This is a genomic window from Ideonella benzenivorans (genome assembly GCF_020387415.1).
Lineage (GTDB): Bacteria > Pseudomonadota > Gammaproteobacteria > Burkholderiales > Burkholderiaceae_C > Ideonella > Ideonella benzenivorans.
Genome location: NZ_JAGWCB010000009.1, coordinates 1 through 55,319, shown reverse-complemented (window position 1 = coordinate 55,319; position 55,319 = coordinate 1). Strand labels below are relative to the sequence as shown.

At 69.3% G+C, this 55,319-nt stretch carries 54 protein-coding genes (1 of these 54 running past the window's edge); 32 read left to right on the top strand and 22 right to left on the bottom strand.

The genetic code is table 11. The features are described from left to right. From KGA65_RS08450 to KGA65_RS08420, 7 genes are all read right to left on the bottom strand, one after another. Positions 1-752, bottom strand: the 5' portion of a protein-coding gene (locus tag KGA65_RS08450; RefSeq protein ID WP_225862713.1) for an FAD:protein FMN transferase. Its footprint begins 262 nt before the window's first position; 752 of the gene's 1,014 nt are visible here — the first part of the coding sequence; it begins with the start codon at positions 750-752; its stop codon lies off the left edge, out of view. A 22-nt stretch (positions 753-774) separates the two neighbouring features. After that, a complete protein-coding gene (locus KGA65_RS08445) occupies positions 775-1,614 on the bottom strand; it encodes a DUF4198 domain-containing protein (protein ID WP_225862712.1) in 840 nt (279 codons plus the stop codon). A gap of 25 nt (positions 1,615-1,639) precedes the next feature. Next, positions 1,640-2,179: a DUF2271 domain-containing protein gene (locus tag KGA65_RS08440; protein WP_225862711.1), complete on the bottom strand. Its 540-nt coding sequence runs from the start codon at positions 2,177-2,179 to the stop codon at positions 1,640-1,642. Positions 2,180-2,189: 10 nt separating this feature from the next. Beyond that, a complete protein-coding gene (locus KGA65_RS08435) occupies positions 2,190-2,804 on the bottom strand; it encodes a PepSY-associated TM helix domain-containing protein (RefSeq protein WP_225862710.1) in 615 nt (204 codons plus the stop codon). After that, a complete protein-coding gene (locus KGA65_RS08430; RefSeq protein WP_225862709.1) occupies positions 2,801-3,478 on the bottom strand; it encodes a Fe2+-dependent dioxygenase in 678 nt (225 codons plus the stop codon). Before KGA65_RS08430 ends, KGA65_RS08435 begins: the two co-directional genes overlap by 4 nt. A gap of 15 nt (positions 3,479-3,493) precedes the next feature. Next, positions 3,494-5,818: a catecholate siderophore receptor Fiu gene (locus tag KGA65_RS08425; protein WP_225862708.1), complete on the bottom strand. Its 2,325-nt coding sequence runs from the start codon at positions 5,816-5,818 to the stop codon at positions 3,494-3,496. A 200-nt stretch (positions 5,819-6,018) separates the two neighbouring features. After that, on the bottom strand, positions 6,019-7,488 hold the full coding sequence (locus tag KGA65_RS08420; protein ID WP_225862707.1) for an AMP nucleosidase: 1,470 nt from the start codon (positions 7,486-7,488) through the stop codon (positions 6,019-6,021). A 167-nt stretch (positions 7,489-7,655) separates the two neighbouring features. On the opposite strand from KGA65_RS08420, the gene KGA65_RS08415 reads away from it, so the two are divergent. From KGA65_RS08415 to KGA65_RS08405, 3 genes are all read left to right on the top strand, one after another. After that, positions 7,656-8,129, top strand: a complete 474-nt coding sequence (locus KGA65_RS08415) for an EF-hand domain-containing protein (protein WP_225862706.1) — start codon at positions 7,656-7,658, stop codon at positions 8,127-8,129. Between the two features lie 123 nt (positions 8,130-8,252). Continuing rightward, positions 8,253-9,140, top strand: a complete 888-nt coding sequence (locus KGA65_RS08410) for a sigma-70 family RNA polymerase sigma factor (RefSeq protein WP_225862705.1) — start codon at positions 8,253-8,255, stop codon at positions 9,138-9,140. Between the two features lie 91 nt (positions 9,141-9,231). Further along, positions 9,232-10,002: a type III pantothenate kinase gene (locus tag KGA65_RS08405; protein WP_225862704.1), complete on the top strand. Its 771-nt coding sequence runs from the start codon at positions 9,232-9,234 to the stop codon at positions 10,000-10,002. Positions 10,003-10,022: 20 nt separating this feature from the next. Here the strand turns inward: KGA65_RS08405 and KGA65_RS08400 are convergent, their stop codons facing one another. The 6 genes from KGA65_RS08400 to KGA65_RS08375 all read right to left on the bottom strand — a co-directional run bounded on the left by KGA65_RS08400 (position 10,023) and on the right by KGA65_RS08375 (position 16,672). Continuing rightward, entirely contained in the window at positions 10,023-10,913 is an 891-nt protein-coding gene (locus KGA65_RS08400; protein WP_225862703.1) for a potassium channel family protein, read from the bottom strand. 54 nt (positions 10,914-10,967) lie between these two features. Next, positions 10,968-12,347 (bottom strand): ATP-dependent protease ATPase subunit HslU, encoded by a 1,380-nt coding sequence (hslU, locus tag KGA65_RS08395; protein ID WP_375142621.1) that lies wholly within the window; start codon positions 12,345-12,347, stop codon positions 10,968-10,970. Then, positions 12,344-12,895, bottom strand: a complete 552-nt coding sequence (gene hslV / locus KGA65_RS08390; protein ID WP_225862702.1) for an ATP-dependent protease subunit HslV — start codon at positions 12,893-12,895, stop codon at positions 12,344-12,346. The genes hslU and hslV overlap by 4 nt, the downstream gene beginning before the upstream one ends. Positions 12,896-12,947: 52 nt before the next feature. Next, positions 12,948-14,726 carry an STAS domain-containing protein gene (locus KGA65_RS08385; RefSeq protein WP_225862701.1) on the bottom strand — a complete coding sequence of 593 codons (1,779 nt, stop codon included), beginning with the start codon at positions 14,724-14,726 and terminating at the stop codon, positions 12,948-12,950. 69 nt (positions 14,727-14,795) lie between these two features. Continuing rightward, positions 14,796-15,275 carry an RNA polymerase-binding protein DksA gene (gene dksA, locus KGA65_RS08380; protein WP_225862700.1) on the bottom strand — a complete coding sequence of 160 codons (480 nt, stop codon included), beginning with the start codon at positions 15,273-15,275 and terminating at the stop codon, positions 14,796-14,798. Positions 15,276-15,625: 350 nt separating this feature from the next. Beyond that, a complete protein-coding gene (locus tag KGA65_RS08375) occupies positions 15,626-16,672 on the bottom strand; it encodes a CobW family GTP-binding protein (protein ID WP_225862699.1) in 1,047 nt (348 codons plus the stop codon). A gap of 203 nt (positions 16,673-16,875) precedes the next feature. Here KGA65_RS08375 and KGA65_RS08370 point away from each other — a divergent pair, with 203 nt between their 5' ends. The 7 genes from KGA65_RS08370 (at position 16,876) to KGA65_RS08340 (ending at position 24,870) form a co-directional block, all read left to right on the top strand. After that, on the top strand, positions 16,876-17,778 hold the full coding sequence (locus KGA65_RS08370; RefSeq protein ID WP_375142620.1) for a CorC family transporter: 903 nt from the start codon (positions 16,876-16,878) through the stop codon (positions 17,776-17,778). Next, positions 17,775-19,340 carry an apolipoprotein N-acyltransferase gene (gene lnt, locus KGA65_RS08365; protein ID WP_225862698.1) on the top strand — a complete coding sequence of 522 codons (1,566 nt, stop codon included), beginning with the start codon at positions 17,775-17,777 and terminating at the stop codon, positions 19,338-19,340. Before KGA65_RS08370 ends, lnt begins: the two co-directional genes overlap by 4 nt. 98 nt (positions 19,341-19,438) lie before the next feature. Continuing rightward, the gene (glyQ, locus tag KGA65_RS08360; protein WP_225862697.1) at positions 19,439-20,389 is read left to right on the top strand and encodes a glycine--tRNA ligase subunit alpha; all 951 of its coding nucleotides are present in this window, start codon (positions 19,439-19,441) and stop codon (positions 20,387-20,389) included. Between the two features lie 5 nt (positions 20,390-20,394). Continuing rightward, positions 20,395-22,536 (top strand): glycine--tRNA ligase subunit beta, encoded by a 2,142-nt coding sequence (glyS, locus tag KGA65_RS08355; protein WP_225862696.1) that lies wholly within the window; start codon positions 20,395-20,397, stop codon positions 22,534-22,536. Between the two features lie 4 nt (positions 22,537-22,540). Next, on the top strand, positions 22,541-23,164 hold the full coding sequence (gmhB, locus tag KGA65_RS08350) for a D-glycero-beta-D-manno-heptose 1,7-bisphosphate 7-phosphatase (protein WP_225862695.1): 624 nt from the start codon (positions 22,541-22,543) through the stop codon (positions 23,162-23,164). A gap of 10 nt (positions 23,165-23,174) precedes the next feature. Beyond that, the gene (locus KGA65_RS08345) at positions 23,175-23,942 is read left to right on the top strand and encodes a lysophospholipid acyltransferase family protein (RefSeq protein ID WP_225862694.1); all 768 of its coding nucleotides are present in this window, start codon (positions 23,175-23,177) and stop codon (positions 23,940-23,942) included. Between the two features lie 34 nt (positions 23,943-23,976). Beyond that, positions 23,977-24,870, top strand: coding sequence for a M48 family metallopeptidase (locus KGA65_RS08340; RefSeq protein WP_225862693.1), 894 nt, complete (start codon positions 23,977-23,979; stop codon positions 24,868-24,870). A gap of 193 nt (positions 24,871-25,063) precedes the next feature. Here KGA65_RS08340 and KGA65_RS08335 read toward each other — a convergent pair whose 3' ends face one another. After that, positions 25,064-25,801 (bottom strand): aspartate/glutamate racemase family protein, encoded by a 738-nt coding sequence (locus KGA65_RS08335; RefSeq protein ID WP_225862692.1) that lies wholly within the window; start codon positions 25,799-25,801, stop codon positions 25,064-25,066. A 173-nt stretch (positions 25,802-25,974) separates the two neighbouring features. Between KGA65_RS08335 and KGA65_RS08330 the strand changes: the two genes are divergently transcribed. From KGA65_RS08330 to KGA65_RS08280, 11 genes are all read left to right on the top strand, one after another. Then, complete coding sequence (locus KGA65_RS08330; protein WP_225862691.1) at positions 25,975-26,985, top strand: ABC transporter ATP-binding protein; 1,011 nt, start codon at positions 25,975-25,977, stop codon at positions 26,983-26,985. Between the two features lie 56 nt (positions 26,986-27,041). Next, complete coding sequence (locus tag KGA65_RS08325; RefSeq protein WP_225862690.1) at positions 27,042-28,349, top strand: ABC transporter substrate-binding protein; 1,308 nt, start codon at positions 27,042-27,044, stop codon at positions 28,347-28,349. Between the two features lie 20 nt (positions 28,350-28,369). Then, positions 28,370-29,266 carry an ABC transporter permease gene (locus KGA65_RS08320; RefSeq protein WP_225862689.1) on the top strand — a complete coding sequence of 299 codons (897 nt, stop codon included), beginning with the start codon at positions 28,370-28,372 and terminating at the stop codon, positions 29,264-29,266. Positions 29,267-29,269: 3 nt separating this feature from the next. Then, complete coding sequence (locus KGA65_RS08315; RefSeq protein ID WP_225862688.1) at positions 29,270-30,151, top strand: ABC transporter permease; 882 nt, start codon at positions 29,270-29,272, stop codon at positions 30,149-30,151. Between the two features lie 34 nt (positions 30,152-30,185). Next, positions 30,186-30,914 (top strand): GntR family transcriptional regulator, encoded by a 729-nt coding sequence (locus tag KGA65_RS08310; RefSeq protein WP_225862687.1) that lies wholly within the window; start codon positions 30,186-30,188, stop codon positions 30,912-30,914. Positions 30,915-31,003: 89 nt separating this feature from the next. Continuing rightward, the gene (locus KGA65_RS08305) at positions 31,004-31,474 is read left to right on the top strand and encodes a MerR family transcriptional regulator (RefSeq protein ID WP_225862686.1); all 471 of its coding nucleotides are present in this window, start codon (positions 31,004-31,006) and stop codon (positions 31,472-31,474) included. Positions 31,475-31,555: 81 nt separating this feature from the next. Continuing rightward, entirely contained in the window at positions 31,556-32,239 is a 684-nt protein-coding gene (gene can / locus KGA65_RS08300) for a carbonate dehydratase (protein WP_225862685.1), read from the top strand. A 27-nt stretch (positions 32,240-32,266) separates the two neighbouring features. After that, a complete protein-coding gene (gene aceK, locus KGA65_RS08295) occupies positions 32,267-34,069 on the top strand; it encodes a bifunctional isocitrate dehydrogenase kinase/phosphatase (RefSeq protein ID WP_225862684.1) in 1,803 nt (600 codons plus the stop codon). Positions 34,070-34,096: 27 nt separating this feature from the next. Next, positions 34,097-35,275, top strand: coding sequence for an acetyl-CoA C-acyltransferase (locus KGA65_RS08290; protein WP_225862683.1), 1,179 nt, complete (start codon positions 34,097-34,099; stop codon positions 35,273-35,275). A gap of 14 nt (positions 35,276-35,289) precedes the next feature. Further along, positions 35,290-35,961, top strand: coding sequence for an SDR family oxidoreductase (locus KGA65_RS08285; protein WP_225862682.1), 672 nt, complete (start codon positions 35,290-35,292; stop codon positions 35,959-35,961). A gap of 57 nt (positions 35,962-36,018) precedes the next feature. Next, complete coding sequence (locus KGA65_RS08280; protein WP_225862681.1) at positions 36,019-37,149, top strand: acyl-CoA dehydrogenase family protein; 1,131 nt, start codon at positions 36,019-36,021, stop codon at positions 37,147-37,149. Between the two features lie 39 nt (positions 37,150-37,188). Here the strand turns inward: KGA65_RS08280 and KGA65_RS08275 are convergent, their stop codons facing one another. After that, complete coding sequence (locus tag KGA65_RS08275) at positions 37,189-37,998, bottom strand: hypothetical protein (RefSeq protein WP_225862680.1); 810 nt, start codon at positions 37,996-37,998, stop codon at positions 37,189-37,191. 159 nt (positions 37,999-38,157) lie between these two features. Here KGA65_RS08275 and KGA65_RS08270 point away from each other — a divergent pair, with 159 nt between their 5' ends. Next, a complete protein-coding gene (locus KGA65_RS08270) occupies positions 38,158-38,721 on the top strand; it encodes a chorismate--pyruvate lyase family protein (protein WP_225862679.1) in 564 nt (187 codons plus the stop codon). Here KGA65_RS08270 and KGA65_RS08265 read toward each other — a convergent pair. Further along, positions 38,688-39,305, bottom strand: a complete 618-nt coding sequence (locus tag KGA65_RS08265; protein ID WP_225862678.1) for a hypothetical protein — start codon at positions 39,303-39,305, stop codon at positions 38,688-38,690. The two genes, KGA65_RS08270 and KGA65_RS08265, sit on opposite strands and share 34 nt — an antisense overlap. Before the next feature lie 110 nt (positions 39,306-39,415). Between KGA65_RS08265 and KGA65_RS08260 the strand changes: the two genes are divergently transcribed. The 6 genes from KGA65_RS08260 (at position 39,416) to KGA65_RS08235 (ending at position 43,490) form a co-directional block, all read left to right on the top strand. Next, on the top strand, positions 39,416-40,033 hold the full coding sequence (locus KGA65_RS08260) for a 2-hydroxychromene-2-carboxylate isomerase (RefSeq protein ID WP_225862677.1): 618 nt from the start codon (positions 39,416-39,418) through the stop codon (positions 40,031-40,033). Between the two features lie 58 nt (positions 40,034-40,091). Then, a complete protein-coding gene (locus tag KGA65_RS08255) occupies positions 40,092-40,613 on the top strand; it encodes a YbaK/EbsC family protein (protein ID WP_225862676.1) in 522 nt (173 codons plus the stop codon). Beyond that, the gene (locus tag KGA65_RS08250) at positions 40,610-40,834 is read left to right on the top strand and encodes a DUF1289 domain-containing protein (RefSeq protein WP_225862675.1); all 225 of its coding nucleotides are present in this window, start codon (positions 40,610-40,612) and stop codon (positions 40,832-40,834) included. The genes KGA65_RS08255 and KGA65_RS08250 overlap by 4 nt, the downstream gene beginning before the upstream one ends. Further along, positions 40,831-41,319, top strand: coding sequence for a hypothetical protein (locus KGA65_RS08245; protein ID WP_225862674.1), 489 nt, complete (start codon positions 40,831-40,833; stop codon positions 41,317-41,319). The genes KGA65_RS08250 and KGA65_RS08245 overlap by 4 nt, the downstream gene beginning before the upstream one ends. A 235-nt stretch (positions 41,320-41,554) precedes the next feature. Next, positions 41,555-43,210, top strand: a complete 1,656-nt coding sequence (locus KGA65_RS08240) for an MFS transporter (protein WP_225862673.1) — start codon at positions 41,555-41,557, stop codon at positions 43,208-43,210. A gap of 118 nt (positions 43,211-43,328) precedes the next feature. Then, entirely contained in the window at positions 43,329-43,490 is a 162-nt protein-coding gene (locus KGA65_RS08235) for a hypothetical protein (RefSeq protein ID WP_225862672.1), read from the top strand. A 23-nt stretch (positions 43,491-43,513) separates the two neighbouring features. On the opposite strand, the gene KGA65_RS08230 is transcribed toward KGA65_RS08235, so the two are convergent. Then, the gene (locus tag KGA65_RS08230) at positions 43,514-44,662 is read right to left on the bottom strand and encodes an ABC transporter substrate-binding protein (RefSeq protein ID WP_225862671.1); all 1,149 of its coding nucleotides are present in this window, start codon (positions 44,660-44,662) and stop codon (positions 43,514-43,516) included. A 95-nt stretch (positions 44,663-44,757) separates the two neighbouring features. Here KGA65_RS08230 and fghA point away from each other — a divergent pair, with 95 nt between their 5' ends. The 3 genes from fghA to KGA65_RS08215 all read left to right on the top strand — a co-directional run bounded on the left by fghA (position 44,758) and on the right by KGA65_RS08215 (position 47,806). Beyond that, entirely contained in the window at positions 44,758-45,624 is an 867-nt protein-coding gene (gene fghA, locus KGA65_RS08225; RefSeq protein ID WP_310740944.1) for an S-formylglutathione hydrolase, read from the top strand. 80 nt (positions 45,625-45,704) lie between these two features. Further along, a complete protein-coding gene (locus tag KGA65_RS08220; RefSeq protein WP_225862670.1) occupies positions 45,705-46,979 on the top strand; it encodes an NAD(P)H-dependent flavin oxidoreductase in 1,275 nt (424 codons plus the stop codon). Between the two features lie 53 nt (positions 46,980-47,032). Then, complete coding sequence (locus tag KGA65_RS08215; RefSeq protein WP_225862669.1) at positions 47,033-47,806, top strand: SDR family oxidoreductase; 774 nt, start codon at positions 47,033-47,035, stop codon at positions 47,804-47,806. On the opposite strand, the gene KGA65_RS08210 is transcribed toward KGA65_RS08215, so the two are convergent. From KGA65_RS08210 to KGA65_RS08190, 5 genes are all read right to left on the bottom strand, one after another. Next, positions 47,807-48,124: a YciI family protein gene (locus KGA65_RS08210; RefSeq protein WP_225862668.1), complete on the bottom strand. Its 318-nt coding sequence runs from the start codon at positions 48,122-48,124 to the stop codon at positions 47,807-47,809. After that, complete coding sequence (locus KGA65_RS08205; protein WP_225862667.1) at positions 48,121-49,851, bottom strand: MFS transporter; 1,731 nt, start codon at positions 49,849-49,851, stop codon at positions 48,121-48,123. Before KGA65_RS08205 ends, KGA65_RS08210 begins: the two co-directional genes overlap by 4 nt. A gap of 79 nt (positions 49,852-49,930) precedes the next feature. Then, positions 49,931-50,428, bottom strand: coding sequence for a DUF3016 domain-containing protein (locus tag KGA65_RS08200; RefSeq protein ID WP_225862666.1), 498 nt, complete (start codon positions 50,426-50,428; stop codon positions 49,931-49,933). 24 nt (positions 50,429-50,452) lie between these two features. Continuing rightward, positions 50,453-51,550 (bottom strand): AI-2E family transporter YdiK, encoded by a 1,098-nt coding sequence (gene ydiK / locus KGA65_RS08195; protein WP_225862665.1) that lies wholly within the window; start codon positions 51,548-51,550, stop codon positions 50,453-50,455. Positions 51,551-51,608: 58 nt separating this feature from the next. Further along, entirely contained in the window at positions 51,609-51,989 is a 381-nt protein-coding gene (locus KGA65_RS08190; protein ID WP_225862664.1) for a hypothetical protein, read from the bottom strand. 270 nt (positions 51,990-52,259) lie between these two features. Between KGA65_RS08190 and KGA65_RS08185 the strand changes: the two genes are divergently transcribed. Then, positions 52,260-55,178: an adenosylcobalamin-dependent ribonucleoside-diphosphate reductase gene (locus KGA65_RS08185; protein ID WP_225862663.1), complete on the top strand. Its 2,919-nt coding sequence runs from the start codon at positions 52,260-52,262 to the stop codon at positions 55,176-55,178. Positions 55,179-55,319 lie beyond the last annotated feature (141 nt).

The following is a 55,319-nucleotide window of genomic DNA, read 5'->3' as shown; positions in this document are numbered from 1 at the left end:
TCGGCCGTCCGCCAGCGGCGGTAGTCGCCCGAGGTGGCCACCGACAGCCCGTGCAGCGCCACCCGGGTGGGCGGCAGCGGGCAGGCGGGGTCCGGTGACTCCAGGTCCACCCACCAGGGCTGGCCGCTGGGTTTGAGACCTTCGCCGCGCAGTTCGCCGCCGATCTCCACCAGGTGGTGCGGCAGGCCGCTGTCGCGCAGCAGGGCGCTGACCCGGTCCACCGCATGGCCCTTGGCAATGGCCGAAAGGTCCAGCCGGCCTCCGCCGGGCTGGGTGAGCCGTCGGTGCTCGGCCGCCCAGCGCAGCCGTTGCCAGCCCTGGGCGGCGCAGGCCGGCAGCCCCTCGCACAGGTGGGCCGGGCCGAAGCCCCAGCGCCCCACGGCGGCGCCGACCGTGGGGTCGAAGGCCCCCGCACTGCGCCGGGCGACGTGCAGGGCGGCCTCGAGCACGGTGGCGAAGCTCTCCGGCAGGGTCATGGCCCGGCCGGCCGGCAGGCGGTTGAAGCGGCAGATCAACGCCGTCTCGTCCCAGGTGCTCATCTGCGCGATCACGTCATCCAGCACGGCCTGGATGGCGCGGCGCAACGCGGTGGGCGGCAGGCCGGCGCCGGCCCAGACCCGCACCGACCAGGTCGTGCCCATGGTGGCGCCGTCGAGGGCGTGCAGCACCTGGCCCCAGGGGGCTGGTGTGCCCTGCACCTCGGCGGGGATCAGCACCCGGGTGGGAGGCGCAGACCGTGCGATGGAAGACATGCGGGACATCCGGGGGCGGGCTTCAGCGCGGCAGCACTTCGAAGGTGACGCTCAGGCCGGCGCGCTCGATCGGCTGGTCGCGCGTGCCCCCGGTGAGCGACGGGCCGCCCGGACGTTCGCCGTGGCTGGCCCCCAGCCAGTAGCGGCCCGGCGCCGCCCAGGTCACGGTGAACTGGCCCTGGGCGTCGGTGGTCAGGGTCTGCTCGGCGCGGTCGTAGCGGTAGCGGTTGCCTTCGCGCACCAGCGAGAGCGTCTCGCCGGCCAGCGGCTTCCCGTTGAGCAGCAGCGTGAAGCGGGTGTGGTCGCCGTCGCTGAGGTCGTTCACCGCGTCCAGCGGCAGGACTTCGAGGCCCTGCCCTTCGGGCGCGAAGGCCGGTACCGTGGCCTTTTCGCGGCTGACGAAGGTCTGCTGGCGGTTGACCATGTGCAGCACACCCAGCACCTTGGCGCTGGCAGGCACCTGCTGGGCGAACTCGGCGGGGCTGCCGCGGAAGCGCTGGGTCTGGCCCTCGGCATCCTGGTAGCTGGCCATCAGGCTGTCGCTGAGGTGGCTGATGCGGTAGGTGCCTTCGGTGGGCAGCTCGACCGTCACGCTGTTGAGCGTGGCGGTGTGGCTGCGCTCCCCGGCGGGCAGCGGCTGGCCCGCGGGGCCGGTCACGCGCAGCTCACCCCAGGCGAGCGGGCGTTCGGCGATGAACAGGTCGGTGGAAACGGCGGCGTCGAGCACGACGCTCTGGCTGCGGCCGGTGACCAGCGTGGTCGAAGGCAGCAGCCAGGTGTCGTGGGCCCAGGCCAGCAGGGGCAGGGTGGTGGCCAGGGCGAGGGCCCACTGGCGCGGACGGGGCAAGGTCATCAAGGGCATGGGGCCTCCAGGGCGAAGGGGGGCGTCAGGGGGTGGCCTTGAGCTTCAGGGCACCGAGCTCGTGGGTGCCTTGGGCCTGGGCTTGTTGGGCGGCCTGGATGGGCCAGGTCAGCGGCAGGCGCTGCACCTCGCGGCCACCGCCTTCGCGGGCGGCTTCCACCACCACCGTGTACTGGCCGGCGGGCAGCCGGGCCAGCCCGGGGGCCTGGTCCAGGCGCAGTACCTGCTCGCCCGGCGAGCGGGTGGCGCCGGTCACGCCGTCGGCCGGCACGGTCAGGTCGCGGCCGCCGGCGCGCCACCACTGGCGCAGGTCGCGCAGCCACTTGGTGCCGCCGTTGTTGGCTTTCTTCAGGTCGTACCAGACGGCCAGCTGGGCCGCGGCGTTGGGCTGGCCGTCCTTTTCAAGCCAGACGGCCACATAGGGCTTGTGGTACTCGGCCACGCTCAGGCGGGGCAGTTCCAGGGTGAGCTGCAGCGTGGCGGCCCAGGTGGAGGAGGAGCCCAGGGCCAGCAGGCCCAGGGTGGTTGCGGTCACGGCGGTGGAGCGGGCGGTGGGGGTGGTCATCGGCGTGGGGTCAGTGGATGAACAGGAGAACCAGCAGGGCAGGCAGCACGAAGCCCGCCGCGGTCAGCGGCCAGGTCAGCGCGCGCTGACCGGCGTGGCGGTGCAGGATCAGCAGGCCGGTGAGGCAGAAGACGAGGCAACCGGCCGCGAAGAGGTCGAGGAAGGCGCGCCAGATGGCGCCGGTGTGGCGGCCCTTGTGCAGGTCGTTGAGCAGGGCCAGCAGGCCGCGGTCGCTGTCCTCGAACTCGGCTTCGCCGCTGCTCAGGTCGATGCGCAGCCAGGCATCGCCGCCGGGCCGTGGCATGGCCACGTAGAGCTCCTCGGCGGACCATTCCGGCACCAGGGCGACGGCCAGGCGCAGGTCGTGCGCCTGGTGTGCCCATTGGCGCAGCGTGGCGGGCACGGGGGCGCTGCCGCCCTCGCGCTTCGGTTGGGCGGCCTGCACGGCGGCCAGCACGGGAGCCGGCAGCGTGGCCTGCCAGCGCGTGACGATGGGCTGGGCCTCGATGTCGGCCGCGTGGTTGAGCGTGAAGCCGGTGAGGGCAAAGCCCAGCATGCCGACCAGGCACAGCGCCGAGCTGATCCAGTGCCAGCGCAGCAGGGTCTTGAAGCCGTTCGCGCTCACAGCTCGGCCCAGCGGCGCAGCAGGTTGTGGTAGTGGCCGGTGAGCTGCAGCACCTCGTCGTTGTCGCCCAGCCGGGCGCGCAGGCGCTGGATGGTCTGGTCCAGCTCGTAGAGGGCCGCGCGCTGGCCGTCGTCGCGCACCAGGCTCTGGGTCCAGAAGAAGGCGCAGGTGCGGGCGCCGCGGGTGACGGGCTCGACCTTGTGCAGGCTGGTGGACGGGTAGAGGATCAGGTCGCCCGCGGGCAGCTTGACCTCGTGGGCGCCGTAGGTGTCCATCACCACCAGCTCGCCGCCCTCGTAGTCCTCGGGGTCGCAGAGAAACAGCGTGGTGGACACGTCGCTGCGCAGGCGCTGGCCATCGCCCATCGCCATCACCGAGCCGTCCACATGCAGGCCGTAGCTGCCGCCGCCCTGGTAGCGGTTGAACAGCGGCGGCAGGATGCGGTGCGGCAGGGCGGCGGAGATGAACTGCGGATGGCGCGCGAGGGCCTGCAGGATGTGCTGGCCCAGTTCGCGCGCCAGGGGATGGTCGGGCGGCAGCTGCTCGTTGCGCTTGACCTGGGCGCCCTGCGCCCCCACGGTGGCCCGGCCGTCGGCCCAGGGGGCCTCGGTCAGGGCCTGTCGGTAGCGGGCGACTTCGTCAGACGACAGGACGCCCGGGATGTGCAACAGCATGCCGCGCCGCCTTTCTCAGAACTGCACGCTGGCCGTCAGCTTGGCCGAGCGCGGCGCGCCCAGCGTGGCGCGGGCGCCGCTGTTGTTGAGCGTGCTGATGTATTCCTTGTCGAACACATTGCCCACGTTCAGCTGCAGCCTCAGGTTCTTCATGACCTGGTAGGAGGCCATCAGGTTGGCCACCCAGTAGGCCGGGATCTCCGGCATGTTCTGGGTCGACAGGTCGGTGTCGGCGGTGATCGTGCGCTTCTGCTTGGCGACGTAGTTCGCGCCACCGCCCAGGGTCAGATCGCCCCAGCGGTAGGAGGTCCAGAAGGAAGCCGTCAGGTCGGGCGACCAGCGCACGCCATTGGTGGCGGTGGTGTGCGTGCTGTTCCAGACATCGCTCTGCTTCGTGTCCATCGTGGCGATGCCGGCGGACAGCTGCCAGTCGCGGGTGATCTGACCGACCAGCCCCAGCTCCACCCCTTGCACGCGGGTCTTGCCGGTCTGCACCGCGTTGCCCAGGTCGTCGTAGCTGATCTGCTTGTCGTTCTCGGTGTGGTAGGCCGCCAGCGTCAGGTTCAGGCGCTGGTCCAGCAGGTCCCACTTGGTGCCCAGCTCGACCGAGCGGGTCTGCTGCGGGTCCATGTCGGGGTTGTTGCCGGCCGTGTTGGCGCTGGTGGTGGTGGCCGACAGCGCAAAGTTGGCCCCGCCCGGCGGCGTGTAGGCGTTGGCCACCGCCAGGTAGACGCTGCCGTGCTCAGCCGGTTTGTAGGTCAGGCCCAGGTTCCAGCTGGTCAGGTTGTCGGCCAGGCGCAGGTTGGTGTTGGCGATGCTGCCCACCGCATAGCCCGGGTAGGTGCTGCTGTTGCTGCTGGTGACGAGGGTGCCCACCGAGGTTTCGGTGTGGTAGCGCTCGAAGCGCAGGCCGGCATTGAGCTTCCAGGCTTCGTTGAGGGTCAGCGTGTCCAGCAGGTACAGCGCGCCGGTGGTGGTCTTGCCCTCGGTGTCGGCGCCGGTCAGATAGGGCACGCCCAGCGAGACGCTGGGGTCGGGGTGGTAGAGGTTGGCGTTGGGGTTGTTGATCGCGCTGTGGCTGACGCCGTTGATCGTCTGGGCCGTGGTGCCGGTGCCTTTCGTCAGCTGGCGCTCATAGATCAGTTCCACCCCGGCCGCCAGGTCGTGGCGGATGCCGGCGGTCTCGAAGCGGGTGCTGACACTGGTCTGGTTGGTCAGGATCTCGTTGGCCTGGTCGGTGCGCTGGCGGATGCGGCTGACGGTCCAGGTGGCGGGATCGCCGGCGCTGGGTGCGGCCAGGGTGTAGATGCCGGTGAGCACCCGGTCCATGTGCGTCTGACCGTAGCGGGTGAGGTTGCGCACTGTGGTGCCGGGGGCGAGGTCGTGCTCGAACTTCACGGTGAACATGTCGGCGTCGACCTTTTCGTAGTCGTCGCGGCTGCCGTAGAAGTTGTGTCGGTCAACCTTGGCGCCGGCGTTGAGGGCGCTGTCGGCGTTGTAGAAGCCGCTCATGCCAATGGTCGGGATGCCGCCATCGGGCACGTTGTCCTGGTGGGCGTGCTGGGAGTACAGGTAGAGGCGGGTGGGCGTGTTCAGGCCAAAGGCCACGCCCGGCGCGACGGCCCAGCCCTTGTTCTTGACCTCGTCGCGGCCATCGACGCCGCTGTCCTGGGTCATCACGTTCAGGCGCCAGGCGCTGGTCTCGGCAAAGCCCCGGCCGATGTCGGCGGTGGCCCGCAGGGTGTCGGCGGTGCCCAGGGTCAGGCTGCCCTCGGTGCGCTCCTCGCGCTCGGGCAGCTTGCTGATCAGGTTCACATAGCCGCCGGCCGCACCGCGGCCGATGTCGGCACCGGCGGGGCCCTTGACCACTTCGACCTGCTCGACGTTGAACACGTCGCGCGTCACGGCGCCCAGGTCGCGGATGCCATCGACGAAGGTCGAGGTCTGGGTCGAGAAGCCGCGCATCTGGAAGGTGTCGCCGGCCGAGGTGTTGCCGTTCTCGCCCAGTTGCAGCGTGATGCCCGGGGTGTTGCGCAGGGCCTCGGTCAGCGTGGCGGCGCCCTGCTGCTGGATCAGCTCCTTCTTGATCACCTGCACCGACTTGGGCGTGTCCAGCAGCGGCTGGGTCAGCTTGGGCGAGGCGCTGGTGTCGGCCTTGTAGGCCGATTCCGGGCTGGCGGTGATGCTGACCGTCGGCAGCGTGGTGGCGTCGGGGGCCGGGGCGGTCTGGGCCTGCAGCGCCAAGGGCAGGCTCAGCAGGGCCGCGCCCAGGGTGGCGGGGGCGGCGGACGGAAGGGCGCGGGGCGTGCCATGACGCCGGCTGCGGATGTAGGTGGACATGCGTGTGGACGGAGCAAAGGTGGTGTGGGGACCATCTCGGCGTCCTCGAAGCCAGCGGCTGGCGGTGGCTGGCATGTCCTGCTTCGGGGGCCTGATCGTGCCGTGCCTGCCGGGGCCGGCACGGGTTGACGAATATTAATGCAAATGAGAAAGGTTCGCAATAAATAGTCGCAACAGACCTCCGCAGAGGTCTGGGTGGCTTACTGGAAGGCCACCTCGGCGAAGCTGCGCAGCTTGCGGCTGTGCAGCGGGGCCACGCCGCCGGCGCGCAGCAGTTCCAGCGCGCGGATGCCGATGCGCAGGTGCTGGTCCACCCGTTCACGGTAAAAGGTGTTGGCCATGCCCGGCAGCTTGATCTCGCCATGCAGCGGCTTGTCGGAGACGCACAGCAGCGTGCCGTAGGGCACCCGGAAGCGGAAGCCGTTGGCCGCGATGGTGGCGCTCTCCATGTCCAGCGCCACCGCGCGGCTCTGGCTGAAGCGGCGCTCGGGACCCGGATGCGGCAGCAGTTCCCAGTTGCGGTTGTCGGTGGTGGCGACGGTGCCGGTGCGCAGCACCTTCTTCAGCTCGTAGCCCGAGAGCTGGGTGACCTCGGCCACCGCCTGCTCCAGGGCCAGCTGCACCTCGGCCAGGGCCGGGATGGGCACCCACAGCGGCAGCTCCTCGTCGAGCACATGGTCCTCGCGCACATAGCCGTGGGCCAGCACGTAGTCGCCCAGCTGCTGGGTGTTGCGCAGGCCGGCGCAGTGGCCCAGCATCAGCCAGGCGTGCGGCCGCAGCACGGCGATGTGGTCGGTCGCGGTCTTGGCGTTGGACGGGCCCACGCCAATGTTGACCATCGTGATGCCGCTGCCGTCCTCGCGCACCAGGTGGTAGGCAGGCATCTGCGGCAGCCGGGGCGGCGGCGAGCCGCTGGGCTGGGCCTGCCGGCCGGCGCGCGGCGTCACCACGTTGCCGGGTTCGACGAAGGCGATGTAGTCGCTCTCCGGGCTCTGCATCAGCTGGTGGCCCAGGCGGATGAACTCGTCGATGTAGAACTGGTAGTTCGTGAACAGCACGAAGTTCTGGAAGTGCTCGGGCGCGGTGCCGGTGTAGTGGCGCAGCCGCTGCAGCGAATAGTCCATGCGCGGCCCGGTGAACAGGGCCAGCGGTTGCGGCTCGCGCGGGCCGGGCTCGTGGGTGCCGTTGGCAATGCCGTCGTCCATCGCGGCCAGGTCTGGCAGGTCGAAGTGTTCGCCCAGGCGGCGCCGGCGTTCCGGGTCCAGGTGGCCTTCCACATGCTCGTCGTCGGCCAGCGAGAAGTGCACCGGGATGGGCTGGCGGCCCAGGCCCACCTCGAGCCCCACGCCATGGTTCTTCAACAGCAGGGCGAACTGCTCGCGGTAATAGGCGCCGAACAGGTCGGGCCGGGTCAGCGTGGTCTCGTACAGGCCCGGGCCGGCAACGAAGCCGTAGCTCAGCCGGGTGTCGTGGCGCGGCGTGGTGCCCAGGTGCAGGCGCACGCTGGGGTACCAGGCGCGCACATGGCCGCCCAGGTCCTGGCCGGCGACGTAGTCGCGCAGCTTCTGGCGCAGGTGCTGGACCTGGCTGGCATACAGCGCAACGACGCGGGCCAGGGCCGCATCGGCGTCGGTGAACAGTTCCGGGGGCGTGAAAGGCGCTTCAATCATGCATTGATTGTGGGCCCGTCCCGTGACGGTGCGGCGCGGCCCGGGCGGGGTAAAGGCATGTAAGCCACAGTCGCCGGGTTCAACCGAAGCGGCGGCGCCCGCGTTGTGCAAGACGGTGGCGGCCCGGGCGGGCTGCCCGTGAGTCCTGATCCTGGAAAGGAATGTCCATGCGCACATCCCTGTGGCTGGCCGCGGTCGCGGCGGTGCTGACCGGTTCTCTGGCCCATGCCGCCGATCCCGCGGTGGCCGCCTCGGCCTCGGCCTCGGCGCCGGCCCGTGGCCAGATGGTGGAGCGGTTCAAGACCCTGGACACCAACGGCGACGGCCAACTCAGCCGAGCCGAGGTCCAGGCCGCCCCCGGTCTGGCCGGCAAGTTTGACGACATCGATACCAACCGGGACGGCGAGATCACGCCACAGGAGTTGCGGGCCTACCACCAGGCCCATCGCGGGGGGGCTGCGGCCGCGAAGAAGGGCGCCCTGGGGCCGTTGACCAAGCTCGACACCAATGGCGACGGCACGCTGAGCCGCGAAGAGGTGGCCGGCCACCCGCGACTGGCCGCCGATTTCGACCAGCTCGACACCGACCACGATGGCCGGCTGAGCCCGGCCGAACTGGCTGCATTGCGCAAGGCCCGTTGACGCGCCGGCCGCGCCTCGCGGCGCGGCCACCAGCCTGTCAAGTCCCCGAGTGCGTGAACTTGGGGGCGAAATCCGTGTTCCTCGCGCTTTCCGGATCGGGGCTGGACTCCCTAAGATCGGGGCATGATCTCCATGGATGGTGTGCCCTCGGTTCTCATCGCGAAGAACCAATCCTGGGTGCGCAAGCAGGCGCAGGCGCTGGTGCGCCATCTGCCGGCCAACGTGGAGCGTGCCGACCTGATCCAGGTCGGCCTGATTGCCGTGGCCCAGGCCGCCGTGACCTTCGAATGGGAGGGCGACCGCGACACCGACGAGGCCCAGCAGGCCTTCGTGCGCTATGCGCGCATGCGGGTGAAAGGGGCGATGCTCGACGAGCTGCGGCAGATGGATTTCCTCACCCGCGGCGAGCGCCGCAAGATCAAGGTCATCCAGATCGCCCGGGAGCGCCACCGCAGCCAGCATGGCCGTGAACCGACGCTGGCCCAACTGGCCCATCTGACCGGGCTGGCGGCCGATGAGGTCAGCGCGCTGCTGCAGGCCGACCAGATGGGGCGCAACCAGGCCAACGTGGACGACGAGTCCGACGACAACAACAGTGCCCACCACCATCCCGCGACGCCGCAGGAAGAGGTGGAGGCCCGGGTGGACACCGGCATCGTGCTGCGCCGGCTGGAGCTGTTCTTTGCCGAACTGCCCGCGCGCGAACGCCTGGTGATCGAGTCCTACCTGGGGGTCGGCCTGACCCCGGTGGAGGTGGCCCGCTCGCTCAAGGTGACCCCCTCGCGCGTATCGCAGATCTACCACGCGGTGGTCCGCAAGGCGGCCGCCCACTTCGCCGAGCCGCCGCGTCAGCGCGCGACCGATCGCTATCCGGACAAGCAGTCCGAGGTCTTCCAGGAACTGGTGTCGCAGCGCGAGCGCGCGCTGTCCCACACCCCGGCCGGCAGCTGGGGCGAGCTGATGGAGAAGGTGCTGGCCCGTCGGCCCGCCGCCCCGGTCGAGGATCTCTGAGCCGCCGGGACCAGGCCTGCCCTGCCCGCCCTGGGGTCGTGCTTCACGGGTCGATAATGCCCGTCACTCGACAGGCAGTGACATATCCGCGATGAGCTTTCTGGCAATCGACATCGGCAACACCCGGCTGAAATGGGCGCAGTACGCCTCGCCGCAGCCCGGGGCGGCCTTGCTGGCCCAGGGGGCGGTCTTTCTGGAGAACATCGACCTGCTGGCCGAGCAGGACTGGCATGCGCTGTCCGCACCGACCACGATGCTGGGCTGCGTGGTGGCGGGCGAAGCCGTTCGCCGGCGTGTCGAGGAACAGCTGGAGCTGTGGGACCTGACCCCGCGCTGGGTCGTGCCGGCCGCCCACGAGGCGGGCGTGGCGAATGGCTACGACCACCCGATGCGCCTGGGCGCCGACCGCTGGGTGGCCCTGATCGGTGCCCGCGGCCACATGCTGGCGCGCGGGCCGGTGCGGCCGGTGGTGGTCGTGATGGTGGGCACCGCGGTGACGGTGGATGCCCTGGACCGCGACGGCAAGTTCCTCGGCGGGCTGATCCTGCCGGGCCACGGCATCATGCTGCGGGCGCTGGAAAGTGGCACCGCCGGCCTGCGTGTGCCCACCGGTGAGGTGGTGCCGTTCCCCTCCAACACCTCCGATGCGCTGACCAGCGGCGGCACCTATGCGATCACCGGGGCGATCGCTCGCATGCGCCGGCACCTGGCCGAGCACAGCGACGGCGAAGAGCCCCTGGTGCTGATGACCGGTGGCGCCGGCTGGAAGGTGGCGCCCTACCTGGACATGCCGCACGAACTGGTGGAATCGCTGATCTTCGACGGCCTGCTGCAGATCCAGGCGCACCGGCTGGCGCTGTGAGCGCCGTCCGCCGCCGCGGCTCAGCCGGCGGGCGGTGGCGCTGAAGGCTCCACCGGCTGCCCGGCGGCCTGCGCCGGCGCGGCATCGCGGACCGCGATGCAGTGGTTCACCTCGGTGCGCAGCGCGGCCAGCTCATGCCGCAACTGGGTCATCTCGTGGCGCATGTCGTGGATGATCTCGCGCTCGATCAGGCGCTCCTCGGTCTCGACCCACTTGGTGGCGATGGCGGCGGTGACCAGCGTCAGCACGCCGAAGCCGAGCAGCACGACGAAGACCGAGAAGATCTTGGAGGCCGAGGTGGTCGGCACCACATCGCCATAGCCCACGGTGGCGGCCGTCGTGAAGGCCAGCCACATGCCGTCGGCCAGGGTGGGCGTGGTGGGCTCCAGCCACCAGAAGCCCAGGCCGCAGGCCAGCAGCACGCCCAGTGAGACCGTCAGCAGATAGGCCACGCCGCCGCGGGTGACCAGGTGCTGCTGGGACCAGACCATGCGCAACAAGGTCAGAAAGGCCACGATCAGGCGCAGCCCCAGGGTCAGGTTGGAGGTCCGGCTGCCGGGCAGGAAGGCCGCCGCCAGCAGGCCCAGCACCAGCAGCAGATCGGTCGGGTTGGCCAGCAGATGGGCCACCGGGTGGCGGGTGTACCAGCTGACATGGGCCAGCGCCGTGCCCACCACCATCGCGGCGACCAGGTAGGTCATGTCCGCCAGGCGGGAGGGCTCGGGCTGCAGCAGCTCGGCGTAGAACGCGGGAATGGTGCAGACCAGCACCATCATGATCGGCCAGCGCCAGTGCTGTTCCACCTGCCGCGCCTGCGGGCTGTCTGCCGCTGCCGGGCTGAGCCCCCAGCTGGCGACGCGGTCGACGAAGGTCTGGGAATCGGGCGCGGGCGGCGTGGGGCGGCGAGGCATGCGGCGAGACTAGGCAGACGGGCCGCGCCCGGGCTTGCGCCCGGTCAAGCGGCCTCAGAGGATGTAACGGGACAGGTCCTCATTGTGGGCCAGCTCGCCCAGCTTGGCGCTGACGGCGGCGGCGTCGAGTGTGACGGTCTGCCCGGCGAAGCGGGGCGCGTCGAAGCTGAGCTCGTCGAGCAGCCGCTCCATCACCGTGGCCAGGCGGCGCGCGCCGATGTTCTCGGTGCGCTCATTGACCTCGAAGGCGATCTCGGCCAGGCGGCGGATGCCGTCCGGCGCGATCTCCAACGTCACCCCCTCGGTGGCCAGCAGGGCCTGGTACTGGCGCACCAGGTTGGCATGGGTGCTCGAGAGAATGGCCTGGAAGTCGTCCACCGACAGCGCCTGCAGCTCGACCCGGATCGGGAAGCGCCCCTGCAGCTCCGGGATCAGGTCACTGGGCTTGGAGAGGTGGAAGGCACCCGAGGCGATGAACAGGATGTGGTCGGTCTTGACCATGCCGTGCTTGGTCTGCACCGTCGTGCCCTCGACCAGCGGCAGCAGGTCGCGCTGCACGCCCTGGCGCGAGACATCGCTGCCCTGGGTGTTGCTGCGGGTGGTCACCTTGTCGATCTCGTCGATGAAGACAATGCCGTTCTGCTCGGCGTTGTGCAGTGCACGGGTCTTGATCTCGTCCTCGTTGACCAGCTTGGCGGCTTCCTCGTCGGTCAGCTGGCGCAGAGCGTCGGCGATCTTCAGCTTGCGGGTGGTCTTCTTGACCGTGTTCATCTGCGAGAACAGGCCCTTCAGCTGCTCGGCCATCTCCTCCATGCCGGGCGGGGAGACGATGTCGACGTTGGTGCGGGTCTCGGCCAGCTCCAGCTCGATTTCCTTGTCGTCCAGCGCGCCCTCGCGCAGGCGCTTGCGCATGACCTGGCGGGCAGTGTTGTCCGGGGCGGGGGCGGTGGGCGCGGCCAAGCCGAACTCGGCACCGCCGCTGTGGCGCGGCGGCGGCACCAGCACATCCAGCAGGCGGTCCTCGGCGGCGTCCTCGGCCCGGGCCTGGTTGCGGCGGATCGCGGCCTCGCGTTCCTGCTTGACCGCGACCTCGATCAGATCGCGGATGATGGTGTCCACGTCCTTGCCGACATAGCCCACCTCGGTGAACTTGGTGGCCTCGACCTTGATGAAGGGGGCGTCGGCCAACTGGGCCAGGCGGCGGGCGATCTCGGTCTTGCCCACCCCGGTCGGGCCGATCATCAGGATGTTCTTGGGCGTGATCTCGGCGCGCAGCTTGGGCTCGACCTGCTGGCGGCGCCAGCGGTTGCGCAGTGCGATGGCCACCGCGCGCTTGGCGGCGTTCTGGCCGACGATGTGGCGGTCCAGCTCGGAGACGATCTCCTGCGGGGTCATCATCGACGGGGTGTCGGCGGGGGTCGCTTCCAGGCTCATTCCAGCACCTCGATCGTGTGGCTCTGGTTGGTGTAGATGCAGATGTCGCCAGCGATTTCCAGCGATTTCTTCACGATCGTCGGGGCATCCAGCTCGGTGTTGAGCAGCAGCCCCTTGGCGGCGGCCTGGGCATAGGCGCCGCCGGAGCCGATCGCGACCAGGCCCAGCTCGGGCTCCAGCACGTCGCCATTGCCGGTGATGATCAGCGAGGCCTCGCGGTCGGCCACGGCCAGCATGGCTTCCAGGTTGCGCAACACCTTGTCGGTGCGCCAGTCGCGGGTCAGCTCGATGGCGGCCCGCACCAGGTGGCCGGAATGCTTTTCCAGCTTGGACTCGAAGCGCTCAAACAGGGTGAAGGCGTCGGCGGTGGCGCCGGCAAAGCCGGCCAGCACCTGGTCATGGTGCAGACGGCGCACCTTGCGGGCGGTGGACTTGACGACGGTGTGGCCCAGGGTGACCTGGCCATCACCGCCGAGCGCGACCTGCCAGCGGCCGTCGGGCAGACGTCGGCGCACGCTGAGGATGGTGGTGCCGTGAAATGTGGTCATAGCCCCGGCAGGTGGGGGCGGGGCCGCGCGGTTTCAAGACCGCCGTGGCGGCTCAGACCTGCCGCAGCTGCACCGGGGCGTGTTCGGTGATGCCCATCGCCCGGAACATCAGCGCCACCAGGCGGTGCACGTCGACGAAGCGGATCGAGCGGCCCTCGGTGCGCTTGGCGATGACCCAGTTCAGCAGGTCGCCGGCGGCGATGAAATCGACCCGGATCAGCAGCGCACACGAGATGCGAACCTGCTTGGCCCCGTGCAGCCGGCTGTCCAGCACGCTCAGCAGGGCACCGATGTCACCCGAGAGCTGGCCCGACAGTTCGAGCGAGGTCACGCTCTGGTTGCCTTCGCCCTCGCCCAGGTTCTGCAGCGTGGTCACCGCTTCACTGATGACCGACAGCGGCGCTTCCTGGGTGGCGGCATTCGGGCCCCCCAGGTGCACCGCGCAGCGTGGCTTCTCCCAGCTGGGCGGCGACACCTCGTAGGTGACGCAGTAGTCGATCGCCACCTCGTCGAACTGGTCGGGCCGGTTCACCAGCCGCAGCGCCTCCATGCGCGTCATCCAGTGGGCCGGGTCGGCATCGCGCACCCCGACCGGCGCCGCCTCCTGCAGCACGCGGAACAGCTGCTCGGTGCCCAGCCACTGCATCTGCAGGGGTTGGCGGGCCCAGTCCTGCATCAGGCGGTAGAGCCGGGCGGCGGCATCCGCGTCCAGATGGGTCAGCCGGCTCCAGTCCAGGGCCCAGGGCTGGGGCAGTTGCAGGGTCTGCGACTGCAGCTGGGTCACGCCGTCCACGTCCAGCCGGGGCGGGCAGACCCAGGCCACCTGGACGTCACCGGAGCCGCCGCCGCGCACCGGGGCGGTGGTGGCTTCGGCCACCAGCCGCGGCAGCGAATACCACTGCGGGGCGGAGCGCTGCAGCCGCATCGCGTAGTCCGTGGCCAGGGCATCGAACTGGGCCTGCTGGCCGGTGGCGCGGTAGAAATCGAACAGCACCAGCCAGGTGTCGTGGTGTTGCTGGCGCAGGCCACCGGGGCTGGTGAGCTGCTTGAGCGCCCGCTCGCACAGGGCGAAGTCGGCGTTTGCAAAGGCGATCACCGCCTCGTCGAGCTCCTGGTCGTGGGCGATCTCGCTGACCTCGATGTCGGGCAGCGCGGCCGGGCCGAAGCCGGGCAAGGCCACGGGGGCCGGCTCGGCCGCGACAGGGGCCGGGGCGGATGTGGAGGCGCTGGCCTCGGGCGCCACGGGCAGCGGCGGCAGGTCCAGCAACGGGGGCAGCGTGTCGTGCAGCACCGGCACGGTGATGCCCGGCGGCAGGCCCGGCGGATGGGCGGCGGCCGGCGGTGGCGCGGTTTCCTTCCAGTCCGTCATCGGCCGGGTGGCATCCTCGTTGTGGGTCGGGATGGGGGCCGGCGTGGCCAGTTGCCGGGCGGGGGGCGTGGCGGGCACCGGGGTGCTGAGCATCGGTGGCGGGGTGACCCCCTTGGGCAGGCGGGCCGCACCGCTGCCGGCCATGCCCACCATCTGGCGCTCGATCGCATCGATCTTGGCCTTGACGCTGCGGTCCGGGCCGCCGGGCAGCTGCGTGGCCTTGACGTCGCTGTCGTCGATGCGGGACGACGCACTCAAGGCCTGGGCCTGCTCGGCGCTCAGGCCTTCGCGCCGGATGCGGCGCAGCATGTCAAGTTCGCGCTTGCGGACGAAGTCATTGCGCCGCTTGCGCTCGATCATGGCCTTGAGTTCGGCCTTCTCGACATCGGCAAACTGGCTGGAGCCGGCTTCCGGCGGGCGGCTGATCAGCTCGCGCGCCGGGTGCGCCACCAGCTTGACCATGCGGCGAAAAACGCCTTCTCCGTTACCGCTGGCCATCGATGCTGCCTTGCTGCTGGGAAAACCGGGACATCAGTCTCCGAACATTTTCTGCTTCATTTCGCGCCGCTGCTGGGCTTCCAACGACAGCGTGGCGGTCGGACGGGCCAGCAGACGGCCCAGGCCGATGGGCTCGCCGGTCTCGTCGCAGAAACCGTATTCGCCGGAATCCAGGCGGGCCAGCGACTGGGAAATCTTCTTGAGCAGCTTGCGCTCGCGGTCGCGGGTGCGCAGTTCCAGGGCGTGCTCTTCCTCGATGGTGGCGCGGTCGGCCGGGTCCGGCACGATGGAGGTGTCCTCGCGCAGGTTCTCGGTGGTCTGGCCGGCGTTGGACAGCAGGTCGTCCTTGAGCGCCTGGAGGCGGGTCCGGAAGAACTCCACCTGCTTCTCATTCATGTATTCCGACTCGGGCATGGCCAGGAGCTCGGCCTCGGTCAGGTCACGGCCAGCCTTGGTCTTCCAGGCGTTGGCGAGTTTGGGATCGGCCTTCGTGGCGGGCTTCACTGCATTCATGGGTTCGGGTTCTGGTCGGGCCGAGGGAGGTGGGGGGGAAAAACGGTCGTTGAAGCTGGCCGTGGACGCCGCCGGGACGGCGGCGGGACGGGGGGCGGCCGACTTGGCGCCGGCCCCCCGCGGGGAGGGCTTCTTGGCGGTGTCGGTCTCGGGGCCTGGGCTCCGGGCCGCCGGTTTGGCCGGTGTCTTGCTCACAGTCGGTCTCCTCACCACTGCGCGAGTGAAAGGGCTTTATACCCTTGGCGAACGCGGGGGCTGTGGTGCGGCCACCACGTTCGGGCGCGCGGATTGTAGCGATCCTGGCCGGCTGTGCGGGACTTGTGCGGCCTTCGGGCCGCGCCCCCACCGGCTCAGGCTTCGCAGCCTTCCAGGCCCTGCAACAGGATTTCCTTGGGCAGGTCGATGCCGATGAACACCATCTTGCTCTCTTTCACCTCGCCCGGGGCCCACTTGGGACCGAGGTCGCTGCCCATCAGCTGGTGCACGCCCTGGAAGATCACCTTGCGGTCGCTGCCCTTCAGGCACAGCACCCCCTTGTAGCGCAGCATCTTGGGGCCGTAGACCTGCACGATCGCGCCCAGGAAGTCCTCCAGCTTGGCCGGCGCCAGCGGCTTGGTGGTGCGGAAGACGAAGGACTTCACATCGTCGTCGTGATGGTGGTGGTGCGGGTGGTCGCAGTGCTCACCATGCGCATGGTCGTGGTCATGGTGCGCATGGTCGTGATCGTGGTCATGCGCGTCTTCCTTCAGGAAGTCGGGGTCGATGTCGAGCTTGGCGTTCAGGTTGAAGCCCTTCAGGTCGAACACCTCGCCGATCGGCACCTCGCCAAAGTGCACCCGGCGCTGCGGCGCGCGCGGGTTCATGTGCTTGAGGCGGTGCGACAGGGCCTCGACGGCCTCGTCCTTCACCAGGTCGGTCTTGCTGATGAAGATCTGGTCGGCAAAGCCGACCTGGCGGCGGGCTTCCTGGCGGGTGTCGAGTTGCTCGTTGGCATGCACCGCGTCGACCAGGGTCAGGATGGAGTCGAGCTGGTAGCTCTCGGCCACCTCGTCGTCCATGAAGAAGGTCTGGGCCACGGGGCCGGGGTCGGCCAGGCCGGTGGTCTCGATCACCACCCGCTCAAAGTCCAGTTCGCCCTTGCGGCGGCGGGCCGCCAGGTCCGACAGCGTGCTGCGCAGGTCCTCGCGGATGGTGCAGCAGACGCAGCCGTTGCTCAGCTGGATGATCTGTTCCTGGGTTTCGGACACCAGGATGTCGTTGTCGATGTTCTCCGCGCCGAACTCGTTCTCGATCACGGCGATCTTCTGGCCGTGGGCCTCGTGCAGCACCCGCTTGAGCAGCGTGGTCTTGCCGGAGCCGAGAAAACCGGTGAGGATGGTGGCGGGAATGAGTGACATGGATGCAGGACTCCAGGAAAGGATGACCCGGATTGTCCCGCCCTGGGCGGTTCCGGGCGCCTTGTAAGGTTTGTCAGGGTGCCGTTGGGGGTGTTCGGCAGGTGGCGTGTGTCACCAGAAGGCCGAGCACTCTCGGCCATGCGTCACGACATGTCAAGCGAATCGAGTATTCTTGGGCCACCTCCACTGCCGGCACCCCCTTCGTGTCCGAACCTCAGCCTAGTCGACCGCCCCGAGGCGGTTCCCATCGGGGCACGCGCCCTGCGTTTCCCCATGGCGGCGACCGCCGCACCCTGTTCGAGCGGGTGATCGAGTTCATCTCGCCCGGCCCGGATTCCAAGGACGAGCTGATCGAGACGCTGGCCGAGGCCGAGCAACGCGAACTGATCGAGCCGCAGTCGCGCGCCATGCTGGAAGGCGTGCTGCGCATGGCCGATCTGGTGGCCGGCGACGTGATGGTGGCCGAGCCCCGCATGGACATGCTGGACATCGAGTCCCCGTACGACGAGGTGCTGGCCACGGTGATCGACACCGGCCATTCCCGCTTCCCGGTCACCGAGGGCGGGCGCGCCAACATCATCGGCATCCTGCTGGCCAAGGACCTGCTCAAGCTGCAGCGCTCACCGGACTTGAACCTGCGCACGCTGCTGCGCCCGCCCGTGTTCGTGCCCGAGTCCAAGGGCCTGAACGAACTGCTGCGCGATTTCCGCTCCAACCGCAACCACCTGGCCATCGTCATCGACGAATTCGGCAACACCGCCGGCCTGATCACGATCGAGGACGTGCTCGAAGAAATCGTCGGCGAGATCGAGGACGAGTTTGACGATGCCGATGCCGAGAGCGGGGTCTACACCCTGGCCGACGGCAGCTACCGCGTGGCCGGGGACGCCGAGATCGCCGAGGTCAACCAGACCCTGGCGGTGCAGTTGCCCGAGGAGGACTTCGACACCGTGGGCGGTCTGATCGCCCACGAGGTGGGCCATGTGCCGCGCCGCGGTGAGACCGTGCAGTCGCACGGCCTCGAGTTCAGCGTGATGCTGGCCCGCGGCGGCGCGGTGCGCTGGTTCAAGGTGCGCCGCCTGACGCCGGACGAGATGGTCGCGTGAGGTGGTGGCGTCGTGAGCGAGTGGGGGCCGCACCGGCCCAGCCGCGCTGGGTCTGGGCGGCGCTGCCGCTGGCCGGCGCGCTGCTGACGGCCTCCTGTGCCCCGCTGGGGGCCTGGTTCCTGCAATTCCCTGCGCTGGCCGGGCTGGCCTGGGCGGTGGGGCGGATGTCCCCCGGTCAGGCCGCGCGCGCCGGCTGGCTGTTCGGCCTGGGCTGGCTGGTTTCGGGCCTGTGGTGGCTCTACATCAGCATGCACGACTTCGGTGGGCTGGCGGCGCCGCTGGCGGCGCTGGCGGTCGTGCTGCTGGCGGCGCTGCTGTCGCTCTATCTGGCCGCCGCGATGGCGGCCGTGGCGGCTTGGCGCACCGGCCGGCCCACCGCGGACGGCCTGCTGTACGTGGGGGCCTGGCTGCTGGCGGAACTGGCCCGTGCCGCCTGGTTCACCGGCTTTCCCTGGGGGGCGCCGGGCTATGCGCACACCGATGGCCTGCTGGCGCCGCTGGCGCCCTGGATCGGCGTCTACGGGCTGACGGCGGTGGCCGCGCTGTGGGGCACGGTGCTGGCGCAGTGGTGGGGGCCGCAGCGCCCTCGGGCCCTGGCGGTGCTGGCCGTGGCGCTGCCGCTGGCGGCCGCGCTGGCCCCCTCGGACTTCACCCGCCCGACCGGCTCGCTCACCGTCAGCCTGCTGCAGCCCGATGTGCCGCAGGACATCAAGTTCGATCCCAACCGGTTGGCCGGCAACATGCTGGCGCTGCGCGCCCAGGTGCTGGCCGCGCCCGGGCAACTGGTGCTGACGCCCGAATCGGTGCTGGCGGTGCCGCAGGCCGACCTGGACCCGGCCTACTGGCAGAGCCTGATCCAGCCCTTCACCCAGGGGGAGCGGGCCGCGCTGATCGGCACCTTCCTGGGCAACGACCAGCAAGGCTACGTCAACTCCATGGTCGGCATCTCCGCGGCGGGGGTGGCGCGCGGCCAGGCCTATGCCTATGGCAAACGCCACCTGCTGCCCTTTGGCGAGTTCGTGCCGCCGGGCTTCCACTGGTTCGTGGAGATGATGCAGATCCCGCTGGGTGACCAGGCGCGGGGCCAGAGCCAAGCCGCTTTTGCGGTCGGCGGCCAGCAGGTGCGGCCGCTGATCTGCTATGAGGATCTCTTTGGCGAAGACTTCGCCGACAGCCTGGTGGGGCCGCAGGCGCCCACCGTGCTGGCCAACGCCAGCAACTTGGCCTGGTTCGGCCGCTGGATGATGCAGGACCAGCACCTGCAGTTCTCGCGCATGCGGGCGCTGGAGTTCCAGCGGCCGCTGGTGCGGGCCACCAACACCGGCGCCACCGCGGCCATCGACCACCATGGTGTGGTGCTGCGGCGTCTGCCCGCCTGGACCCCGGGCCGGCTGGATGTGACCGTGGAAGGCCGCACCGGCGACACTCCCTATGCCCGCTGGCTGGCCCGCTGGCACCTTGGGCCCTTGTGGGCGGCCGGGCTGCTGGCCGGGCTGCCGGCGCTGGTCTGGCGCCTGCTGCAACGCCGCACGGCGCGGCCCGCGGGCACCATGCAACCCTAAAATGGGCGATTCGCCTTCTCCGCGTTCCGGCCTGGCCGGAGCCCGTGGGCGCCCTGTTTTCGTCCCCTGAACGCCGGTACAACGACCGGCCTGACGTGATGCTCACCTTCCAGCAACTGATTCTTCGCCTGCAGGACTACTGGGGCAGCCAGGGCTGTGCCCTGCTGCAGCCCTATGACATGGAGGTCGGCGCCGGCACCAGCCACACCGCGACCTTCCTGCGCGCGATCGGCCCGGAGCCCTGGAAGGCCGCCTATGTGCAGCCCAGCCGCCGGCCCAAGGACGGCCGCTACGGCCAGAACCCCAACCGCCTGCAGCACTACTACCAGTTCCAGGTGGTCTTGAAGCCGGCGCCGGCCAACATCCTGGAGCTCTACCTGGGCAGCCTGGAGGCCCTGGGCTTCGACCTGAAGAAAAACGACGTGCGCTTCGTCGAGGACGACTGGGAGAACCCGACGCTGGGCGCCTGGGGCCTGGGCTGGGAGGTCTGGCTCAACGGCATGGAAGTGACCCAGTTCACCTACTTCCAGCAGGTCGGCGGCATTGACTGCAAGCCGGCCACCGGCGAGATCACCTACGGCCTGGAACGCCTGGCCATGTACCTGCAGGGCGTCGAGAACGTCTACGACCTGGCCTACACCGACGGCCTGAGCTACGGCGACGTGTTCCTGCAGAACGAGATCGAGCAGTCGACCTACAACTTCGAGCACAGCAACGTCGAGTTCCTGCTGCAGGCCTTCGGCGCGCACGAAGGCAATGCCCAGCAGCTGATCGCCGCCCAGCTGGCCCTGCCGGCCTACGAGCAGGTGCTCAAGGCCGCCCACACCTTCAACCTGCTGGATGCGCGCGGCGCGATCAGCGTGACCGAGCGGGCCGCCTACATCGGCCGCATCCGCAACCTGGCCCGCGCCGTGGCCCAGAGCTACCTGGACAGCCGGGCCCGCCTGGGCTTCCCGATGGCGCCCAAGGCCTGGGCCGACGAAGTGACCCACCACCTGGCCGAGAAGGCCGAAAAGGCCGCCCAGGCTGCTGCCAAGAAGGGGGCCTGAACACCATGACCGCACAGACGCTCCTCGTTGAACTGTTCGTCGAAGAACTGCCGCCCAAGGCGCTGAAGAAGCTGGGCGAATCCTTTGCCGGCACGCTGGCCGCCAGCCTGCAGGCCCAGGGCCTGGCCCCGGCCGATGCCGTCGTCACGCCCTTTGCCTCGCCGCGCCGCCTGGGCGTGGCCGTGGCCGGCGTGCTGTCCAAGGCCGCCGACCGCGCGGTGCAGCAAAAGCTGATGCCGGTGGCGGTGGCCCTGACCGCCGACGGCCAGCCCACGCCCGCGCTGCTCAAAAAGCTGGCCGCGCTGGGGGCCGATGCCTCGGTGCTGCCGCAGCTCAAGCGCCAGCCCGATGGCAAGGCCGAGGCCTTGTTCCTCGACAGCCTGGTGCCCGGCGTGCTGCTGCCCGAGGGCCTGCAGAAGGCCCTGGATGAAGCCATCGCCAAGCTGCCCATTCCCAAGGTCATGACCTACCAGCTGGCCGATGGCTGGAGCGACGTGAAGTTCGTCCGCCCGGCCCACCGCCTGGTGGCGCTGCATGGCGAACACGTGGTCCATGTGCAGGCCCTGGGCCTGACGGCCGGCCGCGAGACCCAGGGGCACCGCTTCGAGGCCAGCGTGCCGGTGGTGACGCTGGACCACGCCGAGCGCTATGCCCAGCAGCTGCGCGCGCAGGGTGCGGTGATCGCCGCCTTCGACGAGCGACGTGAGGAGATCCGCCGTCAGCTGGAGGCCGCCGCCGCCAAGGAAGGCCTCAAGCCCATCGACGACGAGGCGCTGCTCGACGAGGTGACCGCGCTGGTCGAGAAGCCCAATGTGCTGACCTGCCAGTTCGAGAAGGACTTTCTGGCCGTGCCGCAGGAGTGCCTGATCCTGACGATGAAGGCCAACCAGAAGTACTTCCCGCTGCTGGATGCGCAGGGCAAGCTGACCCACAAGTTCCTGATCGTCAGCAACATCCACCCGGCCGACCCGAGCGCGGTGATTGGCGGCAACGAGCGTGTGGTGCGCCCGCGCTTGGCCGACGCCAAGTTCTTCTTCGACCAAGACCGCAAGAAGACCCTGGCCAGCCGCGTGCCGGGCCTGGCCAAGGTCGTCTACCACGGCAAGCTGGGCACCCAGGCCGAGCGCAGCGAGCGCGTGCGCCAGATCGCCCACGCCATCGTCGGCCAGCTGCGCCTGGCCGTGCTGCCCTACACCGTGCTGGCCAAGGACGAGCTGGACGTGCTCGACAGCAAGGTGCAGGAGGCCGCCACGCTGGCCAAGACCGACCTGCTGACCGACATGGTCGGCGAGTTCCCCGAGCTGCAGGGCATCATGGGCGGCTACTACGCCCGCCACGAAGGCCTGCGCGATGGCGTGGCCATCGCCATCGAGGACCATTACAAGCCGCGCTTTGCCGGCGACGCGCTGCCGCGCAACCACACCGGCACCGTGCTGGCCCTGGCTGACAAGCTGGAGACCCTGGTGGGCCTGTTTGGCATCGGCCAGCTGCCCACCGGCGACAAGGACCCGTTTGCGCTGCGCCGCCATGCACTGGGCGTGATCCGTCTGCTGGTCGAGAAGAACCTGTCGCTGGAGCTGCCGGCGCTGATCGCCGCCGCCGTGCCGGTGTTCGGCAGCCTGATCCAGGATCCGAGCGAGGCGCTGCGGGCCTTCTTTGCCGACCGGCTGGCCGTCTCGCTGCGCGAGCAGGGCTACAGCGCGCAGGAAGTGGACGCGGTGCTGGCGCTGCACCCCAGCCGCCTGGGCGACGTGCCGCGCCGCCTGGAGGCCGTGCGCGCCTTCGCCGCGCTGCCCGAGGCCGATTCGCTGGCCGCGGCCAACAAGCGCGTCTCCAACATCCTGAAGAAGGTCGAGGGCGAGCTGCCCACCGCGATCGACGCTGCGCTGCTGCTGGAGCGCGCCGAACAGGCCCTGGCCGCGGCGCTGGCCGAGGTGGCGCCGAAGGCCGATGCCCGTTTCGAGGCCCACGACTACACCGGCTCGCTGCAGGCCCTGGCGGCGCTGAAGGCGCCGGTGGACGCCTTCTTCGACGGCGTGATGGTCAACGCCGAGGACCCGGCGCTGCGCGCCAACCGGCTGGCCCTGCTCAACGGCCTGCATGCGGCGATGAACCGCGTGGCCGACCTGTCGCGTCTGGCGAGCTGAGGCCATGCCGGTCGCCCCGCCCAAGCTCATCATCATCGGCCGCGACGGCATCCTGAACCTGTTCCGCGAGGACCATGTGAAGGAGCCGGAGGAGTGGGAGCCGATCCCGGGCGCGCTGGAGGCGGTGGCCCAGCTCAACCATGCCGGCTGGCATGTGGTGCTGGCCACCAACCAGTCCGGCATCGGCCGCGGTCTGGTCGACATGGCCTCGGTCAACGAGGTGCACCTGCGCCTGATGAAGATGCTGGCGGCCAAGGGCGGGCGCATCGACGCCGTGTTCTTCTGTCCCCATGCCCCAGAGGAGGCCTGCGACTGCCGCAAGCCCCAGCCGGGCATGATGTTCGACATCGCCCGCCGCTACGGCGTGGACCTGAAGCAGGTGCCGATGGTGGCCGACACCCTGCGCGACCTGCAGGCGGCCCAGGCGGCGGGTTGCCCGCCGCACCTGATCAAGACCGGCCGGGCGGCCGAAGTCACCGAGGGCGAGCGGGCCCAGTGGGTGGCCTCCGTGCCCGGCACCACGGTCCATGCGGACCTGGGGGCGTTTGCCCGCCACCTGCTGCAGCGCGATGCGGCGGCCACCAAGGCGGCGGCCCAGGCGCCTGCCCCCGATTCCCAAGGTCATTGAGGTTTTTTCCATGCAACGTCTGGGATGGGTCCTGCGTTCGGCCCTGTTCTTTCTCTGGATGGTCGTGACGGTCATCCCCTGGGGCACTTTCGTGGTGCTGGTGTCCGTCGTGCTGCGCGGCAACGCGCTGTACTGGATCTGCGCCGGCTGGCTGCGGGTGGCCCTGTGGGGGGCGCGCCTGATCTGCGGCGTGCGCTGGCGCATCATCGGCATGGAGAACGTGCCCACGGCCGCCGACGGCAACGCGGCGGTGCTGCTGGCCTCCAAGCACCAGTCCACCTGGGAGACCTTTGCCTACCCGGCACTGATGCCGCACCCGCTGTGCTACGTCTTCAAGCGCGAGCTGCTCTGGATCCCGTTCTTCGGCTGGTCGATGGCGCGCCTGGACATGATCCACATCGACCGCTCGCGCCGCACCGAGGCCTGGCACAAGGTGGCCGCACAGGGCAAGCGCTACATGGCGCGTGGCAACTGGGTCATCATGTTCCCCGAGGGCACGCGCATCCCGCGCGGTGAGCGGGGCACCTACAAGACCGGTGCCTCACGGCTGGCGATCACCACCGGGGTGCCCATCGTGCCGATCGCGGTGAACTCGGCGCGCTGCTGGCCGCGCCGCAGCTTCCTGCTGCGCCCGGGGGAGGTCACGATCTCGATCGGGCAGCCCATCGCCTCCGAAGGCCGTGCGCCCGATGAGCTGATGCGCCAAGTCGAGGACTGGATCGAGACCGAGATGCACCGCCTCGACCCCGAGGCCTATCCGCCCGTCCAGGCGGCCTGACAAGCACCGGGCGCGCGTCCTAGAATCGCCGCCCATGGCTGCCCGACGTGATGCCGCCCTGCCTGGTCAGATGTCGCTGTTCGATGTGATCGACGCGGCCTTCCCGTCGCTGGGTCAGCGGCTGCGGCCCGCGTCGCCCGCTCCCGTTCCCCCGCGCCCTGCGCTGCCGCCCGCCAGCGTCAGCCATGCCCACCCCCAGGCCGACCGTGAGATCCGGCTGGGCGATTGCCGGGTGGCCTACCGTCTGCGGCGGGCCCGGCGCAAGTCCATTGGCTTCGTCGTCAGCGCCGACGGTCTCACCGTCAGCGCGCCGCGCTGGGTGGGGCAGGGCGACATCGACCAGGCCTTGCAGGCCAAGTCCGGCTGGATCCTGCGCAAGCTGACCGAGCAACGCGAACGCCACCAGCATCTGGAAGCCGCCCGCATCGACTGGCGCGATGGCGCCCAGCTGCCCTTCCTGGGGGCCACGCTGGCACTGCGGCTCGACACCGCCGTGGTCGGGGCCCATCTGCAGCATGACCCTGCGCAGGGGGTGCCGCGCTGCCTGCGGGTCGGGCTGGCCCAGGGCGCGGCACCGACCCAGATCCGCGACGTGGTGCAGTCCTGGCTGCAGCAGGAGGCGCTGCGCCATTTCGAAGGGCGTTGTGCCCACTTTGCCGAGCGGCTGGGGGTGTCGGTGCGGCGGCTGCGCCTGAGCGCGGCCCAGACCCGCTGGGGCAGCGCCTCGGCCGATGGCTCGATCCGCCTGAACTGGCGGTTGATCCATTTCAGCCCGGCGGTGATCGACTATGTGGTGGCCCACGAACTGGCCCACCTGCGCGAGATGAACCACAGCCCGGCCTTCTGGGAGGTGGTGCGCTCGGTGATCCCCGACCTGGATGCGCGCCGCGCCGCCCTCAAGTCGCCGGTGTTGCCGCTGTTCGATTGAGCGGCGACGCTCTCGTTAAGGTTATGGATGCCTCTCGCCCGGACAGGGGATGGTCGAACGCGGCCCGTCCCGGCACAGTCGTGCCCATGCTGTCAACACGTGACTGAGAGCAATTCAGGGAAGGTCACACAGCTTGGCCGACCGGGGCAACCCGGTCGGCCTTTCTTTTTTGGGGACCCGGCGAGCCCGGTGTTCAGCGCCCGGCCGGGGAGGCCAGGCCGGCGGCCCAGCCGGCGTAGCGCTTGGGCAGCGGCGGCGCGTAGTCGCCGTGCTTGCTGGTGCCCAGGCCCAGCACATGCAGGCTGTGCGTCAGCCGCACCGCGGCGGCCACCCCGTCGATGACCGGCACTCCCAGGCGCTGCTGCAGGGTCTGGCACAGCTGGGCCATGCCGGCACAACCCAGCACGATGGCGCCACTGCGGTCCCGGGCCAGCGCCTCACGGGCGGCGTCCTCGATCTGCGGCAGGCAGGCCTGGCCGCCGTCCTCCAGGGCCAGCACCGGGATGTCGGTGCCATGCACCCCCCGGCAACGGCGCTCCAGGCCGTACTTCTGCAGCAGGTGTTCGGCGATCACGCAGGTGCGGGTCATCGTGGTCACCACCGAGAAGCCGGTGGCCACCATCGAGGCCACGTGAAAGGCCGCCTCGGCAATGCCCAGCACCGGGCCCTCGCAGACCTCGCGGGCGGCATCCAGGCCGGGATCGCCAAAGCAGGCGATCACCGCGGCGTCGACCGGCCCCGCCAGGCGCATCTGCTCGGCCACCCCGGCCGCGGCGATGGCCTCGTCAAAGAAGCCCTCGATCGAGGCGGGACCGAAGCCGGGCTGGGTGGCCACGATCTCCACCTCGGCCGGGGCGGCCGCCCGGGCGGCCTGCGCGATGTCGGCCGTCATCGTCGCCGTGGTGTTGGGGTTGATCAGAAGGAGTCTCATGTTGGTGCAAATTTGTATACAAAGCGGCGAATGGTGCACGGAATGCATCGGTGCGGTGCGTGGGAAGTGCCGCTGAAGATGTATTCAAAACAGCATCCCGTGGAGAGGCTGTTCCTGAGTGGCAATGAGCAAGAGCCGGGCCGGCTGGCACACGCATTGCATACAAAACGCCCATGAACACACGCACTGACCTCGAACTGGCGGGCCTGGTGAAGCGCTATGGCGACGCCCTGGCCGTGGCGGGCATCGACCTGAAGATCCCCGCGGGGGCGTACTGTTGTCTGCTGGGCCCCTCGGGCTGCGGCAAGACCTCGACGCTGCGCATGATTGCCGGCCACGAGGCGCCCAGCGAGGGGGGCGTGGTGCTGGGCGGGCGCGAGATCACCGACCTGTCGCCAGCCGCGCGCGGCACCGCGATGATGTTCCAGAGCTATGCCCTCTTTCCGCACCTGAGCGTGCTGGACAACGTCGCCTTCAGCGCCCAGATGAAGGGCGTGGCCAAGGCCGAGCGCCAGGCCCGCGCGATGGAACTGCTCAAGCTGGTGGCGATGGAGCCCTATGCCCAGCGCCTGCCGGCCGCCCTGTCGGGCGGGCAGCAGCAGCGCGTCGCGCTGGCCCGGGCCCTGATGACGCAGCCGCGCGTGCTGCTGCTCGACGAGCCGCTGTCGGCGCTGGACCCATTTTTGCGCATCAAGATGCGCGCCGAGCTGCAGCGCTGGCACCGCGAGCTGGGCATGACCTTCATCCACGTGACCCACTCGCAGGAAGAGGCGATGGCCCTGGCCGACCTGGTGGTGGTGATGAACCAGGGCCGCATCGAGCAGGCCGGCAGCGCCCGCGAGGTCTTCGAGCAGCCCGCCACCGAGTTCGTGGCCCGCTTCATCGGGGCCCATAACGTGATCGACACCCCGGCCGGCAAGGTGGCGGTGCGCAGCGACCGCTGTGAACTGGCCGCCGACGGCGAAGGCCTGCCAGCCGTGGTGCAGGCCATTGAATACCAGGGCGCGCAGGTCCTGGTCCACCTGCTGCCGCCGGGCGGCGGTGAGAGCGCCGAGGACGACGCGCCCTCGGCGGCCTGGGTGGTCAGCCTGAGCGATGACCGTTTCCACCGCGCGCCGGTGGCCCCCGGCCAGGCGCTGCGCCTGCGCTGGGCCCCTGAGCAGGCCTGGGCCCTGGCGGCCTGAGCCGGCTCCCGTTTCCTTCCTTTTCCTTTCTTCTCTTCATCCGCAAGGAGCATTTGATGAGCCAGAGTGAATCCACCACCGCCACCCCCGTGGCGGACGCCAGCCCGGCCGAGACCAGCCGCCGCGGCTTTCTGAAGACGGCCGCCCAGGCCGGCGTGGCCGTGGCCGGCATCACCGGCTTCCCCTACGTGCATGCGTCCGAGAAGATCACGCTGCGCTACCTGGGCACGGCGGTGAACCAGGACAAGGCGATTGCCGAGAAGTTCGAGGCCGACACCGGCATCAAGATCCAGTACATCCCGGTGACCACCGACGACGTCACCAAGCGCGCCGTCACCGCGCCCAACAGCTTCGACCTGATCGACACCGAGTACTTCTCGCTCAAGAAGATCATCCCCACCGGCAACCTGATGGGCATCGACAGCCAGCGCGTCAAGAACGCCGGCAAGATCACCTCGCTGTTCACCCAGGGCGTGGTGGCGGGCAAGAAGGTGGGCGACCAGGGCACGGCCCCTCGCAAGGTGATGTACCTGGAAGCGCCGAACGGCAAGACCTTCGCCAAGGACGCCACCCGGTTCATGACGCTGATCCCGACCACCTACAACGCCGACACGCTGGGCATCCGGCCGGACCTGATCAAGCGCCCGATCACCTCCTGGGCCGAGCTGCTGAACCCGCAGTTCAAGGGCAAGGCCGCGATCCTGAACATTCCCTCGATCGGCATCATGGATGCGGCGATGGTGGTCGAGGCCATGGGCCTGCACAAGTACCGCGACAAGGGCAACATGACCCGTCAGGAGATCGACCTGACGATCAAGACCCTGATCGACGCCAAGAAGGCGGGTCAGTTCCGCGCGCTGTGGAAGGACTTCAACGAGTCGGTCAACCTGATGGCCTCCGGCGAGGTGGTGATCCAGTCGATGTGGAGCCCGGCGGTGACGGCCGTGCGCACCAAGGGCATCGACTGCGTGTTCCAGCCGCTCAAGGAAGGCTACCGCGCCTGGGCGGCGGGCTTTGGCCTGCCGCGCACGCTCAGCGGCAAGCGCCTGGACGCGGCCTACGAGTTCATCAACTGGTTCCTGGACGGCTGGGCCGGCGCGTACCTGAACCGCCAGGGCTACTACAGCGCGGTGCTGGACACGGCCAAGGCCAAGATGGAAGCCTACGAGTGGGCCTACTGGATGGAAGGCAAGCCGGCAGCCAAGGACATCAAGAGCCCGCACGGCGACGTGCTGGCCAAGGCCGGCAGCGTGCGCGATGGCGGCAGCTACGAGCAGCGCATGGGCGCCATCGCCTGCTGGAACAGCGTCATGGACGAGAACGCGTACATGGTGCAGAAGTGGAACGAGTTCGTCGCCGCCTGAGCGACCGGGGCTGACGCATCATGATCCGGACCGCACGCACCGCTGTCACCGCCTGGCTGCAGGCCGCGCCATTGGCCGCGGTGTTCGCGGTCTTCTTCGTGATCCCGCTGGGGCTGATCGTGATGGTCAGCTTCTGGCAGGCCACCGACTATGAGCTGATCCCGGCCTTCACGGCCCAGAGCTACCTCGACGTGTTCCATGGCTGCGGTGACAGCCTGGTCACGCCGGGGCAGGATGTCTGCGTCACGCTCAAGACCTATGGCTCGACGCTCAAGTTCAGCCTCATCACCTGGGCCGTCACCGCGGTGCTGGGCTTCTCGATCGCCTACTTCCTGGCCTTCCACATCCGCAGCCAGCTGATGCAGACGGTGCTGTTCATCGTCTGCACCGTGCCCTTCTGGACCAGCAACGTCATCCGCATGATCTCGTGGGTGCCGCTGCTGGGCCGCAACGGCCTGGTCAACCAGGCCCTGCTGGGTCTGGGCTGGGTGAAAGAGCCGGTGGAGTGGCTGCTGTTTTCCGACTTCTCGGTGATCCTGGCCTTCGTGCACCTGTACACGATGTTCATGATCGTGCCGATCTTCAACTCGATGATGCGCATCGACCGCCGCCTGCTGGAGGCGGCCCGCGACAACGGCGCCAGCCCCTGGCAGACCGTCTGGCATGTGGTGCTGCCGCTGTCGCGCACCGGCCTGATCATCGGCTCCATCTTCGTGCTGGCGCTGGTGATGGGCGACTTCGTCACCGTCGGCGTGATGGGCGGCCAGCAGATCGCCTCGGTCGGCAAGATCATCCAGGTGCAGGCCAGCTACCTGCAGTTCCCGCTGGCGGCAGCCAATGCGGTGGTGCTGCTGGCGGCGGTGCTGATGATGATCGTCGCGCTGATGCGGCTGGTGAACCTGCGCAAGGAGCTTTGAACCATGGCCACCCCCCGTGTGCGTGAACCGCGTCCGGCCAGCTTCTGGCTGCTGGGCGGCGTCTTCGCGGCCTTCGTGCTGTTCCTCTACGGGCCGATGCTGGCCATCTTCGTGCTCAGCTTCCAGGGCCCGGAGGGCGGGCTGACCTTCCCGATGCGCGGCTGGTCGCTCTATTGGTTCCGGCAGCTCTGGGAAGGCATTGGCGTGGTCGACATTGGCGCCGCGCTGCGCCGCTCGCTGGCGTTGGGCGCGGTGGTGATGGTCTGCACCGTCGCGTTCTCGCTGCTGGCCGGGCTGGCCTACCGCAAGAAGCTGCCGGGTGGCACGCCGCTGTTCTATGTGGTGGTGGCCAGCCTGATCATGCCCAGCATCATCGTCTCGCTGGGCATTGGTCTGCTGTTCCGGCTGGTCGACACCGGCGCCAAGGCGGTGCTGGAGGCGCACTTCCCGGCCCTGCTGGACGCCTACACCAGCGCGCTGGGCATGTTCACTTCCGGCCTGGGGGCGCAGCTGACCTGGACATTGCCCTTTGGCCTGTTGATCATGTTCGCGGTGTTCAACCGCTTCAACCCGGCCTATGAAGAGGCGGCGCGCGACCTGGGCGCCTCGCCCTGGCAGGCCTTCCGCCACGTGGTGCTGCCGCTGATCGGCCCCAGCCTGGTGGGCGTGGGCATGTTCGGCTTCACGCTCAGCTGGGACGAGATCGCCCGCAGCTCGCAGGTGATGGGCGACTTCAACACCCTGCCGCTGGAGCTGCAGGGGCTGACCACCACCGTCACCACCCCGGTCATCTATGCGCTGGGCACCGTCACCACGGTGATCTCCTTTGCCGTGATGGGCCTGACGCTGGGGCTGGTCTGGCTCTGGCGCCGCCACCGCGGCTGAGGCCGCGTCCGCCGCCTTCGCGACAATCCGCGCCATGGTGACTTCTCCTTCCTCCCGCCCCGCCGACACGGCCACCGAGCGCGTGTACCAGGGCATCTACCAGGCCATCGTCGAGCACCGGCTGGCGCCTGGCGCGCGCCTGCGCGAGGAGGAGCTGTCCGAGAGCTTCGGCGTCTCCCGCACCGTGGTGCGCCAGGCCCTGCAGCGGCTGGCGGCCGACCATGTGATCGAGCTGGCCCACAACCGCGGTGCCCAGGTGCCGCAGCCGGATCTGGCGCATGCGGCCCAGGTCTTCGAGGCGCGCGGCCTGGTCGAGGGCGAGGTGGCGCGGCGTCTGGCCGGGCAGCTGTCGGCCGAGCAGGTGCAAAACCTGCAGCAATTGGTCGAGGCCGAGGCCGTGGCCCATGCCCGGGGCGATGCGGCGGCGGCCATCCGGCTGTCGGGCCAGTTCCACCGCACCCTGGTCGGGCTGGCGGGCAACCCGGTGTTCGTGCGCTGGCTCGACGAGATGCTGCCGACCACCTCGCTGCTGATCGCGCTCTACCAGCGGGCCGACCAGCCCGGCTGCGTCACCCACCGGCACCAGGAGCTGATCTCGGCGCTGGTGTCCGGCTCGCCCGCCCAGGCCGCTTCGGAGATGCGGCGCCATCTCAAGGAACTGGAGAAGTCGCTGATGGGCGGCCGCGGCGGCAAGGCGCCCGCCTTGCGCGACGTGTTCGCGGCCTACCGCGAGCCGCCGGGCGACGCCTCCCCCCGGCGCTGAGCGGCCTGCGGGACCGCGCCCCTGGGCAGGGCGGGCGTCTTCACGTAGACTTTCGAGTTGACGTTGACGTAAACGTCAATATCCGCGTCTTGCCCACCGCCATGCCTTCTTCGCTTCGCCCGTCCTGTTCCGAGCCGGCTGCCGCCGAAGGCGAGGCCCGTATCACGCCGGCCAGCTACACCATCACGGACCTGGCGCAGGAGTTTGCGATCACCCCGCGGGCGATCCGTTTCTACGAGGACCTGGGCCTGCTGCAGCCGCGCCGCGAGGGCCGGCACCGCATCTACAGCCACCGCGACCGCACTCGCCTGAAGCTGGTGCTGCGCGGCAAGCGCCTGGGCCTGCCGCTGCAGGACATCAAGCAGCTGGTGGAGATGTACGAGACCGGCACCGACACCCGCCCGCAGCTGGAGGCCTTTGTCCAGGTGCTGAGCGCCCACCGCCGCCAGCTGGAGCAGCAGCTCGAGGACATCCGCGTCACCCTGGCCGAGATCGACCAGCACGAGTCCCGCTGCCGCGCGCTGCTGGACGCGGCGGGTCACCCCACGGGGGCCGCTTGACGCCGACCGGGCGCCGCTGTCAGGCTGGGCAAGCGTCGCTGTTTAAACTGCCGGGCCGTTGATGCACTGCAACATAGCACCATGAACCTGCAACTGGACGAACTTTTCGAAAAGAACCGGCAATGGGCGGCGGCCACCGAGGCGCAGTCGCCGGGCTTCTTCTCCCGCCTGCTCAAGCAGCAGACGCCGCAGTACCTGTGGATCGGCTGCGCCGACAGCCGCGTGCCGGCCAATGAGCTGGTGGGCCTGCTGCCGGGCGAGCTGTTCGTGCACCGCAACGTGGCCAATGTGGTCGCCCAGTCGGACCTGAACGCGCTGTCGGTGATCCAGTTCGCGGTCGACGCGCTCAAGGTCCAGCACATCATGGTGGTGGGCCATTCGAACTGCGGCGGCGTGCGCTCCGCCGTCTTCAACCAGCGCGTGGGCCTGGTCGACAACTGGCTCAGCCATGTGCGCGACGTGCGGGACCGCCACCACCTGTTCCTGAACCAGCTGCCCAAGGAAACCCAGGTCGACGCGCTGTGCGAGCTCAATGTGCTGGAGCAGACCCGTCATGTCTGCGACACCACCTTTGTGCAGGATGCCTGGACCCGTCAGCAGAAGGTGGTGATCCACGGCTGGGTCTACGGTCTGCACAACGGCATCATCAACGACCTGCGCATGACCGTGACCGGCCCGGCCGACGTGATGCCCGCCTATGAATCGGCGCTGGCGGCGGTGAAGTCGCGTTACCTGGCCAGCATGCTGCCGGCCAGCCAGCCCTGAGCGTCCGTCGACTGGAAGAACGAACCCGTGCCGACCTTTCCCACCCAGCTCAATGACCAGCGCGCCTACGAAATGGCGCAGGCTCTGCTGGATGGGTTCAACCGCCACTACCGCCTGTTCCGCGAGAGCAGCGCCGAGTCGCAGCAGCGTTTCGAGCGGGCCGACTGGCTGGGCCAGCAGCGGGCCCAGCGCGACCGCATCGTCTTCTACGACCTGCGGGTGGGCGAGGCGGTGGAGCGGCTGCAGACCGAGTTCCAGGCTGGCACGCTGTCGATGGAGGTCTGGCACCAGGCCAAGCTGCACTACATCGGGTTGCTGATCGAGCACCACCAGCCGGAGCTGGCGGAGACCTTCTTCAACTCGGTCACCACCCACATCCTGCACCGCAGCTACTTCCACAACGACTTCATCTTCGTGCGGCCGGCGGTCTCGACCGAGTACATCGAGAACGACGAGCCCGCTGCGGCGCCGACCTACCGGGTCTACTACCCGACGCCGGACACGCTGCACGAGGCCTTTCTGCGCATCGTCCACAACTTCCAGTTGCAGCGGCCGTTCGAGGACCTGGACCGCGACGTGGCCGACGTGGTGGCCGATCTGCGTGACGTGCTGGGCGCCTTCCGGCCGCGCGCCAACTTCCAGATCCAGGTGCTCAGCTCCCTGTTCTTCCGCAACAAGGGGGCCTACGTCATCGGCAAGGTGGTCAACGGCTACCAGGAGCTGCCGTTCTCGCTGCCCATCCTCCACAACGAGGCGGGCCATGCGCTGGTGATCGACACCGCGCTGATCGGCGAGGACGACCTGCAGATGCTGTTCAGCTTCGCGCGGGCCTACTTCATGGTGGACATGGAGATCCCCAGCGCCTACGTGCAGTTCCTGCGCTCGATGATGCCGCGCAAGCCGCGCTGGGAGCTCTACAACGCGCTGGGCCTGCACAAGCAGGGCAAGAACATCTTCTACCGGGATTTTCTCTACCACCTGCGTCATTCCAGCGACCACTTCCGCATCGCCCCCGGCATCAAGGGCATGGTGATGCTGGTGTTCGACCTGCCCAGCTACCCCTTCGTGTTCAAGCTGATCAAGGACTACTACCCGCCGCAGAAGGACACCTCGCGCGAGCAGATCAAGGGCAAGTACCTGCTGGTCAAGCAGCACGACCGGGTGGGCCGCATGGCCGACACGCTGGAGTTCTCCGAGGTGGCCTTCCCGCTGGAGCGCTTCGAGGACGAACTGGTCGAGGAGATCAAGCGCTTCGCGCCCAGCCAGCTGGAGATCTCCGACCGCGACGGTGACGGCCACACCGAGCTGATCCTCAAGCACGTCTACATCGAGCGGCGCATGATCCCGCTGAACCTGTACCTGCAAGAGGCCACGCCCGAGCAGCTGGAGGCGGCCGTCATCGAGTACGGCAACGCGATCAAGGACCTGGTGGCGGCCAACATCTTCCCCGGCGACATGCTGTGGAAGAACTTCGGCGTGACCCGCCAGGGCAAGGTCGTGTTCTACGACTACGACGAGATCGAATACATCACCGACTGCCACTTCCGCCGCGTGCCCACGCCCCGCAACGAAGAGGACGAGATGTCCGGCGAGGTCTGGTATGCGGTTGGGCCCAAGGACGTGTTTCCCGAAACCTTCGGGCCCTTTCTGCTCGGAAACGAGGCGGTGCGCCGGGTGTTCCTGGCGCATCATGCGGACTTGCTCGATCCCGCCTTCTGGCAGGCCCACCAGGCCCGCATCAAGGCCGGTGACGTGCAGGACGTTTTCCCTTACGACCCAGGGCGGCGCTTCGCCGTGAGACGCTCCCTGGCCGCTCTTGGCGGCAACTGATTCACGGCAATTCCCAAGGAGACTGATATGGCCGATTCCATCGTCATCGCAAGCGCAGCCCGCACCCCCATCGGCGCCTTGCTCGGAGAATTTTCCTCGCTCGCGGCCTGGGAGCTGGGCGCGGTCGCCATCAAGGCCGCGGTGGAACGTGCCGGCGTGCCGGGCGATGCCATCGACGAAGTGCTGATGGGCAACTGCCTGATGGCCGGCCAAGGCCAGGCCCCGGCCCGCCAGGCCATGCGCAAGGCCGGCCTGCCCGACGCCACCGGCGCGGTCACGCTGAGCAAGATGTGTGGCTCGGGCATGCGCGCGATGATGTTTGCGCACGACATGCTGGCGGCCGGCTCGGCCAACGTGATGCTGGCCGGCGGCATGGAAAGCATGACCAACGCGCCGCACCTGATGTTTGCGCGCAAGGGCGTGAAGTACGGCGCCGCCACCCTGTACGACCACATGGCCATGGACGGTCTGGAAGATGCCTACCAGCGCGGCAAGGCCATGGGCGTGTTCGCCGAGCAGTGCGTGGCCAAGTACGACTTCAGCCGCGAGGCCATGGATCAGTTCGCGGTGACCTCGCTGGCCCGCGCCAAGGCCGCCAACGAGAACGGCAGCTTCGACTGGGAAATCGCCCCGGTGACGCTGGCCGGCAAGGGCGGTGACACGGTGCTCAGCAAGGACGAATCGCCCTACAAGGCCAAGCCCGAGAAGATCCCCAGCCTGAAGCCCGCCTTCACGAAGGACGGCCGCATCACCGCCGCCACCTCGTCGAGCATCTCCGACGGCGCCGCCGCCCTGGTGCTGGTGCGCGAATCCACCGCTGCCCAGATGGGCCTGACCCCGCTGGCCCGCATCACCGCCCATGCGGTGCACGCCCAGGCGCCGGAATGGTTCACCACCGCCCCGGTGGGCGCCATCCAGAAGGTGCTGGACAAGTCCGGCTGGACCGCCAACCAGGTCGACCTGTGGGAAGTCAACGAAGCCTTCGCTGCCGTGACCATGGCCGCGATGACCGAGTTCAAGCTGCCGCACGAGATCGTCAACGTGAACGGCGGCGCCTGCGCGCTGGGCCACCCGATCGGCGCCTCCGGTGCCCGCATCGTCGTCACCCTGCTGGGCGCCCTGAAGAAGCAGGGCAAGAAGCGCGGCGTCGCGGCGCTGTGCATCGGTGGCGGTGAAGCCACCGCCATGGGCATCGAGATGCTCTGAGGCGGAGCGCGCGCATGAGCTCGGCCGTGCTGGTGATCGGGGCCTCTCGGGGCATCGGGCGCGAACTGGCGCACCAGTACCTGGCCGAGGGACGGCGCGTGATCGCCACGGCCCGTGACGACGCCGGCCTGCAGGCGCTGCAGGCGGCTGGCGCGCGGGCTTTGCGGCTGGACGTGGCCAGCACCGTCAGCGTGTCCGGCCTGGCCTGGCAGCTCGACGGCGAGGCGCTGGACACGGTGCTGTTCTGCGCCGGCGTCTATGGCCCGGCCAGCAGCGGCCTGCAGACGCCCACGGCGGCCGAGTTCGACCGCGTCATGCACACCAATGTGCTGGGGCCGATGCAGGTGCTGCCGCAGCTGCTGGACGTGCTGGCGCCGCAGGCCCGGCTGGGGTTGCTGACCTCCCGCATGGGCTCGCTGGGCCTGCGCAGCAGCGCTTCGGGCTGGCTGTACCGCGCCTCCAAGGCGGCGGCCAACTCGGTGCTCAAGGACCTGTCGCTGGTGCTGGCCGGACGGGCCCTCTGCGTGGCCCTGCACCCGGGCTGGGTGCAGACGGACATGGGCGGGGCCCAGGCCGATCTGGACGTGGCCACCAGCGCCCGCGACCTGCGCGCCACGCTGGCCGGCCTCACGCCGGCCGACAACGGCCGCTTCCTGAACCACGACGGCCAGCCGCTGGCCTGGTGACAGGGGCCGTCCGCCACTGGCGGGCGTGCTTTCAAAAATACAACGGAGACAAGAACCATGCTGCTGAGCGAGGACCACCGCGCCGTGCAGGATGCCGTGCGCACCTATGTGCAGGAGCGCATCGCCCCACAGGCCGCCCGCTGGGACAAGGACCACCATTTCCCGGCCGAGGAGCTGCGCGGCCTGGCTGCGCTGGGCTGCTACGGCGTGGCCGTGCCGTCGGAATACGACGGCGCCGGCCTGGACTACCTGTCGCTGGCGCTAATCCTGGAAGAGATCGCCGCCGGCGATGGCGGCACCTCCACCGTGGTCAGCGTCAACAACTGCCCGGTCTGCTCCATCCTGATGGCCTTCGGCAACGAGGACCAGAAGCAGCGCTTTCTCAAGCCCCTGGCGCGCGGCGACCTGCTGGGCGCCTTCTGCCTGACCGAGCCGCACGTGGGCTCGGAGGCGGGCGGGCTGAAGACCACCGCGGTGCGGGACGGCGACCACTACGTGCTCAACGGCGTCAAGCAGTTCATCACCAGCGGCAAGAATGGCCAGGTTGCCATCGTGATGGCCGTGACCGACAAGGCCGCGGGCAAGAAGGGCATCAGCGCCTTTCTGGTGCCCACCGACACGCCGGGCTACATCGTCGCGCGGCTGGAGGACAAGATGGGCCAGCACAGCTCGGACACCGCGCAGATCCTGTTCGACCACTGCCGCGTGCCGCTGGCCAACCGGCTGGGCGAGGAAGGGCAGGGCCTGAAGATCGCCCTGTCGGGCCTGGAGGGCGGGCGCATCGGCATCGCCAGCCAGTGCATCGGCATGGCCCGCGCGGCCTTTGAGGCGGCGCTGAAGTACAGCAAGGAACGGATGGCCTTCGGCGTGCCCATCTTCGAGCACCAGGCCCTGCAGCACAAGCTGTCCGACATGGCCACCCAGATCGAGGCCGCGCGCCAGCTGATCTGGCATGCGGCCAGCCTGAAGGACGCCGGCCGGCCCTGCCTGAAGGAGGCGGCCATGGCCAAGCTCTTCGCCAGCGAGATGGCCGAGCGCGTCTGCTCGGCGGCCATCCAGGTGCACGGCGGCTATGGCTATGTCACCGACTTCCCGGTGGAGCGGCTCTACCGCGACGTGCGGGTCTGCCAGATCTACGAAGGCACCTCCGAAGTGCAGAAGATTTTGATCGGAAGGGCGCTGGTCTGAGCGAATGGCCCGTTCGACCGGGCTCTCCGTCGACAGCGGTCAAGGCGCCGTCACACGTGGCGGGTCTTCGCGCCGCCCCTCAAATATCTCGCGGCAGGGGCAGGTTTCTTTTTCGAATTTCTTGATGTAGCACTCTCTCTGGCATGCTTCCAGATCTTTCATTCTGCTGAATCGTTCTCTGGTCAGCCAAAGACCTTTGCCATTGGTGATCATTGGAATGCAGCCCGGGGCGGGGTTGAGCGGTTCTCGCAAGATCTTTTTGAACTGAGGTAGGCTTGCCTCGGTGTTCCAGCGCGCGATGACGTCGGCTGGAATTGTGTTGGTGCCTGCTGGGCGTTCTCCTAACTGAACTCTTTCCCCTGTGGTGAGGTTGATGTCATGGAATTCAGTCGGGACATCTCCCCACGGAATGCGTTGCCATGCCCCCTCTTTCCATTCAAACACCACATAGGGGGGGTTGGGGCGATTCCATTTGTTGTAGTCGATGCACAGGTTTGGGGCTGTAATGATGTAGGGTGTATTTTTTAGAACGTGAACGGCCAGGATGATTAAATCGCTTTGGCCATTGAATTCATCGTACGGGGCAGCCCATTCAAAAACTCTATCCACATTGGGCAGTGAGAATCGAAGTGTCTGTTCGTGAAAGGGGGGTGGCTGCCCGATCAAATTATTTCTGCCATAGTTTTGATAGCGCTCGACGATGATGGTTCGACCATCGTGGAGCCGGGCCTCTTCTTTCCAACGGTCGCCGAAGCTGAACCAACCAGCGTTGGCATGCAGGCTGGCGCCCAAGGCCCAGGCCAGGGCGATGAACAGGGTTCTGGCGAAATCCATCAGACAACGGCGCATGTGGTTTCCAGTGTGTTTCTGCCGACAGTGTTCCATTGACGGACGGGGTTCGCATCCCTGAAGGCGGTGAGAAGCCCTGGGCATCGTGGGTCCGCCGCGCGGTGACAATCCAGCCCGGTGATGGATTGCAAAAGAATGGCCTCGCAAAGGAAAGCCACGGTGCCAACCCAGGGGCACCTGAGGGTTTGGCTGCGCGCCGAAGGCTCGCTGACCATGCACCTGCGCCGCGCCCGCGCGCCGCTGACGGTGCGGGTGCTGGGCCAGGCGCGCGAGCCGGCCCGGGCGGCCGATGCCGGGCCGCTGGGCCTGCGTCCGGGCACGGCGGTGCTGGGCCGCACCGTGCTGCTGGTGGGCGATGGCCGGCCGATGGTGCTGGCCCATTCGGTGGTGCGGGCCGCGGTGGCCCGGGGGCCCTGGCGGGCGCTGGGCGGCCTGGGCTCGCGTCCGCTGGCCGAGCTGCTGTTCACCCGGGCCGATGTGGACCGCTCGCCGCTGTGGCAGGCCTGGCTGCCGCCGGCCCACCCGCTGGCGCGCTGGGTGGCGCGCACCTGGCAGCAGGCCACCGGCCAGCCCTTTCCCGGCCGGGGCGTGTGGCGGCGCTGGTCCTGCTTCGAGCGCCAGGGCCAGTCGCTACTGGTCAACGAGTTCTTCGTGCCTGGCGAGGTGGCGGCCTGGCCGGCACGGGCCCGTCAGCGCACGGGCAGGTACAGGCGGTCGGAGTAGGTGGCCAGCCACTGCGGGCGGAAGGCCACGAAGATGGCCACCAGCATGCCGGTCAGGAAGGCATCGCCCCAGGCCGCCAGCCAGCGGCCGATCAGGATGTCGCCCGGGTCACTGCCGGCGGGCGTGCCCAGCACCCACAGCGCCAGGGCGCCCGACAGCCACATGGCCAGCACCGAGGCAAAGAAGCCGCGCCCCAGGATGTAGATGAACAGGTGGTGTGGCAACCAGCGCCGCACCGCCAGGCCCAGGCCGAAGGCCAGGCTGGCCGGCACCATGCCCAGCCAGACCAGGCGCGACAGGCCCACGCTCCAGTCCAGCCCGCCCATCCAGGTGGTGATCAGCGCCACCGGCAGCAGGGCCAGCATGGCCAGCGGCCAGCCCGTCATCAGGGCCAGCAGGCAGGCGCCCGACAGCGGCTGCAGCAAGGGAATGTGCGAGACCCGGTCCGCCCCCCACAGCAGGGGCATCACCGCGCACCAACCCAGCCATGGCCAGGGCGGCCCGCTGCGCGGCAGCGCGCGCCAGGGCTGCAGCGACAAGGCCAGCCCCACGATCCCCGCCACCAACACGCCTTCGAGCCACATGCTCGGCATCCTAGCGTCGGGCCCCAGCTTCTGCGTGACCGCGGTCAATCGGGGCCGATCCCAGGGCGGGCGCGGCACGCGGGCGGGCGTTTGGGCGTATCGTGCTTTGAATGAACACCGCCCCGCGCCCGCCGATCGATTTCTACTTTGATTTCTCGTCGCCGTATGCCTACATCGCCAACGAGTGGATCGACGCTCTGGCGGCGCGCCACGGCCGGGTGGTGCGGCGCCAGGCCATCCTGTTGGGCGTCACTTTCCAGGCGGCCGAGCTGAAGAGCCCGGTGTCGCACCCGATCAAGCGTGACTACGCGCTGCGCGACTTTGCCCGCTCGGCCCGTTTCGAGGGCGTGCCTTACCGGCAGCCCAGCCAGTTCCCGATCCCGACGCAGAACGCGGCCCGCGTGTTCTGGTGGCTGCACGACACCCAGGGGCCCGAGGCCGCGGCCAGCTGGACCCGCAGCGCCTTCCGGGCCTATTTCACGCGCGACGTGGTGCTGAATGCGCCGGAGGCGCTGGCGGCCTTGCTGGCCGAATCCGGCCTCGACGCGGCGGCGGCCCAGGCGGCCTGCAACGACCCGGTCTGGAAGGACCGCCTGCGCCAGGCCAACGAGCAGGCCATCGCGGCGGGCGTGTTCGGGGCGCCGTTCTTCGTGGTCGATGGTGAGCCCTTCTGGGGCAATGACCGCAAGCCGCAGATCGAGCGCTGGCTGACGCTGGGGCGCTTCTGAGGCATCTGCCGGACAATGGCGCGGTGCCGGATCCCGGTCTCTTGCGTGTTGTCCCACGATGCAGAACTCCCCCCTGGCCGATGAGGCCCCCGACGATGTGCCCCACGAGGGCTATGCCCTGGTGCGGCGCGTGCTGGCCGAGCAGGGTCACGCCCAGCCGCCGCGCTGGCTGACGGTGCCGGCGCGCACCTGCCAGGAGGCGGCCGACGCCCTGGGCGTGGCGACCGGGCAGATCGCCAAGAGCGTGATCTTCCGCCGCAAGGCCGATGATGTCGCGGTGCTGGTCGTGGCCTCGGGCGACCTGCGGGTGGACGAGCGCAAGGTGGCGGCCCTGGTCGGCCCCATTGGTCGCGCGGATGCCGCCTTCGTGAAGGCCCGCACCGGTTTCTCGATCGGGGGCGTCTCGCCCGTGGGGCATGCCACGCCGCCGGTCACGCTGCTGGACCGCGAGCTGTTCCGCTTCGAGACCGTCTGGGCCGCCGCCGGCCATCCCCACGGGGTGTTCGAGGCCCGGCCGGACGATCTGCAGCGCCTCACCGGGGCGCCGGTCGTCGATGTGATGCAGGTGCCGCAGGCATGAGCCCGGCCGACCCGCCGGTCGCGTCCCCGGTGCCCTCGCCCTGCACCGGCGTGTGCCGCATCGAGCCCCGCACCGGCTGGTGCGCCGGCTGCTGGCGCAGCCTGGACGAGATCGCCGGCTGGTCCAGCGCCGACGAGGCCACCCGGCGGGCGATCTGGGGCCGTCTGGCCGAACGTCGCGCCCAGGCCGGCGCGCCGCAGGCTGGGGGCCGCGGCGCATGAACCGCCTGGTGCTGCACCTGGATCTGGGTTCACCCGAAGCCTGGCCCTGCTTTCTGCGCCTGCCCGAGGCCCTGGCGGGGCTGCCCTGCTGGGTGGAGGTCTGCCCGGTGCTGCCGGCGCAGGAGGCCGTCGCGCCGGTCGGGCCGATCGGGCAGCTGTGGCGCCACGCGCTGGCCTGTGGCGAGCCCGGCGCCCTGCTGAACCGCTGGTTGGCCGAGCAGCTGCTGCGGGCCGTCTGGGACGATGCAGCCCCGCAGGGCCGCCCGCTGCCCGAAGCGCTGGCCTGGCTGACGGCGCGGCTGACGCCCGTGCGCGATCCCGAATCGGCCGAGGTGGCCGAGGACTGGGCCCGGCTCGTGGCCCAGTCGCAGCGCTTGGGCATCGGCACCACGCCCACCGTCCATTGGCCGGCCGAAGACTCTCTCTGGGAAGGGCAGGCCGCCCTGGCGCCGCTGGCCCAGGCGCTGCGCCAGCGCGGCGGCTGACGCAAAGCCTCCGGGGAAGCCCGCGCTCTCAGGGTTTGTGGGGAGCCTTCCCCGCCCTGGGACTTACCCAGGGATAAACGGCGATTTCCCGCATCGCGCAACGGGGCCTCAGGGTTGCAACGGAGTTTGTCAGGATCCGTTCAGTTCGCCGTCAGAAACAGGTCAGAGCCCCCTCGAATAGTCCGCCCCATGCGCTGCCGATGGGGCGGTGCTGGTGGATTCGAGGAGACAAAACATGGCAACTGTCGCGGTGTCCAACACCCCGATGACCGCGGAAGAGAAGAAGGTCATCTTCGCCTCTTCGCTCGGCACGGTGTTCGAGTGGTACGACTTCTATCTGTACGGTTCGCTGGCGGCCATCATCGCCAAGCAATTCTTCTCCGGCCTGGACGCCGGGTCGGCTTTCATCTTTGCGCTGCTGGCCTTCGCGGCGGGCTTCATCGTGCGGCCGTTTGGCGCGCTGGTGTTCGGTCGCCTGGGCGACATGATCGGTCGCAAATACACCTTCCTGGTCACGATCCTGATCATGGGTTTGTCGACCTTCATCGTCGGTGTGCTGCCCAACTACGCCTCGATCGGTGTGGCCGCTCCGGTCATCCTGATTGCGCTGCGCCTGCTGCAGGGCTTGGCGCTGGGCGGTGAGTACGGCGGCGCCGCCACCTACGTGGCCGAGCATGCGCCGCACGGCAGGCGCGGCGCCTACACCGCCTGGATCCAGACCACCGCGACCCTGGGCCTGTTCCTGTCGCTGATGGTGATCCTGGGCACCCGCACGGCGGTGGGCGAAGAGGCCTTCGCTGCCTGGGGTTGGCGTGTGCCGTTCATCGTGTCGATCCTGCTGCTGGGCATCAGCGTCTGGATCCGTCTGTCGATGAATGAATCGCCTGCCTTCAAGAAGATGAAGGCCGAGGGCAAGACCTCCAAGGCGCCGCTGACCGAGTCCTTCGGCCAGTGGAAGAACCTGAAGATCGTGATCCTGGCCCTGTTGGGGTTGGTCGCCGGTCAGGCGGTGGTCTGGTACACCGGTCAGTTCTATGCCCTGTTCTTCCTGACCCAGGCGCTGAAGGTGGATGGCGCGACGGCCAACATCCTGATCGCCGTGTCCCTGATGATCGGCACGCCTTTCTTCGTGGTCTTTGGCACCTTGTCCGACAAGATCGGCCGCAAGCCGGTGATCATGGCCGGCATGCTGATCGCCGTGCTGACCATCTTCCCGGTGTTCAAGGCCCTGACCTCGGCCGCCAACCCGGACCTGGCGGCTGCACAAGCCAATGCCAAGGTGGTGGTGACCGCCGATCCGAATGAGTGCTCGTTCCAGTTCAACCCGACCGGCACCAAGAAGTTCACCTCGTCCTGCGACATCGCCAAGCAGGTGCTGGCTGGCAGTTCGGTGAGCTATGACTCGGTGGCGGGCAGCGGACCGGCCAAGATCACCGTCGGTGACACCGTGATCGAAGGCTACACCGCTGCCGGGCTGTCGGCCGACGAGGCCAAGGCCAAGGACGGCGCTTTCAAGAAGGCGGTGAGCGATGCGCTGAAGGCCCATGGCTATCCGGCCAAGGCCGATCCGGCCAAGATGGACAAGGTCAAGATCGTCCTGCTGCTGACCTTCCTGATGATCCTGGTGACCATGGTCTATGGCCCGATCGCGGCGATGCTGGTGGAGATGTTCCCGACCCGCATCCGCTACACCTCGATGAGCCTGCCGTACCACATCGGCAACGGCTGGTTCGGTGGCCTGCTGCCCACCATGGCCTTCGCCATCGTGGCTCAGACCGGCAACATGTACAACGGCCTGTGGTACCCCGTGCTGATCGCCGCGGGCACCTTCGTGATCGGCATGCTGTTCGTGAAGGAAACCAAGGACGTGGACATCTACGCGGGCGATTGAGTTCCTCGACGGGCGTTCCGGCGCTCGACACACCAGGCGGCCTGCGGGCCGCCTTTTTGCCTTTTATGAGAGGCCTGTTCTGTCGGCCTGACCATCACCACTTCAAGGAGACCTCGTCATGTGGAAACTCATCCTCGCCTTCATCCTCTTCGCCGCTGCAGCCCTGTGGCTGATCTCCAAGGGGGGCGACTCGGTGGACATGAGTGGCGAAAAGCACGGCGCCGACATCCAGGGGACCGAGGCCTCCGCACCGGCCGCGGCCAGCGCCGCGTCCAACTGAGCGCATGAAGGCGCCCGCCGGGCTCAGCCGATCAGCTGGCCCGTGGCGCTGAGCAAGGTGGGCGTGACAAACTGGCTGCCCCGGCGGCCATCGCGAAAGTCCACCGTCCAGCCGCCCAGGTTGACCGCCCGGCGTCGGGCAAGCTGATCCAGCAGCCGCTCGCGGGTCAGGGGGCCGGCGGTGTCGCGCACCAGGGCCGCGGTGTACTGGCCGGCCAGGTAGCCGGCCAGGCTGATCGGCGAGGGGGCCTCGTCGTAGAGCGCACCCAGTCGGTCGCGGTAGCGGTCCACCACCGCCAGGCGGCTGCGCAACGGGTTGGGCACCACCTGGGTCAGGATGACCGGCACGCCCTGGCCGGGGTGGAACTGCAGCAGCGACGGGGCGTCCACATCCCCCAGGGCCAGCACGAAGCGGTGGTCGCCGCGCCGGGCCATGGCCTGGGTGAATTCCGCCACCTCGGCACTGGTGGCCAGCAGCAGGATCATCGCGCCCGCGGTCGGCAGGCGGGCGGCCAGGTCGGCCGGCCGGTTGGCGCTGGTGCCGGTCAGGCGCTGCAGGGTCAGCCCCAGTGTGCGGGCCATGGCCGCCACCTCGGGGTCGTAAAGCCGCTGGTCTTCCGCCCGGCGGTAGACCACCACCAGCCGGTCCACGCCCATGCCATAGGCACTGCCCAGCGCCTTCTGCAGCTGCATGCGGCGCGAGGCGAACAGCAGCGCCAGGGCCTCGTTCGCATCGTGCCGGCCATCGGCCATCCAGGGCCCCAGGTGCGGCAGGCGCAGCCCGCGGCGGGCCAGGCCATCCTGCACCTGGACCGCCAGCGCATCGCCCACCGTGCCGACCAGGGCCAGCAGCCCCTTGTCCTGGGCCAGCCGGTCCAGCGCCGCGGCCACGCTGGCGGCGCTGCCGTCGGTGGTCAGCGTCTCCAGACTGATGCCGGCCAGCGGGTGGCCCCGCTGCCCCTCGACGGCCCAGGCCAGCCGCACGCCGGTGGAGTAATCGCGCGAGAGCTCCTGCTGTTCGGGCGACAGGTCCAGCAGCTGGAGCATGCGCCGCTCGGCGCGCGCTGGTTCGGCCGGCGGTTGCGCCCAGACGGCCGGGCTCAGCGGGGCGAGGGCGGCCAAGGCGGTGCGGCGCAGGCAGCGCCGGCGGCTCGGGTTCCGGGGGGACAGCATGATGGCGCCGGATTCTGGGCGGCCTGCATGTCAGGGCTGAGACAACGGGCCGGGCCGCTCGTGTAGAGTCGGCGCGCTTTGTCTGGAGACCCGAGATGGCTTTCGATCGCCTGGAACTGATCGCCGCCCATGCCTCATTCGGCGGTGAGCAGCGCTTCTACCACCACGCCTCGCGGGAGATCGGCCTGCCGATGCGCTTTGGCCTGTACCTGCCGCCCCAGGCGCTGGCCGGGCAGTCGGTGCCGCTGCTGACCTACCTGGCCGGCCTGACCTGCACCGAGGAGACCTTTGCCATCAAGGCTGGGGCCCAGCGGGTGGCGGCCGAGCTGGGGCTGGCCCTGCTGACGCCCGACACCAGCCCGCGTGGCGCTGGCGTGAACGGCGAGGCCGACCACTGGGACTTCGGGGTGGGCGCCGGCTTCTACCTGGATGCCACCCAGGCGCCCTGGTCCGGCCACTGGTGCATGGAAAGCTACCTGCTCCACGAGCTGCTGCCTGAGGTCCAGGCGGGCTTTGGCCTGGCCACCGACCGGCAGGCGATCTTCGGCCACAGCATGGGGGGGCACGGCGCCCTGACGCTGGCGCTGCGCCATCCCGGCCGCTTCGCCAGCGTGTCGGCTTTCGCCCCCATCTGCGCGCCCAGCCACTGCCCGTGGGGCCACAAGGCCTTCACCGGCTACCTGGGGCAGGACGAAAGCCAGTGGGCGGCGCACGACGCCAGCGCCCTGATGGCCGCGCAGAGCCGGGCGCCGTACCCCGGCGGCATCCTGATCGACCAGGGGCTGGCGGACAAATTCCTCGCCGAAGGCCAGCTGCAGCCGGAAGCCTTCGAGACCGCCTGTGCCGCGGTCGGTCAGCCGCTGACGCTGCGCCGCCAGGCCGGCTACGACCACGGCTACTACTTCGTGGCCAGCATGGTGGAGGACCATCTGCGCCACCACGCGGCTCAGCTGCGGGGCTGAGCGCTTGATGCGGCTCAAGACATGCCCGGGTGATCGCGGCTACGCTTCGACACCTTGTTTGCATGTTTGCGGGCCCGCCGATGAACGCCTCTGCCACTCCGGTTGATTCCACCCACGTCGATGCGGGGCTGGCCGGCCTGCTTTCGCGCAGCGGGCTCAAGCCGCTGCACGTCGCCGGCCGCTGGCTGCTGCCCATCGTGCAGGGCGGCATGGGGGTGGGCATCAGCGCGCACCGGCTGGCCGGCAGCGTGGCGGCCGAGGGCGGCGTGGGCACCATCAGTTCGGTGGACCTGCGCCGTCACCATCCTGACCTGATGGCGGCCACCGAGGGCCTGTCGGCCCGGCCCGGCATGGACGAGGACTCCAAGGCTCGCATCAACGAGGCCAATGTCGAGGCGCTCAAGCGGGAGATCCATGCCGCACGCGACATCGCCGCGGGCAAGGGCCTGATCGCCGTGAACGTGATGCGCGCCATCAGCGACTACGCCGCCCATGTGAAGACCTCGCTGGAGAGCGGCGCCGACATGGTGGTGGTGGGCGCCGGTCTGCCGCTGGACCTGCCGGACCTGGCGGCCGACCACCCCAACGCGCTGATCGTGCCCATCCTGTCCGACTCGCGCGGCGTGGCGCTGATCGTCAAGAAGTGGGAGCGCAAGAAGCGCCTGCCCGACGCGATCGTCATCGAACACCCCCGGCTGGCCGCCGGCCACCTGGGCGCGGCCAAGATCGCCGATCTGAACGACCCGCGCTTCGACTTTGAGCGCGTGCTGCCCGAGGTGCGCGACTTCCTGCGCAAGGCCGGCATCGAGAAGGAGATCCCGCTGATCGCCGCCGGCGGCATCCGCACCCATGCCGACATCGCCCGCGTGCAGGCGCTGGGCGCCGACGCGGCCCAGCTGGGCACGGCCTTCGCGGTGACCCAGGAATGCGACGCCTCGCCCGAGTTCAAGCAGGTGCTGGCCGAGGCCCGCGACGAGGACATGGTGACCTTCACCAGCGTGGCCGGTCTGCCGGCCCGCGCGGTCAAGACGCTGTGGATGAAGAGCTACCTGGCGGCCGAGCAGAAGCTGCAGGCCGTCGCCCATGCCAAGGCCCGCTGCACCAAGGCCTTCGACTGCCTGGCCCAATGCGGCCTGCGCGATGGCTTCAAGGACTGGGGCCAGTTCTGCATCGACAACCAGCTGGCCGCCGCGCTGCGTGGCGACCTGAAGAAGGGCCTGTTCTTCCGCGGCGTCGGCGCGCTGCCCTTTGGCAGCCAGATCCGCAGCGTGCGTGAGCTGATGGAGCGCCTGCTGACCCGCGAGGCGAACGAGGCCGCCCCCGAGCTGCAGGCCCTGATGGCCCAGCCCGCCTGAGGCGCGGGCCCCGGGGCATGGCAGACTGCGGGCCCGTTCCGCCGGAGTTGCCCATGCCCACCCCATCCGCTTCCTTCGACACGCCGCGCATCGCCCTGGTGACCGGCGCCGGGCGCGGCATCGGCCGGGCCTGCGCGCTGGCGCTGATCGAGGCGGGCTGGACGGTGGTGCTGGCCGGCCGCCAGGCCGAGGCGCTGGCGGCGGTGGTCGCGGCCAGCGCGGCGCCCGAGCGGGCCTGCCCGGTGGTGGCCGATGTGCGCGACGAGGCTTCGGTGAAGGCCTTGTTCGCGGCGGTCCACGCGCGCTTCGGCCGGCTGGACTTCCTGTTCAACAACGCCGGCATCTTCACCGCCGGCGTGCCGCTGGAGGACCTGCCGCTGGCCGACTGGCAGGCGGCGGTGGACGTCAACCTGACCGGCGCCTTCCTCTGCACCCGCGAGGCCTTCCGGCAGATGAAGGCGCAGGCGCCGCGCGGTGGCCGCATTCTGAACAACGGCTCGATCTCGGCCCATGCGCCGCGGCCGAACTCGGTGGCCTACACCGCCACCAAGCACGCGATGACCGGGCTGACCCGCGCGGCGGCGCTTGATGGCCGGGCCTTCGACATCGCGGTGGGTCAGATCGACATCGGCAATGCCGCCACCGACATGACCACCACCATGGCCAGCGGCATGCTGCAGGCCGACGGCCAGGTGCGGGCCGAGGCCCGCATGGATGTGCAACAGGTGGCCGACCTGGTGGTGCACATCGCCGGCCTGCCGCTGTCGGCCAATGTGCTGTTCACCACCGTGATGGCCACCGCCATGCCCTTCGTGGGCCGGGGCTGATCAGCCCTTCAGGCCTTCCAGCCCCGGCGCGACCTGGGCCACGTCGTAGGCGGTGATCTCGAAGACCGCCACGCCGGCGGTGGCGTAAGGGTCGCGGGCCACGAAGGCCTCGACCGCCGCCAGACTGTCCGCCCGCATCAGCACCAGACCACCCGTGCGGTCCTGGCGCCGGGCGGTCATCAGGATGCCGGCGGCCTCGGGGGCCTCGCGCAGGTAGGCCCGGTGGGCTTCGAGCTGTTGTTCCACCTCGGCCTGCGGCCGGGTGTAGCGGATCTGGATCAGGTACATCGTCGTGGGTCGATCAGAAGATTGGCTCAAGCCTTGGCCACCGGCCGGTTGGCCGGGGCTTGCAGCGTCTGCCAGGGCCGGCTCGCCAGGCGCCAGAGCAGCAACGCGGCGAGGGCGGGCAGCAGGTAGAACAGCGCGTCCGCCACCGTCTGCAGCCAGGCGGGGGCGTTGCCCAGGTGGTCGCGCAGCAACAGCAGGAGCAGCAGCAGGGCGAAGCGCCGGGCCGTGCGGGCCAGGGCAGGTTGCTCCTGGCCCAGCACGGTGCCGCCGGCCAGCAGGAACAGTGTGGCGGCCACGAACACCAGTGAGAACAGCGTGCCGGCGATCGGCTGGGCCGGGCCCAGCAGGCTTTGCTCGGCATGCACCGGCAGCCACACCAGGCACATCACGGCGAGCGCCCGGGCCAGTGCGCGGGCGCGCGTGCTGGCATGGGCGTCGGTGAACCCCTGGGGGCTGTCCGGGCGCTTGCGGGTGAAGGGCAGCAGCACCAGGAAGACCATGCCGAACAGCGCGTCGATCAGCATGGTGCGCGGATAGCCCCAGGCCTCGATGCCGATGCCTTGCCAGGTGGCGCTGTAGGAGATGGCGAGGTTGGCCATGGCCATGTAGGCGGTGAACTGGGTGGCGGCCACCGCCGGGTTGGTCACGTCCATGTAGATGGCATTGGCCGTGCTGTACATCAGGCCGTTGCAGAACTGGTAGGTCAGCGTGGCGACCCAGAAGGCGCCCACCAGGAAGGGCAGCGCGGCGTTGTGCAGCCCGTGCAGGTTGGCCTCCGCAGTGATCCAGCCTTCGTGCTGCAGGATGCCGGCGAGCGCCAGCACCGGCAGCGCCATCAGCAGGATGTAAGCGGTCAGGGCCTTGCGCCGGTCCATCCGGTCGGCGATCACGCCGCCGATCACGCAGCCGATGGCGCCGATGATGGTGGACCACAGGTTCAGCCAGGCCACCTGGTCGTCGTTCAGGCCCAGCTCCACCGCCAGATTGCTTTGCAGCGCCAGGCCCAGGCACAGCGCGCCGGGCGGCAGCAGGGCCATGCCCAGGCCGGCGAAAGCGCCGCGCGTGCCGACGAAGGAGCGGAAGGCGTCCATCGCGAAATCACGCATCTCGCGCCCAGCGGCTTTGAGGCCGCCGCCGCGGCGGGCTTCCCAGGCCGGGTCGGCCGGTTCCTTGAACGGCAGCACCACGAGCAGCGTGACCAGCACGATGGCGCCGGCCACGAAGAAGAAGGAACTCTGGAAGCCGAAGCGCGCGGCGATGAACAAGGCCCCGCTGCCGCCGATCATCTGGCCGATGCTGGCGCCGGCGAACATCATGCCGTTGCCGGTGGCGCGCTCGTGTTCCTGCAGCGAGTTGACGGCCAGCGCGTCGATGGCCACGTCCTGCGTGGCCGAGAACACGTTGTGCACCAGCAGGATGGCGGTCAGCAGGCCCAGTTGCTCCGGCAGCTTCAGCAACACGGTGGACAGCAGCGTCAGCACCATCAGCACCTGCATGCCCAGGATCCAGCCGCGGCGCCGGCCCAGCCGGGCTGAGGCAAAGACGTCCACCACCGGCCCAAAGGCCCATTTGAAGGCCCAGGGCAGGTAGAACGACCCCACGAAGGCGCCGATCTCGGCCGGGCCCACGCCCTGGCGGCGCAGCTGGGTGGCGATGGCGGTGGCGGCGAAGCCGAGGGGGATGCCCTCGGTCACATACAGAAGGAAGAACGCGGCCAGACGGCCGCGCGAGGTGGTGAACAGGTCGGGTAGACGCATGGGCGAACCAGGCCGGGGTACGGCGGAAAGTCGTGCGCCACTCTACCCGGTTTGGCCGGGCGGCTCGTCCGCGCCGGCTTCAGGGCTGCGGATGGACGAGTTCCCGCTCGAACCAGTCGCGCAGCAGGCGTTTTTCGTAGCGCAGCGGGTCGCTGTTGCTGAACAGGTCGGGCGGCGACTGGTAATCCATGTCCTTGAGGGTGGTCTCGCCGCTGCGCAGCACCTGGCCCGAGGCATCGCTCAGCCGGTAGCGGAGCGTCAGGCGTGGCCAGGTGGCCGAACTCAGCACCCGCATCCATTGCCCCTGCGGGCCCACCGGGCGCCAGTCCCCCGCCAGGTCGATGTCGCTCACGTCGATCGACAGCGTCTGATCCGCCGGCAGGCGTTGGGCCAGTTGCTCCAGGCTTTGGGTCAGCGGTTTGAACAGCTGGACCGCCGGGTCGCCGTCGACATGCACGTCGCTGTACTTCTCGGCGGGCAGAAAGTGCACCGTCACGCTGCCGGCCAGGGCCGCCTGGGTGGCCAGCGCGAACAGGCTGGTCAGCGTGGTGCGGAGGAAATGGGAAGCCTGTGCCATGTCGAATCTCCTGGGGAGCAGAGTTCAGGACGCGTCGGGAGTGGTCGGGGTGGTGTCGAGGGCCGGCGCAGGGCCTTCTTCGTCGATCCAGGATCCCATCAGCGTGTAGGTGACCGCCAGCACCACCGGGCCGATGAAGATGCCGAGCAACCCGAAGGCCATCAACCCGCCGATCACGCCGGCGAAGATCAACAGCAGCGGCAGGTCGGCGCCCTTGCGGATCAGCCAGGGCCGCAGCAGGTTGTCGATGGTGCCTACGACGCCCGACCAGAGCAAGAGGCCGATGGCCGCACCGGTGGACCCCGACCAGAGCAGCCAGCCGCAGCAGACCAGCAGCACCGGCAGGGGGCCGATCTGGGCGATGGTGAGCAGGAACATGATGGTGGTGAGCACCATCGCGCCCGGCACGCCCGCCACCGCCACACCCAGCCCGCCCAGCACGGCCTGGGCCACCGCGGTGACGACCACGCCCAGCGCCACGCCCCGTGCCGCGTGGGTGGCCAGTTCCACCATGCGCACACCGCGCTCGCCCGCCAGCCGGTGGGCGAAGCGGGTCACGCCCCGGGCGGCGACTTCGCCCTGGATGTAGAGCACCCCGCAGATGGCCACCGTCATCAGGAACTGCAGGCCCACGGCGCCCAGCGCGCTGGCCTGGCGCAGCACGGTGCGGGCCAGCGTGCCGGCATAGGGGCTGAGCTTGGCCAGCAGCGCGGCGCCGCCGCCTTGCAGGCTGTCCCGCCAGAACTGGTTCAGCCGTTCGCCCACCATCGGCAGGGTGCCCACCCAGGCAGGCGGGGTGCTCCACTGGGTCGGGTCCAGCCCGCGCAGCCAGTTCAGGGCTTCGTCGGCATGGCTGGCCAGGGTCACGATGGCCAGCGTCAGCGGCACGAACAGCACCAACAGCAGCAACAGCAGCATGACCGTGGTGGCCAGGCCGCGCCGGCCCCCCAGGCGCCGCTGCAGCCACAGCAGGGTGGGCCAGGTGGCCACGGTGATCATCGCGGCCCAGATCAGCGGCGCGACGAAGGGTTGCATCACCCACAGGCTGCTGCCGATCAGCACGAGCAGGGTGAGGACCGACAACAGCTGCTGGATCAGGTCCGGGGAACGGGGCGAACGCATGCGGGCAGGTCCGGTCGTGAAAAACCCCAGTATCCGGCAGTTGGCCGGCCCAGAACGCTCAGGCGGCGTGGCGCACGTAGATGTCGGTGTCGGGCAGCAGGCGGCGCATGGTGTCGAACGCGGCATCCGCCAGCAGGGCGCCGCCGCAGTGCGGGGCGATGGCCAGGGTCAGCTCGGCCTCGCCATCGAGCAGGTGCAGGGACTGGATCACCGAACGTGCCGAGACCACGCTGCCATCGCGCAGCGGGCCCAGGGCCAGGTCCAGGGCGCTCAGCAGGCGTTGCACGGCCTCGGCCGGGCCGCTGACCTCGGGCTCATGGTCGGCCGAGACATCGCAGGCCGACTGGCACACCGGTCCGCTGGCGCTGTGCAGGCAGGCGCCACAACCTTCCGTGCTCACGGCAGGGGCGCGGGACTTGATCGGAATCACGGAAGCCATGGTTCGCAGTGTGCGGCGGAACCCGGGACTTGACCAGTCCCGGGCCGTCACTCTTGATGAAAATCAATTCAACAATGGCGCTAAAACCGAGTCTGGAATAGGGATAAGAAGCGAATCCCGTTCCCGAACCCGAGGGGGCTGCAAGAGCTTTGCGGTGGGCCAAAAGGCGGCCGAGAAAGGCCCTGCTGGCCTTGTCAAGACTGTCCGAGTCCGGTGCTTTGGCGCATGATGCGCGGCTGTATTTTTGACCAGCCCCGAGACGCCATACCCATGAGCCGAACCCGCACTGCCGCCCCCCGCCAAGCCTCCCTGCTCGAAACCCTGCCCGCCCAACCGATCAGTGAGGAGGTGCTGCTGGAGAAGTACGCCAAAGGCGACGAGCGGTCCCTGGACGAAGTGCGCGCTCGCATCGCGCGGGCACTGGCGGTCCATGAGCCCGAGGACAAGCGGGCCCACTGGGAGGCCCGCTTCCTGGAAGCTCAGCGCCGCGGCTTCGTCCCGGCCGGCCGCATCAACTCGGCCGCGGGCACCGACCTGACCGCCACCCTGATCAACTGCTTTGTGCAGCCGGTGGGCGATTCGATCGCCGCGGTCGATGAAGGCTTCCCCGGCATCTACACCGCGCTGACCGAGGCGGCCGAGACCATGCGCCGTGGCGGTGGCGTGGGCTATGACTTCTCCCGCATCCGTCCCAAGGGCGCCTGGGTGGGCTCCACCCAGTCCAGCGCCTCGGGCCCGGTCAGTTACATGCGGGTGTTCGACCGCTCCTGCGAGACGGTCGAATCCGCCGGTGCCCGCCGTGGCGCCCAGATGGGCGTGCTGCGCTGCGACCACCCGGACATCGAGGAATTCATCCACGCCAAGGACCAGGGCGACCTGCGCAACTTCAACATCTCGGTGGGCGTGACCGACGAGTTCATGAAGGCGGTGCAGGCCGGGGCCGATGTGGAACTGGTGCACAAGGCCGAGCCGGGCGCCAAGCTGAAGACGGCCGGCGCCTACCAGCGCGGCGACGGCCTGTGGGTCTACCGCAAGCTGCCGGCCACGGCGCTGTGGGACCAGATCATGCGCTCCACCTACGACCACGCCGAGCCGGGCGTGCTGTTCCTGGACCGCATCAACCAGGACAACAACCTCAGCTACTGCGAGACCATCTCGGCCACCAACCCCTGTGCCGAGCAGCCGCTGCCGCCCTACGGCTGCTGCTGCCTGGGCTCGATCGACCTGACGCATTTCGTGCGCCAGCCCTTCGAGGCCGAGGCCAGCTTTGACGAGGCCGCTTTTGTCGACGTCGTCAAGGTGGCCACCCGCATGCTGGACAACGTGCTGGACGTGACCGTCTGGCCGCTGGACCGCCAGCGCGAGGAAGCCGCCAACAAGCGCCGCGTCGGCCTGGGCTTCACCGGCCTGGGCGATGCGCTGGTGATGCTGGGCCTGCGCTACGATACCCCCGCGGCGCGTGACATGGCCCGCCGCATCTCCGAGGTGATGCGTGACGGCGCCTACAACGCCAGCGTGGACCTGGCGGCCGAGCGCGGCGCCTTCCCGCTGTTCAACGCCGACATGTACCTCTCGCGCGGCACCTTCGCCTCGCGCCTGCCGCAGGCGGTCAAGGAGCGCATCCGCACCCACGGCCTGCGCAACTCGCACCTGCTGTCGATCGCGCCGACCGGCACCATCAGCCTGGCCTTTGCCGACAACGCCTCCAACGGCATCGAGCCGGCCTTCAGCTGGACCTACACCCGCAAGAAGCGCATGCCCGACGGCAGCTTCAAGGAATACGCGGTCGAGGACCACGCCTGGCGCCTGTACCGCCATCTGAAGGGCGTCGAAGCGCCGCTGACCGAGGCCTTCGTGACCGCGCTGGAGATGAGCGCCGAGGCGCATGCCCAGATGGTGGCCGCCGTGGCCCCCTGCATCGACACCGCCATCTCCAAGACGGTGAATGTGCCGGCCGACTACCCCTACGCCGATTTCCAGGACCTGTACCTGATGGCCTGGCAGAGCGGCCTGAAGGGCCTGGCCACCTACCGGCCCAATGCGGTGCTGGGTTCGGTGCTGAGCGTGGAGCCCAGTGCCACCGCGGCCGCCCAGCCCGCGCCGCTGACCACCGACGGCGCCAACCAGCGCCTGAAGCTGGAGAAGCTGCCCAAGCCGGTGCTGACCTCGATGCGCTGGCCCAGCCGGCCGGAGATGCGCGCCGGCAACCCGGCCTGGAGCTACATGATCCAGCACCCGCATGGCGACTTCGCGCTGTTCGTCGGCGAGACCCCGGCCGAGGGGCCGGACGGCGGCCTGTTCGGCAAGAACCTGCCCTTCGAGGTCTGGGTCAACGGCGCCGAACAGCCGCGCGGCCTGGGCGCGCTGGCCAAGACCCTGTCGATGGACATGCGGGTCAACGACCCGCAGTGGCTCAAGCTCAAGCTGGACGCCCTGGCCACCGTGGCCGAGGAACGAGCCTTCGAGATGGCCTTCCCGCCCTCGGGTGAGAAGCGCCTGTTCCCGGGCGTGGTGGCCGCCACCGCGGCGGTGATCCGCTGGCGCTGCGAGCAGCTGGGCGCGCTGGAAGAGGGTGGCCCGACCCCGGTGCTGGATGCGATGTTCAGCCGCGAGGAACCGCGCACCACCACCGCCGGCACCCTGGCCTGGGCGGTGGACGTGGACAACCCCGCCACCGGCGAGGCCTTCACGCTCACGCTCAAGGAAGTGGCGCTGGCCAGCCTGGAGTCGGCCACCGGCTACGTGACCCGGCCCTGCTCGGTCGGCTTCTCGGGCAACTACCCGAAGGCGCTGGACGGCCTGGCCCGCCTGCTGTCGCTGGACATGCGGGTGATCGACCCGGCCTGGATCGGCATGAAGCTGCGCAAGCTGCTCAATGTCGGCGAGCCGCTGGGCCACTTCATGGCCCCGGTGCCGGGTGAGAAGCGCCAGCAGATCTGGCCCAGCACCGTGGCCTATGTGGCGCGCCTGATCATCCACCGCTACGCGATGCTGGGCGTGCTGGACGACGAAGGCTTCCCGCTGCGCGAGATGGGCATTCTGCAGGTGCCCGAGGCCAAGACCCATGCTGCCGACACCGTGAGCCCGATGGCCGGCAAGCCCTGCCCGGAATGCGGCAACAGCACACTGATCCACAAGGACGGCTGCGACTTCTGCACCGCCTGCGGCTACGTCGGCCAGTGCGGTTGAGGTGTGCGTTACACGGCGTTCTCAAATCTGAAGTGCAACACCCCACCCGGGTTGCTTGATCAGTGGACTGTAGCCTGATGGGCTTGGGCCAAGCCGCGCATGAGTTCTGCGAAGACCTGAATGGGGCTGCGCCAGTTCAGG

Excerpts from the sequence above, each read along its gene's own strand:
- KGA65_RS08445 (WP_225862712.1), bottom strand. The coding sequence starts at position 1,614 with ATGCCCTTGATGACCTTGCCCCGTCCGCGCCAGTGGGCCCTCGCCCTG.
- KGA65_RS08440 (WP_225862711.1), bottom strand. The coding sequence starts at position 2,179 with ATGACCACCCCCACCGCCCGCTCCACCGCCGTGACCGCAACCACCCTG.
- KGA65_RS08430 (WP_225862709.1), bottom strand. The coding sequence starts at position 3,478 with ATGCTGTTGCACATCCCGGGCGTCCTGTCGTCTGACGAAGTCGCCCGC.
- KGA65_RS08425 (WP_225862708.1), bottom strand. The coding sequence starts at position 5,818 with ATGTCCACCTACATCCGCAGCCGGCGTCATGGCACGCCCCGCGCCCTT.
- KGA65_RS08420 (WP_225862707.1), bottom strand. The coding sequence starts at position 7,488 with ATGATTGAAGCGCCTTTCACGCCCCCGGAACTGTTCACCGACGCCGAT.
- KGA65_RS08415 (WP_225862706.1), top strand. The coding sequence starts at position 7,656 with ATGCGCACATCCCTGTGGCTGGCCGCGGTCGCGGCGGTGCTGACCGGT.
- KGA65_RS08410 (WP_225862705.1), top strand. The coding sequence starts at position 8,253 with ATGATCTCCATGGATGGTGTGCCCTCGGTTCTCATCGCGAAGAACCAA.
- KGA65_RS08405 (WP_225862704.1), top strand. The coding sequence starts at position 9,232 with ATGAGCTTTCTGGCAATCGACATCGGCAACACCCGGCTGAAATGGGCG.
- KGA65_RS08400 (WP_225862703.1), bottom strand. The coding sequence starts at position 10,913 with ATGCCTCGCCGCCCCACGCCGCCCGCGCCCGATTCCCAGACCTTCGTC.
- hslU (WP_375142621.1), bottom strand. The coding sequence starts at position 12,347 with ATGAGCCTGGAAGCGACCCCCGCCGACACCCCGTCGATGATGACCCCG.
- hslV (WP_225862702.1), bottom strand. The coding sequence starts at position 12,895 with ATGACCACATTTCACGGCACCACCATCCTCAGCGTGCGCCGACGTCTG.
- KGA65_RS08385 (WP_225862701.1), bottom strand. The coding sequence starts at position 14,726 with ATGGTCAAGCTGGTGGCGCACCCGGCGCGCGAGCTGATCAGCCGCCCG.
- dksA (WP_225862700.1), bottom strand. The coding sequence starts at position 15,275 with ATGAATGCAGTGAAGCCCGCCACGAAGGCCGATCCCAAACTCGCCAAC.
- KGA65_RS08375 (WP_225862699.1), bottom strand. The coding sequence starts at position 16,672 with ATGTCACTCATTCCCGCCACCATCCTCACCGGTTTTCTCGGCTCCGGC.
- glyQ (WP_225862697.1), top strand. The coding sequence starts at position 19,439 with ATGCTCACCTTCCAGCAACTGATTCTTCGCCTGCAGGACTACTGGGGC.
- glyS (WP_225862696.1), top strand. The coding sequence starts at position 20,395 with ATGACCGCACAGACGCTCCTCGTTGAACTGTTCGTCGAAGAACTGCCG.
- gmhB (WP_225862695.1), top strand. The coding sequence starts at position 22,541 with ATGCCGGTCGCCCCGCCCAAGCTCATCATCATCGGCCGCGACGGCATC.
- KGA65_RS08345 (WP_225862694.1), top strand. The coding sequence starts at position 23,175 with ATGCAACGTCTGGGATGGGTCCTGCGTTCGGCCCTGTTCTTTCTCTGG.
- KGA65_RS08340 (WP_225862693.1), top strand. The coding sequence starts at position 23,977 with ATGGCTGCCCGACGTGATGCCGCCCTGCCTGGTCAGATGTCGCTGTTC.
- KGA65_RS08335 (WP_225862692.1), bottom strand. The coding sequence starts at position 25,801 with ATGAGACTCCTTCTGATCAACCCCAACACCACGGCGACGATGACGGCC.
- KGA65_RS08330 (WP_225862691.1), top strand. The coding sequence starts at position 25,975 with ATGAACACACGCACTGACCTCGAACTGGCGGGCCTGGTGAAGCGCTAT.
- KGA65_RS08325 (WP_225862690.1), top strand. The coding sequence starts at position 27,042 with ATGAGCCAGAGTGAATCCACCACCGCCACCCCCGTGGCGGACGCCAGC.
- KGA65_RS08320 (WP_225862689.1), top strand. The coding sequence starts at position 28,370 with ATGATCCGGACCGCACGCACCGCTGTCACCGCCTGGCTGCAGGCCGCG.
- KGA65_RS08315 (WP_225862688.1), top strand. The coding sequence starts at position 29,270 with ATGGCCACCCCCCGTGTGCGTGAACCGCGTCCGGCCAGCTTCTGGCTG.
- KGA65_RS08310 (WP_225862687.1), top strand. The coding sequence starts at position 30,186 with ATGGTGACTTCTCCTTCCTCCCGCCCCGCCGACACGGCCACCGAGCGC.
- can (WP_225862685.1), top strand. The coding sequence starts at position 31,556 with ATGAACCTGCAACTGGACGAACTTTTCGAAAAGAACCGGCAATGGGCG.
- KGA65_RS08290 (WP_225862683.1), top strand. The coding sequence starts at position 34,097 with ATGGCCGATTCCATCGTCATCGCAAGCGCAGCCCGCACCCCCATCGGC.
- KGA65_RS08285 (WP_225862682.1), top strand. The coding sequence starts at position 35,290 with ATGAGCTCGGCCGTGCTGGTGATCGGGGCCTCTCGGGGCATCGGGCGC.
- KGA65_RS08280 (WP_225862681.1), top strand. The coding sequence starts at position 36,019 with ATGCTGCTGAGCGAGGACCACCGCGCCGTGCAGGATGCCGTGCGCACC.
- KGA65_RS08275 (WP_225862680.1), bottom strand. The coding sequence starts at position 37,998 with ATGCGCCGTTGTCTGATGGATTTCGCCAGAACCCTGTTCATCGCCCTG.
- KGA65_RS08265 (WP_225862678.1), bottom strand. The coding sequence starts at position 39,305 with ATGTGGCTCGAAGGCGTGTTGGTGGCGGGGATCGTGGGGCTGGCCTTG.
- KGA65_RS08260 (WP_225862677.1), top strand. The coding sequence starts at position 39,416 with ATGAACACCGCCCCGCGCCCGCCGATCGATTTCTACTTTGATTTCTCG.
- KGA65_RS08255 (WP_225862676.1), top strand. The coding sequence starts at position 40,092 with ATGCAGAACTCCCCCCTGGCCGATGAGGCCCCCGACGATGTGCCCCAC.
- KGA65_RS08250 (WP_225862675.1), top strand. The coding sequence starts at position 40,610 with ATGAGCCCGGCCGACCCGCCGGTCGCGTCCCCGGTGCCCTCGCCCTGC.
- KGA65_RS08245 (WP_225862674.1), top strand. The coding sequence starts at position 40,831 with ATGAACCGCCTGGTGCTGCACCTGGATCTGGGTTCACCCGAAGCCTGG.
- KGA65_RS08240 (WP_225862673.1), top strand. The coding sequence starts at position 41,555 with ATGGCAACTGTCGCGGTGTCCAACACCCCGATGACCGCGGAAGAGAAG.
- KGA65_RS08235 (WP_225862672.1), top strand. The coding sequence starts at position 43,329 with ATGTGGAAACTCATCCTCGCCTTCATCCTCTTCGCCGCTGCAGCCCTG.
- KGA65_RS08230 (WP_225862671.1), bottom strand. The coding sequence starts at position 44,662 with ATGCTGTCCCCCCGGAACCCGAGCCGCCGGCGCTGCCTGCGCCGCACC.
- fghA (WP_310740944.1), top strand. The coding sequence starts at position 44,758 with ATGGCTTTCGATCGCCTGGAACTGATCGCCGCCCATGCCTCATTCGGC.
- KGA65_RS08220 (WP_225862670.1), top strand. The coding sequence starts at position 45,705 with ATGAACGCCTCTGCCACTCCGGTTGATTCCACCCACGTCGATGCGGGG.
- KGA65_RS08215 (WP_225862669.1), top strand. The coding sequence starts at position 47,033 with ATGCCCACCCCATCCGCTTCCTTCGACACGCCGCGCATCGCCCTGGTG.
- KGA65_RS08205 (WP_225862667.1), bottom strand. The coding sequence starts at position 49,851 with ATGCGTCTACCCGACCTGTTCACCACCTCGCGCGGCCGTCTGGCCGCG.
- KGA65_RS08200 (WP_225862666.1), bottom strand. The coding sequence starts at position 50,428 with ATGGCACAGGCTTCCCATTTCCTCCGCACCACGCTGACCAGCCTGTTC.
- ydiK (WP_225862665.1), bottom strand. The coding sequence starts at position 51,550 with ATGCGTTCGCCCCGTTCCCCGGACCTGATCCAGCAGCTGTTGTCGGTC.
- KGA65_RS08190 (WP_225862664.1), bottom strand. The coding sequence starts at position 51,989 with ATGGCTTCCGTGATTCCGATCAAGTCCCGCGCCCCTGCCGTGAGCACG.
- KGA65_RS08185 (WP_225862663.1), top strand. The coding sequence starts at position 52,260 with ATGAGCCGAACCCGCACTGCCGCCCCCCGCCAAGCCTCCCTGCTCGAA.